This window comes from Frankia sp. RB5, assembly GCF_059816245.1.
The window spans coordinates 1-57,671 of sequence record NZ_JCBATA010000042.1 but is presented as its reverse complement, the minus strand read 5'-3'; the positions used below and the strand labels follow the sequence as shown (position 1 = coordinate 57,671).

The window sequence follows — 57,671 nt, the reverse complement described above, 5'->3', positions numbered from 1 at the left end:
GTGACGAACACGGTGTGCCGCGTCCTGGAACATCTACGTGACCGAGGCCACGAGGCGATGGTCGTAGCGCCCGCACCCGCACCGGCCGCCCGGCGCACCGCCGCACGCGAGCACGCGGACGCGCCGGTGCTGTGGGCGCCCTCGGCGCCGCTGCCCGGCTATCCGGCGTTCCGCTTCGCCGTGCCGTGGCCGGCGCTGACCGCGGCGCTGCGCGAGTTCCGGCCGGACATCGTGCACCTGGCTGCCCCGGCGGGGCTCGGCGCCCAGGCCGTGCTCGCCGCCCGGCGCCTGGACGTGCCGTCCATCGCCGTCTACCAGACCGACATCGCCGCCTTCGCCGCCCGCTACGGGCTGGCGACCGCCGAACGGACGATCTGGCACTGGCTGGCCACCGTGCACCGCCACGCCGCCCGCACGCTCGCGCCGTCCTGGGACGCCGTCGACGCGCTGCTGCGCCAGGGCGTGCAGCGGGTGGCCCGCTGGAGCCGGGGCGTCGACCTGGAGCGGTTCGACCCGCGCCATCGCGACGAGGAGCTGCGCCGTGAGCTCGCGCCGCACGGGGAGCTGCTCGTCGGCTACGTCGGGCGGCTCGCGAGGGAGAAGCGGGTGGAGCTGCTCGGCGGGATCGCCGACCTGCCCGGCACCCGGCTCGTCGTGGTCGGCGACGGTCCGTCGCGCGCGGCGCTGACCCGGCAGCTGCCCGGCGCGGCGTTCCTGGGCTTCCGGGGCGGCAGCGACCTGTCGAAGGCCGTCGCGAGCCTGGACCTGTTCGTCCACACCGGCGTGCACGAGACGTTCTGCCAGGCGGCGCAGGAGGCCAAGGCCAGCGGCGTGCCGGTGGTGGCGCCCGCGGCCGGGGGGCTGCTCGACGTGGTCGAGCACGGCCGCACCGGCCTGCACTACACCCCCGGCGACGCGGCGGCCCTGCGCGCCCAGGTCGCAGCGCTGATCGGCGATCCGGACCGGCGGGCGGTGATGGCGCTGGCGGCGCGCGACTCCGTCACCGGCTGCGGCTGGAGCTCGATCGGCGACGAACTCCTCGGACACTACCGCGACGTGCTCGGGACAGGCGGACGCGGCCGAGGATCACGGGCGAGGGGACAGGTGGTCACAGCATGAAGATCGTGCAGACGGCGAACTTCGTTGCGCCGGCTTCCGGGGGGATCCGGACGACGCTGCGTCACCTCGCGGCGGGGTACGCCGCAGCCGGCCACGAGGTGGTCCAGATCGTGCCCGGCGAGCAGGACGGGGTCGAGGAGCTCGGGGGCACCCGGGTGCTGCGGGTACGCGCGCCGCGGCTGCCCGGCACCGGCTACCGGGTGATCAGCCAGCCATGGCGGGTCGCGGCGCTGCTCGACGCCGAGCAGCCCGACCGGCTGGAGGTCCACGACCGGGCGACGCTCGCCCCGCTGGGCCGGTGGGCACGCCGCCGCCGGGTGCCGTCGCTGGTCGTCAGCCACGAGCGGCTCGACCGGCTGCTGGGCACCTGGACGCCGGTGCGGCTGCGGGGCATGCTGCCCGTGACGGCGGCGGCGGACCGGGCGAACACCGCGCTGGCCGCCTCCTTCGACACGGTGGTCACGACGACGGCGTGGGCCGCGGCCGAGTTCGTCCGCCTCGGCACGCCGAACCTGTGCCACATCCCGCTCGGCGTGGAGCTCGGCGGCTTCCACCCGGACCGGCGGGACCGCACGCTGCGGCGGGCCTTCGCCCGCGACCGGGAGGCGCTGCTGGTCGTCGCCAGCCGGCTGTCCCCGGAGAAGCGGGTCGACCTGGCCGTCGACGCGGTCGCCGAACTGGTCCGCCGGCGGGTGCCGGTGCGGCTGGTGATCGCCGGGGACGGGGCCGCCCGCGGGCGGCTGGAGCGGCGCGCCGCGGGGCTGCCCGTGACGTTCCTCGGGTTCGTCGCCGACCGGGAGCGGCTCGCTGGGCTGCTGGCCAGCGCCGACGTGGCGCTCGCTCCCGGGCCGGTGGAGACGTTCGGCCTGTCGGCGCTGGAGGCGCTCGCCAGCGGCACCCCGGTCGTCGTGCACCACGCCAGCGCGCTCGCCGAGCTGGTCGTGCCCGGGGTGGGCCTGATCGCGGCCGGCAGCGGGTTCACCTTCGCCGACGCCGCCGCGGAGCTGCTCGCCGCCTCGCCCGCGCAGGTCGCGGCGCGCCGCGGCGCCACCCGGGCGCGGGCGGAGGGGTTCACCTGGGCGGCGACGGTCGCGGGCTTCCTCGCCTGCCACGGCGGCGAGCCGGCCGCCCCGGCGGCGCCCCCCGAGCCACCGGCCGGCATCCCGGCACCGCCGCTGGCCGCCTGAAGGGTCCGGGCAGCATGCCTGCCGACTGGTCGCCGCGCTACGTCGCCCTGGGCGACAGCATCACCGTCGGGCTCGGCGACGGGGTGACGATGGGCCGGGAGCACCGCGGTACCGCTCCGGCCCGCGGGTTCGCCGCGCGTCTCGCCGAGCTGCTCGGCCCGCCCGGCGCCGTCCAGTACACCAACCTGGCGACCACCGGGGCGACCGCCCGCGAGGTGCGCACCCACCAGCTGCCCCTCGCGCTCACCCTGGCGCCCCGGGTGGCCACCGTCGTCGCCGGCATGAACGACGTCCTCAAGCCGACGTTCGACCCGCTGCGGGTGCGCCAGGACCTGGTGTGGACGGTCAGCCGGCTGCGCGCCGAGGGCACCGTCGTCCTGACCGCGACCATGCCCGACCCCGGTCGGCTGCTGCGGCTGCCCGGGCCGCTGGCCCGGCTGCTCGCCGAGCGGGTGGAACGGCTCAACGCGGCGGTCCTCGCCACCGGCCGGACCGATCCCGGGGTGCTCGTCGTCGATCTGGGCCGGCACCCGGCGGTGCGCCGGCGGTCCAGCTTCGATGTCGACCGGGTGCATCCCGGCCCGCACGGGCACCAGCTGATCGCGCAGGCCTTCGCGCACCGGCTCGCCCAGGCCGGGGTACCACTTGTCGGCCCGCTGACCGGCGCGAACGGGATCGTGGACGGTGATGCGGAGGTGAGGGCACCGGGTTCGCTGCGGCACTCCTACTGGCTGTTCAGCGTCGGGCTGCCGTGGCTCGCCGGGCGGTGCCTGGCACGCGGAGAACGGCGGGTCTCCTACCCGATGGTCGTCCCGCAGGCGGAAAATCTGCCTCGGAGTCTGCCTCGGCGTGCCTGAGGGCCCTGACATTGCCTACGGTAGGGCCTGTGCTTCCCGCCCTGTCAGCCTCGCCCCGGTCCGGCGTCCTCACCGGATGGGGCAACGCGTGGCTCGCCGGGCTCGTCGGGCTCGACGATGTGATCACCCAGGTGCACCGCGCGCTCGGCGGTGCGGCGGCCCCGCACATCCTCGGCGACGAACCCCTTGTCCTCGGTCTCGGCGCGCTGCGATCCGCCGGCGCGCAGCGGCTGCGGCTCGTGCTGCCCGTGCCGGGGGACGCCGCCGGCCTGCCCGGCCCGCCGGAGGTCAACCGGGACGCGATCACCGCCGGCGAGGCCGTGCTCGTCGTCGGGCCGAACCCGCCGCTGGCGCTGGTGCCCGGCGTGGTCGTGCACGGCCCGGCGCTGGAGGGCGGGCTGGAGTCGGTGCACTGGCGAGTGCTCGCGGCGGCGCGGGTGCCCGTTCCCGGCGCCGGGTTGCGCGCCGCCGAGCTGGAGCTCGGCGAGGCGATCCGCACGACGACGGCGGCGCTGGTCCACCTCGACATCGCCAGCGCCCGTCCCGAGGTGCTCAACGTGCTGCGCGATCGGGTCGAGGAGGAGCCGGGTCCCGGTCTCGGCCCGGGGTATCCGCCGGGCGCGCACGCGCTGCTGGCCCGGGCGGAGCGGTTGTCGACGCTGCTCGACCTGGCCGCCCGCGATGACGGCGCGGCCGTGACGGCCAGCGAGATCGCCCGCCGCTCGGCGGCGCTGCGCGGTCTGTCCGCGGCGGTGCGCCGTGCCTACGAGGCGGCCTACGGCGCGTTCGACCCCAGCTACGCTACGGTGCCGCCGCGCCGGCGCTAGTTAGTTCAGCCGGGGGCAGAAGTGGCCGCCGGGATCGTCCGGGCGGCCGCAGAGCACGCACGGGGGGCGGCCGGCGGCGACGATGGTGCGGGCGCGCTCGATGAACGCGCGGGCCTGGCGGATCGACAGGCCGACGCGCAGCGAGTCAAGCTCGTCCTCGCTTTCGGGTAGCCGTATCTCCCCCGGGGACAGCCCCGCGGCCTCGACGAACACCCGGTGGCCGTCCCAGGAGACGGTGAGCTGCCCGAGGTGGAAGTCCTCCTGAAACGGCGCGTCGAGCGGGGCGAGGTCGATCTCGACGTCCGCCGCGGCCGGCAGCGGGATGCCCTGGGTCTGGCCGACCTGGCCGAGCAGCGTGTTCAGCCCTTCGGCGAGCGCCGTGACCTCCGTCTTCTCCAGACCCACCGTCACGACCTGGCCGCGTCCGGCGGCCTGCAGGAAGAAGACACGGTCCCCAGGCTGCCCGACGGTGCCGACCACGAACCGATCGGGGGATTCGAACACGTAGCGCTGCATAGCTCCCATCGCTCCGTTACCCTTTTTCGCCTCGTCGTCCGGTCATGGTTGCGCCGTCACCCATCAGTATCGCCGTTTCGGGGACGAGTCCACTCCCCGGTGGCTGGCGCCCAATCCCCGGTGGCTGGCAGCAGTGTGGTGCGCAGACGTCGGTCCAGGGTCCAAGCACGGACAGTGATCGTCGGGGCAGGGTCGGATCGCGAAGCTCGTCGACGAGTTCCCGGACCATCGCGACGAAGCGCGGGTCGGTACCCACCGTGCCGGCGCGGGTCGCCGGCAGTCCCAGTCCGCGCGCCCGGCGCAGCGCCACGACGTCGAGGTCGTGGACGACCTCCATATGGTCGCTGACGAAGCCGATCGGGACGAGGACGGCGCCGGCCGCGCCGGCCGCGGCCAGCTCGGCGAGCCGGTCGCCGACATCTGGTTCCAGCCAGGACACGGACGGCGGCCCGCTGCGGCTGCAGAAGACGATCTCGACCGGGTGGCGCACCCCGGTGCGCCGCTCGACGCCGGCGGCGATCAGGTCGGCGACGGCGCGCAGCTGGCGAGGGTAGGCATCGCCGTGCGGACCGCTGGCCGCCGACTGCGACAGGGGCAGCGAATGGGCGGTGAACAGCAGGTGGGCGTCGGCACGGGCCTTCACCGGCAGGTCGGCGAGCGCGGCCAGGCAGTGGTCGATCATCGGCTCGACGAAGCCGGGATGGTCGAAGAACAGCCGCAGCTTGACCAGCTCCGGGCGCTGCGTGCCCGCCGGCAGCGCGGCCAGCGCCCCGGCGAGGTCCTCGCGGTACTGGCGGCAGCCCGAGTGCGACGCGAACGCCGAGGTGACGAAGCAGGCCGCCCGGCGGACGCCGGCCGCGGACATCTCCGCGACCGTGTCGGTCAGGTAGGGGGCCCAGTTGCGGTTGCCCCAGTAGACGGGCAGCTCGGGCAGGCTCGCGCGCAGGGCGGCGGCGAGCGCCCGGTTCTGGTCGTTGAGCGGGCTGCGGCCGCCGAACATCCGGTACTGCTCGGCGACCGCCTCGATCCGGGCGGGCGGGATGGCACGCCCGGCGGTGACGTTGCGCAGGAACGGCAGCACGTCGTCCGGCCCCTCGGGCCCCCCGAAGGAGACGAGCAGGAGCGCGTCGACCTCGCCGCCGCCCGTCATCGCGGCACGCGGTGGGCCAGGGCCGCCGGATAGGTGGGGAAATAGCGGCCGATGGTGGACAGCTCGAACGACGGCAGGATCGAGCCGGCGGGCTCGCGGGCGAGCAGGTACTCGAACGAGGCCCGGACCAGGGCGATGAGAGCCGGCCCGTCCGCGGGGTCGGTCGCCGTCGCGGCGAGGACCGCGTCGTCGACCCGGACCTGGTACTGGAAGGACAGCCCCGGTACCCCGGGCGCGGTCTCCTCCGCCACCGTCACGTCGAAGTCACGGCCACCGCGTGGTTCCACCAGGATCACGCTCATCGCCCACTCCCTCGTGGCTGCGCCGGCGACCCAGCCGGCGACCCAGCCGACGACAGGGCCAGCGACAGGGCCGGCGGCAGGGCTCCCCCACCCACGATATCCGCCAGCGCCGCGGCACACCCACCCACGGGCTCGGGCGTCAGTGACCCATGCTCAGGCCGCCGTCGACCGGGATCAGCGCGCCGTTGACGTAGCTGGCGGCGGGCGAGGCCAGGAAGGCCACCAGAGCCGCGACATCCTCCGGCTCGCCCATCCGCCCGCCGGGCACCGCCGCGGTGAGCGCCTCGCGCTGGGCGTCGGTGAGCGCGTCGGTCATGTCCGTGCGGATCGGGCCGGGGGCGACGACGTTGGCGGTGATGTTGCGCGGGGCGAGCTCGCGGGCGAGGGAACGGGCGAAGCCGATCAGGCCCGCCTTGGACGCCGCGTAGTTCGACTGGCCCGGACCGCCGACGGACGCCACCACGGACGAGACGAAGATCAGCCGGCCGCGGCGCAGTCGCATCATCGGCCGCGTCGCCCGCTTGACGACCCGGTAGGCGCCCAGCAGGTTCGTGTCGACGACCTCCTGGAAGGCATCCTCGCTCATGGTGGCGAGCAGGGTGTCGCGCACGATGCCGGCGTTGGACACCACGATCTCGACGGGGCCGAGCTCACCCTCGATCTCGGTGAACGCCTTGTCGACGCTCTCGGTGTTGGTGACGTCCAGCCGGACGCCCAGCATGCCCTCGGGCGCCGAGCCGCCCCGGCTGCCCACCGCGACGCGGTTGCCCGCGGCGGCCAGCGCCAGCGCGCAGGCCGCGCCGATCCCGCGGTTACCACCCGTCACCAGAGCGACGCGACCCTCGTTTTCGACCATGGCGGGAATAGTAGCCGTCCGGTACGGGATCCTGACGTTCATGCGGGTGACGATCCGGGTTCAGCCAGGAGCGCGCGGCGGCGGCGTCGGCGGGCTGTGGGACGACCCGCGGGACGGCGCGATGCTGGTGGTGCGGGTCGCCGCGCGCGCCGTCGACGGCCGCGCCACCGAGGCCGCGCTGCGTGCCCTCGCCGACGCCCTGGGCGTGCGCCGCGCCGACCTGTGCCTTGTGCGCGGCGCGACCAGCCGGGCGAAGACCGTCGAGGTCACGCCGACCCCCGCCGTCCCCGAGGACGCCCTGCGCGCCCGCCTGCACGACCTTCTGCACGCCTGACAGGCGGGCATATCGAGCGGCAAACCCGGCATACGTGATGTTCAGGGCGGCCACCGCGTCGAACCGCCGCCCTGCCCGACCACCACCGAGGTGGGGGGAGCAGCCCACGAGGTAACGGCGGGACACGGATGCTGAAATGGTGCGGCAGGCATTGCCGGTGCGTGGGCGCGGCCCGGCCGGCGGGCGGTGGCGCCCGGCGCGTACCGCCGATCCTGGCCGGGGGCGCAACCTCCGGCCCTCATCGCACGTCCGGACAGGGGAGGTCGGCGTCGTGGGACGGAGGCCGATCATGCGCAGGCCGGACAGCCGTGCGGTCGACGCGACGCGCGCGTATGTCGCTCGGGGGGAGCTCACCCTTGGACCAGACGACACTGGACCAGACACCACTGGACCAGACGCCACCACATCCGCGAGCGCCACGCCCGCCGGCCCGCCCCGGCCACTCGCGAACGGCACAGGCCCCTCCGACGGCACAGGCGAGACCGTGCTGACCACGCCGACGACCTACGCGTCGGCGGGCGGGCCTGCCGAGTCAGCGCCCGGCCACGCCCGTGCGGCCACGGATGGCGACACGCCCTCCCACGCCCCCGACGGCCTCATCCCGAACGGTCTCGTCCCGAACGGCGTCACGGCGGGCCCCGCGCCCGCGCCGCCCGCGCCGCCGGTGCCGGGGCCGCCGGGGGGCGTGCTCGACCTCGAGGCGCTGGCCACCCTGGACGGCCGGCTGCGCACCGTGGCCGCGGCGATCATCGACGAGGGGGTGCGGTCGGGACGCCGCTCCCCCGCCGACGCTCGCCTGGACCGGGCGGGAGTGGCGGCGGCCTCCAGCGTCGCGACCGTGCTGTGGTTCGACGGGCTGCGCGCCGAGGACCGGGTCAGCGTCACGCCGCACGCGGCGCCGCTCGTCCTCGCCGTGCACCATCTGCTCGAGGACGCGCTGCTCGTGGATGCGCGGGCGGCGGGCCATGACGACGAGGCCGCGCCGGCCGGCCGGCGGCCCGCCCCGGTGGAGCTGGACGCAGGGCCGGTGCGCATGCTGGGCGCGGGCAACGTCGGGCCGAGCGGCACCGTGTGGGCGGCGCTGGCCCGCCGCTACGCCGGGCAGCGCTTCGACGTGGCGCCGAGCGGGCGGCAGATCTGCCTGATCGACTTCGCGGAACTGCGCGACCCGGCCGTCTGGGAGACGATCACCGACGAGCGGGTCGCCCACCTCGGCGAGCTGTTCTGGGTCGTCACGGTCGCCGGCGCCGGCGTGTCCCCCGGCGCGCCGGGCGGGCCCGAGGGTGCTCGCGACGCCAGCGGCATCCATGGGATCGGTGGGACTGGTGGGATCGGTGGGCCGGGGGGCATCGGGGGGCCCGGGCGGGCGGCGCGGATGTTCGAGGCGGCGGGCTGGCAGGTGCTCACGGTGCGCCACGGCCGCCGGCTCGGCGCGTTGCTGCGCGCCCCCGGCGGGCAGGCACTGACGTCCCGACTCGACCAGCTCAGCCCGGCGGAGTACCAGGACCTGCTGCACCTACGGGGTACTGAGCTGCGACGCCGGCTGGCCGGCCCGGGGGCGGCCGGCGCGGGGGTGAGCCGCCTGCTCGACACGATGGGCGACGACGAGATCCTCGCCTGCCTGCGTGACCTCGGCGGCCACGACATCCCGCTGCTCATCGACGCCTTCGACGAGGTCGCCGCCGACCGCCCGACCGTGCTGTTCGCCTACACCGACGACCTCCTCCACGCTCCCGACCAGCCGGCACCCGCCGTCACCGAGCAGGGCCCCGCGGCCGCCGTGATCAGCGCCGGCGACGCGGATGCGGTGGATGCGGATGCGGCGGACACGGACGTGGACGGAGGGGATGTCGCCGTGGTCGACGGTGTCGCGGCGTCCCGGGCGGGTGTTCCCGTCGAGGCCGGCCCGGACGTGCCCGCGGCCGTGGTGGCGCGGCGCGCCGACCTGGCTGTCCGCCCGGCCGGGGACGGTCTGGGGCCGCTGCCGTGGAGCTCGGGCGCCCGCCGGCTGGCCCGGCATGTGGCCGCCTACCTGGACCGGGCGCCGACGGCGCCGCGTGACCCGGCGCCCGTCCCTGCGCACACCGGCCGCGCGTTCCCGGCGTGGATCTCCACGCAGGCGGCGTTCGGACTGCTGTTGCGCGATCTGCCGGCCCTCGCCCCGGCGACGGCCGCCGCCGTCGTCACGGTCAGCACCCGCGCGGCCGACCCGGTGCTCGCCGGCTGGCTCGCCGCCGGCCCCGACGGGCCCGCGGGCGCGGCCGACCGTGGCGCGGTCGAGGTCGTGGCGGACCATGGCGGCCGGCGGGTGAGCGGGCGGCATGTCGCCGGCGGGCTGTCGGCGGCGGCGTTCGGCGGGGTGCTGGGGTCGCTGGGGGTGGCGTGGAGCCGGCAGGGCCTGCCGCTGCTGCCGATCGGCGTCGCCGACGAGGTGAGTGCGGGGCGGGTGCTCCCGGGATGGCTCGCCGCCGGCGCCACCGACGCCCGGTCGGTGCTCGCGGTGGCCGACACCGGGTTCGACGCGGCGTCACGCGCGCTGGCCTGGAACGGCGGCGACGGGGTGCCCACCGCGGTCGCGACCACCTGGATCCCGGCGTTCGCCGACGACACGGCCTGGTGCCTGCTCGCCGGGCTCGACCGCCTCGCCCGCCTCGACGGCGCGTCCAGCCTCGTCCGGTTGTCCGCCCGGCCGGTGGACCAGCGCCTCGCCGAGCTGCCGGCGGACCCGGACGCCCGGCGCCGCCGCCGCGCCCTGGTGCTCGCCGGCGGCTACCGGCTGCACGAGGGCGGCCCGGACGCCGTGATCACCCTGGTCGGCGTCGGGCCGGTCCTGCCGGAGGTGCAGCTCGCCGCGGCACGGCTGCGGGCGGGGCTGGGCCGCGAGGTCAGCGTGGTGTGCCTGACGTCGCCGAACGCGGTCTTCCACGCCCTGCAGGCCCGCCGCGGCCTGGCCGAGGGGTCCGACGCGCTGCTCGCCGAGCTGTTCCCGGCCGAGCGGCGCACCCCGATCGTCACCGTCGTCGACGGTGACCCCCGCGCGCTGAGCTTCCTCGCCGGGGTGCACGGTGACCCGATCTCCACGCTCGGCTCGGCGGCGCCGCCGCCGGGCTCGCCGCCGGCCGCCGACGCCGAGCCCGTGCCGGCCGACACGATCATCGGCACCGCCCTGGACCTGCTCGACGAGGCTGCCGGCCGCTGATCCGGCGGACCGGCGGCGCGGGTCAGACGCCGACGGCGTGCACCCCGCCGTCGACGTGGACGGTCTCGCCGGTGGTCGCGGGGAACCAGTCGGACAGCAGCGCCACGCAGGCCTGGGCGGCCGGGGTGGTGTCGTGGACGCTCCAGCCCAGCGGCGCGCGGCCGTCCCAGACATCCTCGAACTGGCTGAAGCCGGGGATGCTCTTGGCCGCCATCGTCCGCAGCGGGCCGGCGGCGACCAGGTTCACCCGCACGCCGCGGGGGCCGAGGTCGCGGGCGAGGTAGCGGGCCGCGGAGGCGAGCCCGGCCTTGGCGACGCCCATCCAGTCGTAGGACGGCCAGGCCACCGAGGCGTCGAAGTCGAGGCCGACGACTGACGCCCGCTCGCCGAACAACGGCAGCGTCGCGCGGGTCAGCGACGCCAGCGACCAGGTCGAGACCTGCAGCGCCGTGCCGACCTCGGACCACGCCGCCTCGACGAACGGCTTGCCGCCGAGCACCGACTCGGGGGCGAAGCCGATCGCGTGCAGTACGCCGTCAAGGCCGTCGACGTGTTCGAGGACGCGCTCGGCGAGGGCCGCGAGCTGCTCCTCGTCGGTGACGTCGAGTTCGACGACGGGCGCCTCGGTGGGCAGCCGCTTCGCGATGCGGCGGGTCAGGGACAGGCCACGGCCGAAGCCGGAGAGAACCACCCGGGCGCCCTGTTCCTGGGCGATGCGGGCGACACTGAAGGCGATCGACGCCTCGGTGAGGACCCCCGTGACGAGGATCCGCTTACCTTCGAGAAGTCCGCTCATGGCCCGCATCCTGCCAAACATCGGCGGCCCCGCGGGTATCCGTGGTCCAGCAAGTCCGGCCTCGCCCCACTGACCTGGACCGACGCGGGACCCCTCGCGTCCGGCTCGGACCACATGCTCGGACAACGTGGCATCAGCCGCGGGCGGCGAGACGGCGGCGGCCGGCGCGGGTGACCGGCTCGACGAAACGGGCGGCGAGCGGGCCGATGATCGCCATGAGCAGCACATAGCAGGCGGCGAGGGGCCCGAGTTTCGGTTCGATGCCGGCGGCGACGGCGAGGCCGGCGATCACGATGGAGAACTCGCCGCGGGCGACGAGCGCCGCGCCGGCGCGGAAGCGACCCATGGTGCCGATCCCGGCGCGCCGCGCGGCCCACCAGCCGGTGAAAACCTTCGTCGCGACGCCGGCCAGCGCCAGCAGCGAGCCGGCGAGCAGCGCCGAGGGGATCTGCGCCGGGTCGGTCTGCATGCCGAAGAAGACGAAGAACACCGCCGCGAACAGGTCACGCAGCGGGCTGAGCACCTCCTGCGCCCCCTCGACGACCGGCCCGGACAGGGCGATCCCGACGAGGAAGGCGCCGACCGCCGAGGAGACCTGCAGGCGCTGCGCGATCCCGGCCACCAGCAGGGCGAGGCCGAGCACCCGCAGCAGCAGGATCTCGTCGTTGCGGTCGGCCTTCGGGTTGAACACCAGCCGGCTGACCTTGTCGCTGTGGCGCAGGGCGACGAACAGGACCGCGACGAGCAGCCCGAGCGCGACCGCGACGGTCACCGACCCGCGGCTGATCGTCTGGTGCGCCAGCAGCGCGGTGAGGACCGGCAGGTAGATGGCCATCGCCAGGTCCTCGAGCACGAGGACGGACAGCACCACCGGCGTCTCCCGGTTGCCGAGCCGGCCGAGGTCCCCGAGGACCTTCGCGATGATGCCGGACGACGAGATGGCCGTCACCCCGCCGAGCACGACCGCCGCGACCGGCCCCCAGCCGAGCAGGAACGCCGCCACCACCCCGGGGGTGGCGTTGAGCAACAGGTCGAGCACGCCCGCGGGGGCGTTGCCGCGCAGGCCGTGCAGCAGTTCCTCGGCGGTGTACTCGAGGCCCAGGGTCAGCAGCAGCAGGACGACGCCGATCTCGGCGCCGACCTCGATGAACTCCTCACTGGCGCCCAGTGGCAGCAGGCCGCCGTGCCCGAAGGCCAGGCCGCCGAGCAGGTACAGGGGGATCGGGGAGATGCCGCCGCGCATCGCCAGATGGCCAAGGATGCCCAGGGAGAACAGGACTCCGCCGAGCTCGAGAAAGGTGGTGGGTGTGGAGTGCACTCGTTTCGGCCAACCAGCTCGTCAACCGGTGCGGAGCAACGCGGCGACGCTCGCCGTGTTCTCCGGGGTCCCGACGACGACCACGATGTCGCCCACCTCGAACCGGAAGTCCGGTCGCGGTGAGGCGTGCACGATCTGGTCGCGCACGACGGCGACGATGGACGCGCCCGTCCGGGTGCGGGCCTGCGTGTCGCCCAGCGGGCGGCCCGCGTACGGGGAGTCGGGCTGGATGGCGATCTGATCGCCGACCAGGCCGGCGAACGCCTTGCTGATGTCGGTGAGCTTCTCGACGATGTGCGGCGCGCCGAGCAGTTCGGACAGCGCGTCGCTCTCCTCCGCGGTCAGCGGCACGCACTCGCGGGTGGCGTCGCTGTCCTCCGCATCGTAGATCACGAGTTCACGCCGACCGTGGTGATGGGACACCACCCCGAGGCGGCGCCCACTGCGGGTCTGGAAGTCGTGCCGCAGCCCGATGCCGGGAAGCGCGGTCTCCTCGATATCCACAACAGCCCTTTCCGAGCGACGGCGCCCGTTTCATCCCGTGGCGGACACCCGCATACCTCCAGGTGAGCCGCCTTCGTCACCCTAGCCAACGACCGTCCGCGATCCTTGCCACGGCACCGCCGTCGCCCCTCGCCACATACCCGACACCGACGGCGAGTCACCGAGTTCGCTGCGCTACCTCGCCGTCACGGGGCCGGAAGCGGCCGAGGTCACCTCGCCGGAACCGCTGGCCCGGCGACGATTACCCACCACTGCGCGTTGGAACGGTCAAAGTGACAGCGGCGTTCCGCGACGCCGATCCCCAGACCGCCCGGAACCGGGACGTCCAGGCGAGACCGAGGGAGAGCGCCCACCGTGCTGAACCGAAGTGCCCATCTGCTGCGCCGGATCGCGCTGACCGTGCTCGGCGTCGCCATCCTCGGGGTCGGCGTCGCGATGCTCGCGCTGCCCGGACCGGGCTTCCTCGTGATCGCTCTTGGCTTCTTCGTGCTGAGCCTCGAGTACGAGTGGGCGCGGCGGCGCTTCGAGCAGGCCCGGCGCAAGGCCGCCGACCTCGCCGACCAGGCCGCCGCCAACGCGCTGTCCTCGGCCTTCACGATCGTCTTCGGGATCGGCATGGTCTCGGCGGGCGTGGCGTGGATCGTCGTCGACAGCCTGCCCGCGTCGTCGCCGTGGACCGGCGGGAGCCTGATCTTCAGCGGCCTGGTCGTCCTGAGCACGATGATCGTCAGTCTCTGGCAGGCGCGCCAGGCCCGCCTCGCCGGCGAACCGACCCCGGCCGAGCTGCTCGAACGGCGCGATCACCCCGACCGCGCGGCGCACTCCGACCGCGCGGCTACTGGCCCTGGGTCTCCTGGTTGATGCCCACGACGCCGGCCTGGCGGTGCACGCAGGCGTAGATCGCGGCCCGGTCGGCCGTCGACGCCCGGGCGACGTCGTAGCGCAGCGGGTACACCCGGCTGCTGGCCAGGTTGTTGCGATCCGGCGGTTCCTGGATGGCCTTGCCGACCGAGGGGCACGCGGCCCGCACGGCGTCCTTCTGCGCCTTCGTCGCGTCCGGGCTGAAGTAGACGACCGCCTCCTGCTGCGGCGGCGGCCCGCTGGTGGAGGCGTACACCCCGAAGACGATCAGGCCGATGCCGGCCAGGGTGATAGCGACGACGGCGGTGCGACGCCGCGGATCCATCAGGTAACGCAGCGCGCGGGTGATGCCGCTCTGCCACGATTCGGCCACGTCGTGATTCCTGTCACATCGGGGAAGAAAATCTGGTCCGGATAACGGGTGGACCACCGCGAAGTCCGGACCCCCAACGTAGCCGCCCCGCGCGGTCCGTATGGTGAACGCCTTTGTGAGGCACAGCGACCCACACCGTCGAACAGCGATACACGCCGTCGACCGGCGGGCGCCCGCCCACGATCCGGCCCAACGACGGGCCACCCACCATCGGAGCGAGAGAGCGAGGACAGGTCGTGCCATCCCTGATCGAGGACTACGCGCTGATAGGCGATACCCACTCCGCGGCGCTCGTGGCACGGACAGGGTCGATCGACTGGCTGTGCCTGCCCCGGTTCGACTCGCCGTCCTGTTTCGCCGCGCTGCTCGGCGATCCGGACGACGGCCACTGGCAGATCGCGCCGGTCGAGCCGGTGCTCGGCGTCAGCCGCCGCTACCGGGGCGACACCCTGGTGCTGGAGACGGACATGACCACCGCGTCGGGCACCGTGCGCATCGTCGACGCCATGTACCCGCACAACGGCACGCACACCGTGCTGCGCCTGGTCGAGTGCCTCGAGGGCGCGGTGCGGATGCGCTCGGAGACCCGGTTCCGCTTCGACTACGGCTCGATCGTGCCGTGGGTGCGCCGCGTCGACGAGCACACCATCAGTGCCATCGCCGGCCCGGACGCTGTGACGCTGCGCACCACCGCCCCGATGGAGGGGCACGACATGGCCACCTACGCGGAGTTCAGCGTCGCCGCCGGCCAGTCCGTCCCCTTCTCGCTGACGTGGACGCCGTCGCACCAGTCGCCGCCGCCGCCGCACGACGTCCGGCGCATGATCACCCTGACCGAGGCGTGGTGGTCGGACTGGATGGCCGGCTGCACCTACGACGGCCAGTGGCAGCCGGCGGTGCGCCGCTCGCTGATCACGCTGAAGGCGCTGACCTACGCGCCCACCGGGGGGATCGTCGCCGCCGTCACCACGTCGCTGCCCGAGCACATCGGCGGCGTGCGCAACTGGGACTACCGCTACTGCTGGCTGCGCGACGCGACGATCACCCTGCTCGCCCTGCTCGACGCCGGCTTCACCTCCGAGGCGACGGCCTGGCGGGAATGGCTGCTGCGCGCGGTCGCCGGCGACCCGTCCCGGGTCCAGATCATGTACGGGGTGGCCGGGGAGCGCCGGCTGCCCGAGTACGAGGTGCCGTGGCTCGCCGGCTACGAGAACTCCTCCCCCGTGCGGGTCGGCAACGCCGCCGTCGACCAGTTCCAGCTCGACGTGTACGGCGAGGTCCTCGACGCGCTGCACGTCGCCCGGGTCGCCACCGCCGGGCACGGCGACGACTCCTGGCCGCTGCAGACCAAGCTGATGGACTTCCTCGAGACCGGCTGGCGCAAGACCGACGAGGGCATCTGGGAGGTCCGCGGCCCGCGCCGGCACTTCGTCCACTCCAAGGTGATGGCCTGGGTGGCCGCCGACCGCGCGGTGCGCGGCATCATCGAGTCGGGCCTGCCGGGCCCGGTGGACCGCTGGTCGGCGCTGCGCGACGAGATCCACACCGAGGTCTGTTCCCGCGGCTTCGACCAGGACCGGGGCACCTTCACCCAGTTCTACGGCTCCAAGGAGCTCGACGCGGCGCTGCTGTACATGCCGCTGGTCGGCTTCCTGCCGGCGACCGACCCGCGGGTCGTCGGCACCGTCGCCTCCATCGAACGCGAGCTGATGGAGGACGGGTTCGTGCTGCGCTACCCGACCGCCGAGGACGGCGCCGTCGACGGCCTGCCCGCCGGCGAGGGCGCGTTCCTCGCCTGCACGTTCTGGCTCGCCGACAACTACGCGCTGTCCGGGCGGGTGGACGAGGCGCAGGAGCTGTTCGAGCGGTTGCTGTCGCTGCGCAACGACGTCGGCCTGCTCGCCGAGGAGTACGACCCGCGGCTCGGTCGGATGACCGGCAACTTCCCGCAGGCGTTCAGCCACGTCCCGCTGGTGAACACGGCCCGCACGCTCACCGACGCGCTGCGCGGCGTCCCGCGCTCGCGCACCGACCGGGCGCACCCGCCCGGCCACTTCTTCGGCTGAGCGGCCAGTTCTTCGGCTGAGCGGCGGGGCTCGGGCGGACCCTCGGACGGGTCCGCGGCGAGCACGCCGATACTGGTCCGGTACGACGGACGGGTAGGGACACGGACAGGGGGCGGGTGTGGCGGGTCGCATCGCGGTGATCGGTGGCGGCATTCTCGGGCTGGCGGTGGCTCGGCGGCTCGGTCAGGTCGAACCGGGCGCGACGGTGACCGTCTTCGAGAAGGAGACCGACGTCGCCCGCCACCAGACCGGGCGCAACAGCGGCGTCGTCCACGCCGGCCTCTACTACGTGCCCGGCTCGCTGAAGGCGACGCTGTGCCGGCGCGGCGTCGGGCTGCTGCGCGAGTTCTGCGAGGCGCACGACATCCGCTACGAGGAATGCGGCAAGGTCGTCGTCGCCGTCGACGACAGCGAGCTGGAGCGCCTCGCCACCATCGAGAAGCGGGCCGAGGCCAACGGCGTGCCGGGCACCCGGATGCTCGACGCGGCCGAGCTGCGCCAGATCGAGCCGCACGCCCGCGGCGTCGCCGCGCTGCACTCCCCCACCACCGCGATCGTCGACTACCCCGGTGTCGCCCGCGCGCTGCGCACGGAGATCGAGGCCGCCGGCGGGGCGGTGCGCACCGGCGCCGAGGTGATCGGCGTGGACGAGCGGCCCGACGGCGTGCACCTGCGGGTGACCGTGCGCGCCTCGGCCCGCGCCCGTCCCAACGGCAACCACGAGGTCGCCGCGCACGACGGCGGGCGGGTCAGCGCCGTCACCGAGCGGGTCGGCCCGTTCGACCTGCTCATCACCTGCGCCGGCCTGCAGTCGGACCTGGTCGCCACGCTCACCGGGGAGGACCCGTCCCCGCAGATCGTGCCGTTCCGCGGCGACTACTGGCTGCTGCGGCCCGAGCGGCGTGACCTCGTCCGCGGGCTGATCTACCCGGTGCCGGACCCGCGCTACCCGTTCCTCGGCATCCACCTGACCAAGCGCATCGACGGCGAGGTGCTCGTCGGCCCCAACGCCGTGCTCGCCACCGCCCGCGAGGGCTACACGGTCGGCACGCTGCACGGCGCCGACCTGCGCCGCACCCTCACCTGGCCGGGCTTCCACCAGATGGCCCGCACCCACTGGAAGACCGGCGCCAAGGAGATGCTGCGCACGGTCAGCCGCCGGGCGTTCGTCGCCGAGGCCCGCCGCTACGTCCCCGAACTGCGGCCCGCCGACGTCGTTCGCGGCCCCGCCGGCGTGCGCGCGCAGGCCGTCGCCCGCGACGGCAGCCTCGTCGACGACTTCGTCCTCGCCCACAGCGGCCGGGTGCTGCACGTACGCAACGCCCCCTCCCCCGGCGCCACCGCCTCGCTCGCGATCGCCGAGCACATCGTCGCCAAGGTCGTCCCCGACCGCACCGCCTGACCCGGCCGCGGCGCCTGACCCGGCCGCGGCGATGACCGCCCGCCTGGGGCGGGTGGGATGCGATCCTGATGCGGTGGGCGAAGCCGGGATCATCCATCTGGACGCCGCCGGAGCGGCGCGCCCGAGTCCGGCCACCGTCGAGGCGCAGGCGGCGTTCCTGCGCGCCGAAGGCGAGCACGGCGCCTACGTCGCCGAGCTGGAGGCCGCCGACACACTGCGGGCGGGCCTGGAGGCGCTGGCCGCACTGCTCGGGCCCGACCTCGACCCGGACGGCATCGCCTGGCATCACGGCGCCAGTGCCGCGTTCGCCACCCTGCTGGGCGCCTGGCCGCTGCCCGCCCGCGGGGGTCGCGTCGGGGTCGTGCCGAGCGAGTACGGCTCCAACCGGCTCGTGCTCGAGGCGTGCGCCGCGCGGGCCGGGCTCGACCTGCTCGACCTGCCCGTCGACCCGGCCGGCACGGTGGACCTCGACCGTCTCGACGGTTTCGGCCTGGACCGCCTCGACCTCGTCGTGTTCCCCCAGGTGCCCAGCCAGCGCGGGATCGTGCAGCCGGCCGCCGAGATCGGGCGGCGCTGCGCCGCGGCCGGCGTCCCCCTCGTCGTCGACGTCGCCCAGTCGCTGGGCCAGGTCGACACCACCGGCATCGGCGCCGACGCCTACGTGGGCACGTCCCGCAAGTGGCTGCGCGGGCCGCGGGGCGCCGGGTTCGTCGCGCTGCGGGCAGGCGTCGCCGACCGGCTCGGCCTGGCCGCGCCCAGCCTGCACAACGCGCGCCGGGCGGCCGACGGCGGCGCGCCCGAGCCGCTGCCCGGCGTCGCGCGGCTCGGGGTCGGCGAGGCGTCGGTGGCCGCGCGCGTCGGCCTCGCCCGGGCGCTCGTCGCCTACGCCGCGGACGATCCACCGGCGCTCCGGGCGCGGATCGCCGCACTCGCCGCCCACGGACGGCGCGTCCTCGACGGCGCCGGCGGCTGGCAGGTCCGCGAGGAGGCCGACTCTGCGAGCGGCATCATCACCCTGCGCCCGCCACCCGGCGCCGACCCGGCGGCCACCCGCGACCGCCTCTACCGGGACGCCCGGATCCTCACCAGCGCCATCCCCGCCGCCCGCGCCCGCGACCTCGACGGCCCCCTGCTGCGGGCCAGCGCCCACGCCTACAACGACCCCACCGACCTCGACCGCCTCGCCGCCGCCCTTGCCGCCACTTCCACCTGACATGTCGGCCACGATCCTCGGGCACCACCCGAGCCCGGATCACCGCCATACCGCCAAGACGGCGCGTTCCCGCGGGAACAGACCCACCGGACCGGCGTGCGTGGTCGCGAACGCGACGCCCACAGATCGGCGCGGGTCTGAGAAAGTGCGGGGATGTTCGGTGTGGTGCGTCCCTGCCGGGGACGAATGTCGCCGGAGCTCCGCGAGGCGTGGATGTCGCATCTGTGCGGGCTCTGCCTGACCCTGCGTGATCGTCATGGTCAGTGGGCCCGGCTGGCGACCAATGTCGACGCGGTGCTCGTCTCGGCGCTCGTCGCCGCGCAGACCGGCCCCGCTGCCGGGACCACCGGCGGGGCGGGCGGGCGGCGGCTGGCGGGGCCCTGCCCGCTGCGGGGGATGCGGCGCATCGAGGTCGCGGTCGGGGACGGGGTGGGGCCGCGGCTCGCGGCGGCAGTGTCGCTGGCGGCCGGCGCCACCAGTGTGCGTGACCATGCCGCGGACGGCGACGGGATGCTGCGGTTGCGCCCAGCGGCGGCGCTGGCCCGGCGAGTGGCCGGGCGGGCCGCCGACGCGGCCGGGCGGGACGGGCTGACCGTCGGGCTTGACGTCGGCCTGTTCGACCGGGCCGCCGCCGCGGGCCGCGCGCACGAACTCGGCGACGCGACGGCAGGCGGCGACGCGACGGCAGGCGGCGGGCGGGCGGCGTTGCTGGCGGCGTTGGCGCCCACGGAGGCAGCGACCTCCGCGGTCCTCGCCCACACCGCTGTCCTCGCCGGGCGGGAGCACAACCGGGAGCGGCTGGCGGTGGTCGGCAGCCGGTTCGGCCGGATCGTGCACCTGCTCGACGCGGTCGCCGACCGGTCCGACGACGCGCGCACGGGCGCGTGGAACCCGCTGACGGCGACCGGCACAAGCACAGGCGAGGCCCGCCGACTGTGCACCGACGCGCGCCGGGAACTGCGCGGCGAGCTGGCTGCCGTTGATCTCGCCGACGGCCTGGACGCCCGGCTCGTCCACGCCCTGCTCGACGACGGGCTCGCCCACGCCGTCGACCGCGCCTTCCTCGCCGCCGGCGTCCGGCTCGAGGGACCTCGTCCGGGCCAGCGTCCGGACCAGCAGCGTCCGGACCAGCAGCGTCCGGACCAGCAGCGTCCGGACCAGCGCCCCGATGAGCCGTCGGACGGGCGCCGGGTCACCGGCGGCGCCTGCCTGGCGGCCGCCGGCATGTTCCTGACCTGTCAGATGTGCGGCGACTACACCTCGCCGGTGGACGGCCAGCGCAAGGAAGGCCTGTGCGGCCGCTACGGTGACTGCGGTGACTGTTGCGACTGCTGTGAGTGCTGCGACTGCTGCGAATGCTGCGGCGGATGCGGATGCGATTTGTAACCGGCAGGGGAGCGCAATGTTTCATCCTGGTTGCGCGATACGGAACCAGGACGTGACGTCAGGTAGGGATCTGCTGAAATGGTGGGCGTCGCGCGAGCGGAGCCCCGAACCGTCTCTCGCGGTGGGGACGCCCCCACGTCCCCACGCGGGCATCGACGCCCATCCGGCCGTGACGGCGCCTGCCCGTCGCGGTCGCCCGTCCGGGAGAATGACTGGACCAGCATGAGCCCAGAGGACAACTCGGAAGTTCCCGACACCATCACCGTCGCGGCGGTGGACGATCACCCGATCGTGCTGCGTGGACTCGCGGACCTGCTGCACGATGTCAAGGATTTCGATCTCATCGACACCGCCTGCTCCATCGACGCGCTGCTCACCGGCCCGGGCGAGAAGGCCCAGGTCGTGCTGCTCGACCTCGATCTCGGTGACGGTACCCGTCCTCCGGACAACATCCGGCGGCTGCTGTCCGCCGAGCGCTCGGTGGTCGTGTTCAGCGCGGCGGCCGCGCCGTCCACGGTGCGGGGTGCGATGCGGGCGGGCGCGTCCGGCTTCGTTCCCAAGACCGACGACGTCCAGGATCTGGCGACCGCGATCCGCGCCGCCGCGGCCGGCACCGGATGGATCTCTCCGCAGCTGGCCTTCCTGCTTCTCACTGACGACGCCCCGGACGCGCCCGACCTGGCCCCCCGCGAGCTCGAAGCGCTGCGCCTCTATGCGACCGGCATGCCGCTGAAGACGGTGGCCCGGCGGATGGGTGTCTCGCCGGAGACGGCGAAGCAGTACATCGACCGGGTGCGGCAGAAGTACCGTCGCGTCGGCCGCGACGCCGGCACCAAGGTCGACCTGTTCAAGCGCGCCGTCGAGGACGGCCATCTGGACCGGCCGGTCGAAGGTCTGGACTGAGGAAGCGGAGGCGCAGTGGGCGCCGGCACCCCCATGCCAGCGCCCACCACCCGACACACACCGGATCCCCGTGCCCGGTGCGCGCCCCCGCGCCACCCCCCGCGTGGCGTGAGGGCGCGCGATGGGGTCAAGGGCCTAACCGCTCGGCGTGTTCCCCCGAATCGCCTTGCTGTTTCCCCCGTGCGCCCTTGACCTCGTTCATCGTGTCAAAGGGCGCAGGGTGCGTCATGACCCCGAATCCACTGAAAGTGGCGTCCCCTCGATGGGGGACACTCATCCTGGTCAGGTCGGGTGATACGGATAGTCACGACCGGGGTCCGGGCGACCGGTGCGTGAACCCCGCCGCCAGCCCCGCCAGAAACACCAAGAAACCACAGGCGGCCGCGAGCCACAACCCTGGGCCAACTATCACATCTGTCGTCAGGCTGTTGTCGGCGAACGGACCCTCCCGGTAGAGGTGAACGAGGTCGACGGTGGCCGTCAGCGGCACCATGAGACCCGTCATGATCGCGAGCATGCGGCCCCACGCGAGCCGGCCGGCGGCGAGCAGCAGGCCGGCGGCCACCGCGAGGATCCCGAGCACCACTGTCAGCCGGCCGTGCTGATCCGGATCGGTGCCATGCACGTCGAACTCGACCAGGCCGTAGGCCTTCACGGTCGCCCAGCGCATCCCCGACGCGAGGATCACCCCGAGCCCGGCGCAGATCGCCACCGGACCGGCCAGCCAGGAACAGCGGCCCAGCACTCCCCGCCATCCACCCGGGCGCCGCGCCGCGTCCCGCGCCCCGCCCGTCGCGCCCGCTGCGCCCGCGCCGGGGCGATTCGCCGAGGACGGCAGGTCCCAGGGCTGCGCCGCGGCAACCGACGCCCCGCGTCCCCGAGCGTCCCCGGCCACGCCCAGGTCCCCCGCCCTCGTGGCCGACCTCGCCGCACCAGGTCGGGACCACGCCGGATCGGCGGTCGCCGCGGCCCGCGCCCGCCAGACCCGCAGCTCCGCGGCGACCCCCGCGACCCACTCGTCCGACCCACCCGCCGCCGGGCCCGCGGACGGCCCGACATCCGGCGGCCGGGCCCACGGGCTGCCATGCTCACCGGTCAACGCGACACCACCCCGTCCGAGGCCGTGGCCGCCTGGCGGCCGTCCCGGACGGTCGTACCACGGGCGCCGGCCGCCCGCACGGTCACCCGACACACCTGGCGAATCAGCCGATTACCGTCCGCGCCCGCCCCGCGGTGGCCGCAGCAGGATCGCCCCCACCAGCGCCAGCACACCGGAGCCGAGAGTGAGCAGGATGCCGCTGCCGGGATGGATCGCGATCCGATCACCGGACACCGCCCTGAACGACGCGAGGGTCGGCGGCCCGTACATCCGGTCAAGGGCGGCGAGAATGATGATGCCGGCCGCTACCAGACGGGCGACCAGCACGTCCGCCGCACCAGCCGTGAGCGGCCGGCGGGCGAGCCGGGCGAGGGCCACCACCGCCAGCGCGACGGCCAGCACCAGCACCAACCGGCCGTCCCCGACGACGATCCCGGTGAACGTGCGCGTCTCGTCGCCGCTGGACATGGTGCACCACGGCAGGGTGCTGCCGATCACCGCGCCGACCGCCCCCACGACGACCGCCAGCGCCGCGCCCCGTCCCGCCGCACCGACCGGTTCCGCCGCGGCGGAAGGCGCCGGTTCACCCGGCCGCGCGGACGGCGACGGACGGTCCGTGACCGGACCACGATGGCGGGCATCGGCGCGCGGCGGCGGCTCCGCATACGGGCGCGCGGCGTCGTCAGCGGCCGCCTCGTCCGCGGGGAGCAGACCGTCGGACTGTCCCACCCCGGCAGGCGAACCGGTGACGTGAAGCGCGCTCGTCGCGTCGAGGGATTCCGTCGCCCCAGAGGATTCCGTCGCGTCGAGCGGGCCGGACCGGTCGGGTGCCGCGCCGCCGGCCCAGGACGGCGCCTCCTTCCGCTCCGGCCATCCTCCCGTATGTTCGCGACGCTGCGGCGCCGTCCGGACCCGGCCGTCCCCATGACCCCGGCCGTCACCCCGATCGCGGTTGCCGTCTCCGCCGCGGCCGTCCGGGGGAATCCAGCCGTCCTCGCCGCCCCGGTGCCCCTCGCCGACGCGGTGCCCCTCGCCGTCCCGAGCCGCCCAGGCGTCCTCCCGGTCCCGGGCAGCGCTGTGATTCCGGTCGGCATCCGGGCGTCGCTCGGTGTCGTCGTACCGGTCGGACTGGCTGATCCGATCGATGTCAGTACGGGACGGACGGGCGGAGGCGCCACGGTCGGCCGGACCGGATTCCCGCCGCAGCCCGACCCGCATGGTCGGCGGGTCGATCGCGGCGGACGCGGCTGGCTTGGCACTCGTGCCGCTGCGGCTGCCGCCTGCGTCCGAGGGACGTCCGGCCGGTTCCCTTGACGTCCCGCCCGGCCCGCCGTCGTCAGGAACCGGCGACGCGGCCGGCGCGCCGAACCAGGAGACGACCGCGCCGTCGTCGCCGCTCCCGCTCTGGCGCGAGGGGCGCGCGGCGGGGGCTGCGGGGGCAGAGCGAGCGCTGTCCCACCACAGCGCCGCGTCGCCGCCAGGAGAGGCGGACGCGGGTGCTCCTGGGGAGGCGGGTGCTCCTGGGCCGGGGCTCGGGTGAAGGGTGCCGGACGACGCGGAAGCGCCCTGGCTGGCGGCCGGACGAACGGGGGCGTGGCCCGACGGGTCGGGCAGATCCCAGTCGAACCAGGCCGGCCGAGCCCGCGCTGCCGGATCCGGTGTCGGCGCCGCTGGTTTCGCCGCTTCCCGCGGCGCGGCGGCGGATCCCGCGTTCCCGGCCCGGGCGGCGGCGTCGGGCTGACGCGTGACGGCCGCACGCTGCGGCGCCCGGCCGGGCGCGGACGTGCCGTCTGTTCCCGGACGGGTGCGCAACGACGGTGTCCCGCCCCCGGCCCGAGGCGGTGAGCCCGCCGGCTGGGATCGGATCGGCGACGTCTCGGTCCGCGCCTGGGCGCGCTCGCCGCCTGGCGCCACGGCACCACCAGACGCCGCGCCGCCAGCCGGCTTCCGGACCGGCGCGGCCCCCTCGGCAGGTGACGACGCCTGGGCAGGCGGCGACGCCTTGGCGGGTGACGGCGCCTTGGCGGGTGACGGCGCCTTGGCGGGTGACGGCGCATGGGCGGATGGGGTCCCCGTCGCAGGGGGCGTCGACTTGGCGGGGGGCGTCGACTTGGCGGGGGGCGTCGACTTGGCGGGGGGCGTCGACTTGGCGGGGGGCGTCGCGCTCCCGGCGGGGGTGACGGCCGTCGCAGGCGTGATCTTTGCCGCGGGTGTCACCTTGGCGGTGGGCGCGTTATGCGCCGCGGGTCCGGCTGGTGCGGCTTCCGGTCTGGACGCGCTCGCGGCCGCCCGCGTGGACGGGGCCGGCGAGCCTGCCGCCACGGGTCTGGCCGCCGTGGACTTCGTCAGCGACGGGGGGGCCGCGGCGGATGTCGCCACGGGGACGGCCGAGTTCGGCGGTACCGCCGCGGACGCGGGACGAGAGGCGGGCTTCGCCCTCGCCTCGGAGGTGGCCGGCGGCGGCCCAGCCGGCGAGGCCGCGCGCGCAGGGCCCGCGGGCGCCGCGGACGCGCGCGGCTGCGCGGACGGCGGCTGCCCGGACGGCACGCGTCCGGCGGGGGGCTGGGCGGGCTGGGGCTGCCGGGCTGGCGCCTGACCGGATGACCTGGCAGACGGTCGCGCGGGCGGCGTGACCGAAGGTTGCCGGGGCGGGGCGTACCCGGACGGGGGACGTCCGGACAGGGGCTGCCCGGATGGGGGCTGCCCGGACGGGGATGATCCGGCCGGCGGCGTCGTGGACGAGGCCCCCGGAGTCGCGACCCGTGGTGAGGCCGACGCTGGCGGGGCCGGTGCGGGCGGGGCCGGTGCCGGCGCGCGGGACGACGACGCACGTGGCGATGGGCCCGGCGTGGGCGCGGCTGGGGACGATCTGCCCGGAGCAGGCGGGAGGGAGGGCTTCCCCGGCGGCGGCTTCCCCGACGACGGGGACGGCGAAGGAGACGACGAGGGCGGCGACGAACGAGGCGACGGAGGCGGGGCGGACGTGGGAGCCGGTGGGGAGGCCGAGCGCGGGGGCGAGGCGTTCGCCGGTGGGGCGGCCTTCGGCGCCATGGGCGCGCCGGCTCGCGGGCGATCGGCCTGGTTCGGGCGGTCGGCCCGGGCGGCGGCGCCCTGCGGCCGACCCGCGTCCATCGCGGGCCGCGCGGCCGGGGCCGCACCTGCCTGATCGTCCGTTCCACTCCCCTGCTCGACCATCCGACCACTCCCTGACCTGCGCCCACCCTGGCAGTCCCGATGCCCGCCAGGCCGGCTTCCGGTTCCCGGAGGGCGCGCTCCGCCGCGCGCCAGGGGGTCGGAGCGGATACGACCGGGCCTCATCATGACAGCCGCGACATATCACCCAGACAGGCGTCTCGGGTGACGCGAGGAAGGCGAGCGGCGGTGCCGATGCGGCGGCGCCGGGAGGCGGATCCTCCCGCCTCGCGAGCGGGAGGTCAGGGGACGGACAGAGACGGACCGGGCGCGCGGCCGACCGGCCTGGCAGGCGCCCGACCGCCGGTCGGAGCGGGTCCGTTACCCACTGCGGCCGCCCGTCGGTCAGGCGTCTTCTCAGATCAGGCGTCGTTCAGGTCGCGCGCCGTCCCAGGGGTGGGACGTCATCTCAGGGTCGGGCGTCATCTCAGGGTCGGGCGTCGTCCCGGATCGGACGCCCGGCCGGTGGCGGGGTGCGGGGGATGGTCAGATGACCTCGCCGATGCGGTGGACGCGCATCGTGTTGGTCATGCCGGCGACGCCGGGCGGGGTGCCGGCGACGACGACGACGAGCTCGCCCGGACGGCACCGACCGATCTGGAGCAGGGCGGTGTCGACCTGGCGGACCATCTCGTCGGTGTTCTCCGCGAACGGCACCAGGAAGGTCTCCACACCCCAGAACAGCGCCATCTGGTTGCGGACGGCGGGAATCGGGGTGAAGGCCAGCACCGGCACCTCGCTTCGGTAGCGGGCGAGGCGTCGGGCGGTGTCGCCGCTGAGCGTGTGCGCGACGAGGTACCGGGCGCCGACCGCGTGCCCCACCGAGGCTGCGGCCTGGGCGAGCGCGCCGCCGAGGGTGCGCGGCTCGGTGCGCACCGCCGGGATCCGGCCGAGGTCGGCCTCGGCGGTCTCGATGATGCGGGCCATCGTGGCGACCGCCTCGATCGGGTACGCACCGACGCTCGTCTCCGCGGACAGCATGATCGCGTCCGCGCCGTCGAGGACGGCGTTGGCGCAGTCGCTGGCCTCCGCACGGGTCGGGCGCGGCGCGCTGACCATGGACTCGAGCACCTGGGTGGCGACGATCACCGGCTTGGCCCGCTCGCGGGCCTGGCTGACGATCCGCTTCTGGGCCAGCGGCACGTCCTCGAGCGGGAGCTCGACGCCCAGGTCACCACGGGCGACCATGAGCCCGTCGAACGCCTCGACGATGCCGTCCAGCGCTTCCACCGCCTGCGGCTTCTCGATCTTGGCGTGGCAGGGGATCCGGGTCCCCACCTCGTCCATGATCGCGTGCACCGACTTGATGTCGGCGGCGCTGCGCACGAACGACAGCGCGATCATGTCGACGCCGAGTTCGAGGGCGAAGCGCAGGTCACCCTCGTCCTTCTCGCTCAGCGCCGGCACGGTCAGGGCCGCGCCGGGGATGTTCATCCCCTTGTGGTCGCTGACCGGGCCGCCGATGACGACGGTGGTGTGGACGTCGGTGTCGGTGACGCCGTCGATCTGCAGCACGAGCCGGCCGTCGTCGACGAGGATGCTGTCCCCGGCGGCGACGTCGGTGGGCAGGCCGGCATAGGTGGTGCCGACCTGGTGCTGGTCACCGGGGACGTCCCGGACGGTGACGGTGAACCGCTGCCCGGGCACGAGGGTGACGCTGCCGTCGGCGAAGGTGCCGAGGCGGATCTTCGGGCCCTGCAGGTCGGCGAGGATGCCGACGTTGCGGCCGGCCGCCTCCGCCGCCTCGCGCACCCGGGCGTAGACGGCGGCGTGCTGTTCGTGTGTTCCATGGGAGAAGTTCAGGCGGGCAATGTCCATTCCCGCTTCGACGAGGGCTCCGACCTTCTCGGGTGAGCTGGTGGCCGGGCCGAGGGTACAGACAATCTTGGCTCTACGTGGCACACACAAAGCCTAAGTACTGATCGTCGGTCATTGCACACGGGGGCCCGTCCGAACGTCGGCGTGGCGCACCACACCATAGTCAGATCCGGTCAATGAGGTACATGCTGCACGTGGTCGCGCGACGGCGTACCGTCCCTGTCGTCGCCTGTGCCACACTCCGCCCCCACCCGGCACGGGTCGATACGGGAAAGACGGCAAGGGCGCCGACGTTCCTGGGAGCGGCTCGACGCGGGCGCCGACACGCCCACGGAAGTCGGTATCACACCCCCGAGCACCCCCGGAGTCGGGCATGAATCCAAATCCCGCCATTCACCGCCGGCCCTCCGGCGACATCGACATCGCCGTCCTCGACGGTGTCCCAAGCGCCTCAACGGACGCGGCGCCCGGCTCCACCAGCACCAGCACCGACGCTACGGCGGCCGCAGCCGGCGCCGTGCCCGCCGCCGCGGCCACGCCGGACATCGCCACAGGCGACATCGGCGTCTGACATCCGACACCCACCGCGAGCCGGCGGGATCAGGCGGGCAGCGCCGGCTCCGGCTCGCGGCGGGCTCGCGGCTCCTCGGTGGTGGGCCGGAACTGGGTGTGGTAGAGCTCGGCGTACAGGCCGCCGCGGGCCAGCAGGTCGTCGTGCGTGCCGCTCTGCACGACGCGGCCCCCGTCGATGACGAGGATCCGGTCGGCGTCGCGCACCGTCGACAGCCGGTGCGCGATCACCAGCGAGGTGCGGCCGGCCAGCGCGACGGCGAGTGCCTGCTGCACGGCCGCCTCGGACTCGCTGTCCAGATGGGCCGTCGCCTCGTCCAGCACGACGACGCCCGGCGCGCGCAGCAGCAGCCGCGCGATCGCCAGGCGCTGCTTCTCCCCGCCTGACAGGCGGTGCCCACGGTCGCCGACCACGGTGTCCAGGCCGTCCGGCAGGTCGCGCACCAGCGCGCCGACCTGGGCGGCGTCGAGGGCCGCCCACATCTGGTCGTCGGTGGCGTCCGCGCGGGCGAACAGCAGGTTCGCGCGGACCGTGTCGTGGAACAGGTGGGCCTCCTGGGTGACGACCCCGACGGTGGCCCGCAGCGAGCGCAGGCTGACGTCGCGTACGTCGTGCCCGCCGACCCGCACCGCACCGCCGACCGCGTCGTAGAGGCGCGGGACGAGCTGGCTGATCGTCGTCTTGCCGGCACCGGACGGGCCGACGAGCGCGATCATCTGGCCGGGCTCCGCGCGGAAGGTGACGTCGTGCAGCACCGGCGCGGGCACCCGGTCGTCGAGCACGGCGACGGATTCCAGCGACGCCAGGGAGACCTCGTCCGCGGCCGGATAACGGAATTCGACGTGGTCGAACTCCACGGCCGCGGCACCCGGAGCCAACTCGACCGCGCCGGGCCGGTCGACGATCCGCGGCTCGAGGTCGAGAACCTCCAGGACACGTTCAAAGGACACCAGCGCGGTCATGATGTCGACGTGCACGCTGGAGAGCTGGCTGAGCGGCCCGTACAACCGGGTCAGATAGGCGGTGAGTGCGACGAGGGTGCCCACCTCGAGGTCACCGCGGGCCGCGAGCCGGCCGCCGGCGCCGTAGACGATCGCCGTCGCGAGCGCGCCGACGAGGGACAGGGAGACGAAGAAAATTCGGCCGTACATCGCCTGCGTTACACCGATGTCACGTACTCGTCCCGCTCGACCGCGAAAACTGGCCTCCTCGCGTTCGGGGGAGCCGTAGAGCTGTGCGAGCATCGCGCCGGAAACGTTGAATCGCTCCGTCATCATGCTGTGCATCTCGGCGTTCTCCCCGTACCGTTCCCGGGTGAGCCGGGCCAGGCGCGGGCCGAGTGCGCGGGCCGGAAGGATGAAAACTGGCAGCAACACGAGTGACACCAGCGTGATCTGCCATGACAGCACCGCCATGGCGGCCAGGGTGAAGGCCGCGGAGAGCACATTCGACAGCACCGAGGACAACGTGTTGGTGAACGCCGACTGCGCGCCGAGGACGTCGTTGTTCAGCCGGCTGGTGAGCGCGCCGGTCTGCGTCCGGGTGAAGAAGGCCAGCGGCTGGCGGCCCACGTGCCGGAAGATCTGACTGCGCATCTCGTAGATCAGGCCCTCGCCGATGCGCGCCGAGTACCAGCGCTGGCCGAGGGACAGCCCCGCGTCGACGACGGCGAGCGCGGCGACCACGCCCGCGAGCGCCTCGACGTAGCCGACCCGGTGCCGCGCGATCCCGCCGTCGATGATCTCCTTGAGCAGCAGCGGAACGGCGGCGCCGAGCCCGGCGGAGGCCGCGATCAGCACGAGGAAGCAGGCCAGCTCCCGCCGCCAGGGACGGGCGAACGCCACGATCCGGCGCAGCGTGCCCGGTCGCAGTGACGCCTTGGCCGCCGAACGGTCCCGCATCGCGGACCGCGTCACCATCCACCCGTCCGACCCCGGCCGCATCGCACTCTCCCACCGTCGGCGCGCTTGCACTGTAAGCGTGTAAGCATCCCGGTAGGTACCGCATTCCCGCCGCCGTGCGCACCAGGGCGCTGATCAGGCGGGTCAGCCTGCCGGGTCGAGCGAGCCAGCGGCGAGGCGTTCCCATGCCTCGGACTCGGCGTCGGCGGCGATGCCCGGCCTCGTGGGCCGCACCAGTGCCTTGACCTCGGCGGACACCGCGCGCGGGGTGGCGAGCAGGGCCGTGACGAGCGCGGCGAGCTCGTCATCGAGACGGGCGGCGGGCACGACCCGCTGGACGAGCCCGAGCCGGCCGGCCTCGGCCGCGCCGAGCGGACGGCCGGTGAGACCGATGTCGAGGGCGCCGGGCCAGCCGACCAGCGCGGCGAGCCTGGCCAGGCCGCCGGGCACGGGCATCAGGCCGCCAGCCGCGTAGCCGGAGCACAGCACCGCGTCGGCGGTGAACACCCGCAGGTCACAGGTGACGGCGAGCGCCGTCCCGACATCTCCGGTCGAGCCGGAGACGGCCGCGACGCTCACCAGATCGGCGCGGGCGGCCAGGCGGGCGAGCGCGTCCTGCCACGCGCGGCACCCGTCCGCCAGGCCGTCCGGATCGATCGGATGTCCAGGGGCGTCCGGGGGGCGCACCCCAGCGCCCTCCACTCGTATGACGGCGACCCGCACCTCGCCGGTCAGCCGGCGCAGCGCGTCGCCCAGGGCGGTGCCGAGCATCCCCAGCACGCCGGGATCCTCCTCGCCGCGAACCGTGAAGGTCGCGACCGGCCCGGTCACCTCCGCCCGAAGCCCGGCCGCCGCCGCTGCGGCGGCGGCCGGCACCGCCATGGTCAGGAGCTCTTCTTCTTGGTGCCCCGGGTCGCACCGCCACGGCCACGCAGGGTGGTGCCGGACTCCGACAGGATCCGGTGGACAAACCCGTACGAACGACCTGAGGACTCCGCGAGCAGCCGGATGCTCTGCCCACCCTCGTACTTTTTCCGAAGATCGGCAGCGAGCTTGTCCCGCTCGGCGCCGGTGATCCGGGTTCCTTTCCTAAGCTCGGCCAACGTGGCCCCCTCCGTGCTCGATGATCTGCGAACCGATCTTCACTCAGCTTGAGTGAACGCGCCACTCGAAGCAGATGTGATCCATCACACGCGGTGCGCCGGTGCGTGACCGTGCCATCGCGCTTCTACCTCCACTACCTCCCCCGCCGGCCGTGACCCACAGGCAGATACCGCCCACTCGCGTGCCGGCGCCCGGCCGACCATGCACGGAGACCAGTGTCCCCAATCCCCTGCACACGGCCTAACAACGGCAACGGCGCGTCGTCACGAACATCGCCAGCACGCCAGCCGACGATCTTCATTACACACGATGCCGCAGGTACAGCCTGCAGTGGATCACACTACCGAGCCGATCGGCGGACCGCGAACGGGCGGGATCAAACCGACTGATTCCTCACACCAGGCGGCCACCGCACCCGTCCGCGTGACGCATCCGATGCCCACCGTGGCCTGCACCGCCGGCGGCGGCTCGCCCCCGTCCCGATACGGCTCGGCAGTCGTTACGGTGCAGATGTGGTCGGTGCAGCGGTGTTCGTCGGCGGAGTGATGGTCGTCGGCGGGGCGGGACCGGCCGGGAGTGGTCGGTGAGTGTGACCGACGGCGCCTCGGGTCCGGCCGGCGTCCCCGCCGCGACGCACGGTGGCGCCGACCGGCGCGGGCGGTGGCTGGGCCGGTGGACGGACGCGCCGGCATCCGCGCAGGTCTCGGCGGCACGCGGCGAACTCGCCGAGGCCGGGATCTGGCTGCTGCTCGTCGCGTTCGGGCTGGCCGGCACGGCCCTGATCGGCGGCGCCGACATCCCGCTCGGCCTCGCCGACCCGCCCTGGCAGGGTGGCTGGTCGGTCCGCTTCGACCCGATGATCGCGATTCCCCTCGCCGTCGCCGCGGTCGTGCTCACGCTGACCGCCTGGTGGTCCTCGACGCTGCGCCCCCCGCCCCAGCCCCAGCCCCAGCAGCCGGGCCCCGCACTCGCGCCACCCGCGGAGGCGCCCATCGCGACGCACGGCACCAAAGTGGGGCAGACCGCCACGCCGACGTCCCAGCCGGCGGCGGGAACGGCCGCGGCGTTCCGGTTGCCGTGGAGCGTGCTGCTCCTGCTGGGCGCGCTCGGGTCGCTCGCCTGGAGCGTCGCGCTGGCGCTGGTCACTCCCGGTGATCTGGCCGCGGGGCTGCGCGCTCCGGCAGACCTGATCACCGCGGCCGGAACCGTCGGCGACGACCCGCTCGGCCTGCTCGCCCACTACACGGCCACCACCGGGCACGTGGCCGCGGGGGCGGCCGCCGTCCTGCCCACCCATCCCCCGGGCCCCGTGGTGGCCGCCTGGCTGCTGGCGCACGCCGGGCTGGGCGGCGCCCTGCCCGTCGGGCTGGTGTTCACCGGCTGCGGGGCGCTGACCCTGCCGGTGGTGTGCGTCGCGGTCCGGTCGCTGTGCCACGAGACGGCCACCCGGCGCCTCGTGCCCGTGCTGGTGCTCGCGCCGTGGAGCGGCTGGCTCGCGGGCTCCCCGGACGCCGTCACGGCCCTTCTGGCGGCGCTGGCGGTCGCCGTCGGGGTGGTCGGCTGCGAGCCGGGTCGGCGCTCGGTGTGGTGGGCGCTGGGCAGCGGGCTGCTGCTGGGGCTCGCCGCGTTGTTCGGCTATGCCCCGGTCTGGCTGGGTGTGGCGGTGGCCGCGGCCTACTTCGTCCGGCGCCGACCGTTGCTCAACGTGTTCACCGGGCTCGGCGCGCTGCTACCACTGTGGCTGTGCGCCGCCTGGGGCTTCGCCTGGCCGGACGGGTTGGCGCTCGCCCGGGCCGCGCGGGTGCCGGTGGGCAGCGCGCTGGCCTGGGTCTTTCTGGACCTGACCATCGTCGTGCTGGCCGCCGGGCCGGTGGCCGTGCGCGCGGCGCGCCGGCTGCGGCTCACCCCCGGCTGGCCGTTCCTGGTCGGCGCGGGCGCGACGGCCCTGTTCGCGACGGCCGTGGGACTCGCCGACGGCGGCGCGGAACGGACCTGGCTCCCTCTGTTTCCGTGGCTGCTGGTCGCCGCGGTGGCGCCCCGGCCACGGCCCCCCGGCCCTGGCGACCGGTTGCGGGCCGGCAGACCGCCCGTCGTCCTGATGTCACTGGGCGCGGTCGCGGCCGTCGCCCTGCGGCTGTGTCTGGGCCGCTCGGCCTGACCCTCGTGGTCCAGGCATCCAGGCAGTCGGGCAGTCGGGCGTCCAGGCAGTCGGGCGAGCGCGTCCCGCCGGGTGACGGATGGTCCGCCCCGCTAAGGGGTCTCGAGGCCCAGGGATCGCAGAAGGTGGGTCAGTTCCTCCTCGAAGAGCGCGTCCGGACGGGCCGTCTGGGCCTGCAGGTGCCCATAGACCTCCAACGCCACCAGGCCGTGCAGGCGTCCCCACAGGCGTAGGGCCAGCGCGAGACCGGCTGGCGGAAGCTCCGGGAAGACCGGACGGACCTTGTCGAGCAGTCCGGCGTCGAAGTCGGACCAGCCGAACGCGCTGTCGGCCTGCAGGCCTTCGGCCCACGGCCAGGCGGCGGCCGTCACCGCGGTGAGGGCCAGGCAGACGCGCTGCGCGGCCGCCGGGGCCGCACCGCCCTCCGGCGGCCGGTATCCGGGCACGGGGTCCCCGTAGACCAGCCGGAAACCCTGCGGATTCGCCAGGGCCCAGCCTCGGAAGGCCCGCGCCCACCCACGAATCCGTTCCCGCGGACCGCCGCCGGACCCCGAGCCGCCGGGGGTGCCGTCGGGCACGCAGCCGGGAGTGCCGGCCGGGTCGGCGTTCCAGGCCGCCTCGATCGCGTCCGCGAGTGCCGTGTGCACGTCCTCGATCAGTGCGGTCACCAGGTCGTCGCGGGTGGCGAAGTACCCGTAGATCGCGTTGGCAGTCATGCCCATCTCCCGGGCGATCGCCCGCAGCGTGATCGCGTCGGGGCCGCCCGCGGCCATGAGCGCGAGCGCCACCTGCTTGATCTCCGCTGTCGTCTCGGCCCGTAGCCGCTCTCGGCGTCCGCGCGTTGCTACCACACCACAGGACTCTATGACCCCCACCCCCTCACGGCATATCTTTACTTCACACCATATAGTTTGGTGACACCATCACCTCGGATTGGGAGAACCATGCGCATCGGCGTCATCGGAGCCACGGGCGGCATCGGCAGTCTCGTCGTCACCGAGGCCCTCCAGCGGGGCCACCAGGTCACGGCGTGCAGCCGCGACGCGACGGGCATCAGGGAGGCACGGGAGAACATCACGTGGGCGAGCGTCGACGTCCTCGACGCCGGCAGCGTCGCCGCGATCCTGCCGGGGCTGGACGTGCTGATCAGCACGTTCCAGCCGGGCAACGCCACGCGGGACATCGCGGACACGATCCGGCGCTCGATCGCCGATCCGTCCGTCCACTCCCGCGCCGCACATGCCCTGCTCACGGCGTTGAACAGCCACCCCCGCACCCGGCTGATCGTGGTCGGCGGGGCCGGCAGCCTGGAGATCGAACCCGGGCTCGTCCTCGCCGACGCGCAGGACCGGCTGCACCAGGTTCTCGACGGGATCGGGCTGCCGCGGGAGTACGCCGCGTCCGTGCGCGGCGCCCGGGACGGGCTCAACATCCTGCGCACATCCAACCGGCTGTGGACCTACTTCAGCCCCGCCGAGGACATCTTCCCCGGTGAGCGCACCGGGCGGTTCCGCATCGGCGGCGACCAGCCCGTCCGCGACGCCGATGGGCGCAGCCGCGTCTCGACGGCGGACGCGGCCGTCGCCCTGCTCGACGAAGCGGAGCTCCCCCGCTTCATCCAGCGCCGCTTCACGATCGGCTACTGAACCGGCCCGTACCGCGGGACCCCAGCTCCTACGGCGAAAACGCGAGGCCAGGGACACCCGTGGAGCGAACGCCGTTACGAAAGCCTAGGCGGTGGCGGGAGCGGTGGCGGCGGCCGGGTCCCGAGGGACGTCCGGCTCCAGGAAGATCCTCATCGGGGTGTGCACCGCGGCGCGCAGGGCCGCCTCCGCGGTGTCGATGGTCGCGGCGACATCGCGCATGGTCACTGTCGGCGGCAGGCCGATCTTGGCGGCGACGAGCAGCTCGTCCGGGCCCAGGTGCAGCGTGCGCAGGTGGATGACGGCGCTCACCCCGGGGGCGGCGGCGAGGGTGGCCCGGATCGTGGCCACCGTCGCCGGCGTCGCCGCCTCTCCGACGAGCATGCCGTAGGCCTCCGTGGCCACGAGCACCGCGACGACGAGCAGCAGGATGCCGATGGCCAGGGTACCGACGCCGTCCCAGACCGGATCGTCGAGCAGCATCGTGAGGCCGACCCCGCCGAGCGCGAACAGCAGGCCGAGTTCGGCGGCCAGGTCCTCCAGCAGCACGATCGGCAGCTCCGGCGCCCGCGCCTCCCGGATGAACCGCCACCAGGACCGGTCGCCCTTGACCTTGGCCGACTCGCGCATCGCGGTGGCGAACGAGTAGGACTCGAGCGCGACGGCGATGAGCAGGATCACGATCGCGACCAGGCCGCTCTCCAGCTCGTGCGGGTGGCGGATCTTCTCCACGCCCTCGTAGGCGGAGAACAGCCCGCCGACGCTGAACAGCACGATGCCGACCAGGAAGGCGGCGATGTAGCGGGCGCGGCCGTAGCCGAAGGGATGGTCCTCATCGGCCGGCTGGGCGGACCTGCGCTGGCCGAGCAGCAGCAGGCCCTGGTTGCCGGAGTCGGCGACCGAGTGGATCGACTCGGCGAGCATCGACGACGACTGCGTGAACAGGAACGCCACGAACTTCGTGACCGCGATGCCGAGGTTGGCGGCCAACGCCGCGAGGACCGCCTTGGTGCCGCCCTGGGTACTCAAACCGTGCTCCATCGTGACGGTGGTGGGGAATGGGGACCAGGCCCACACGATAGGGCGCGCCCGGAACAGCTCCGAGACGGGCCCGCGAGGCCGGCGATCAGGCCGGACTCCTGGATCAGCCCGGGGTCCTGGATCAGGCCAGACTCCTGGATCAGGCCAGGGTGATGAGCTCGGCGAGGTCCGGGGACCAGTTGTCCTCGACGCCGTCGGGCAGCATGAGCACCTTCTGCGGGTCGAGCGCCTCGACGGCGCCCGGGTCGTGCGTGACGAGCACCACGGAGCCCTTGTAGGTGGCGAGCGCGGCCAGCACCTCGTCGCGCGACGCGGGGTCGAGGTTGTTCGTCGGCTCGTCTAGCAGCAGCACGTTCGCCGAGCTGCAGACCAGCCCGGCCAGCGCCAGCCGGGTCTTCTCGCCGCCGGACAGCGTCGCCGCCTTCTGCTCGACGGTGTCGCCGCTGAACAGGAACGCGCCGAGGATGCGCCGCAGCTCCACATCGGAGGTGTTCGGCGCGGCGGCGCGCATGTTGTCGAGGACCGAGCGGTCGGTGTCGAGCGTCTCGTGCTCCTGGGCGTAGTAGCCCAGCCGCAGACCGTGGCCGGGATGCACCTCGCCGGTGTCCGCCCGCTCCACGCCGGCGAGGATGCGCAGCAGCGTCGTCTTGCCGGCGCCGTTGAGGCCGAGGATCACCACCCGCGAGCCGCGGTCGATGGCCAGGTCGACGTCGGTGAACACCTCCAGCGAGCCGTACGTCTTCGACAGGCCCGTCGCCGTCAGCGGCGTGCGCCCGCAGGGAGCCGGGTCCGGGAAGCGCAGCTTGGCCACCCGGTCGGCGACGCGGATCTCAGCGAGGCCGGAGGCGAGTCGGTCGGCGCGGCGGTCCATCTGGTGGGCGGCGCGGGCCTTCGTCGCCTTCGCCCGCATCTTGTCGGCCTGCGCCTTCAGCGCGTCGATCTTCTTCTCGGCGTTGGCCCGCTCGCGCTTGCGGCGGCGCTCGTCGGCCTCCCGCGACGTCAGGTACGTCTTCCAGTTGACGTTGTAGACGTCGAGGGCGGCGCGGTTCGCGTCGAGGTGGAAGACCTTGTTGACGCACTTGTCGAGCAGGTCGACGTCGTGGCTGACGACGATGAGCCCGCCGGTGTGGGCGCGCAGGAAGTCGCGCAGCCAGGTGATGGAGTCGGCGTCGAGGTGGTTCGTCGGCTCGTCGAGCAGCAGCGTGGCGTCGGAGTTCCCGGAGCCGGCGAACAGGATGCGGGCCAGCTCCACCCGGCGGCGCTGGCCGCCGGACAGCGTGCCGAGGCGCTGCCCGAGCACCCGGTCGGCGAGGCCCAGCGACGAGCAGATCCGGGCCGCCTCCGCCTCGGCGGCGTAGCCACCGAGGGTGCCGAAGCGGTCCTCCAGCACGCCGTAGCGGCGCACGGCGGCGTCGCGTTCCTTCGTGTCGGCGAGCTCGGCCATCTCGACCTGGAGCTTCTCCATGTCCCGCAGGATCACGTCGAGGCCGCGGGCGGAGAGTACCCGGTCGCGGGCGGAGTCGGCCGGGTCGCCGGCGCGCGGGTCCTGCGGCAGATAACCGAGCTCGCCGCGAACGTCGACGCTGCCGGCGAACGGCAGCCCCTCTTTGGCCAGGCACTTGAGCAGCGTCGTCTTGCCGGCGCCGTTGCGCCCGACGAGGCCGATCCGGTCACCACCCTGCACCCGGAAGGACACGGGCTCGATCAGGGTGCGGGCTCCGGCACGCAGTTCGAGCTCGGACACGATGATCATGGAGGTGGGGCCTCTTTCGGGGGCTCGCGGGACGACGCCGGGACGGCGCTGGGACGGCTACGGCCGGCGGGAAGCTTCCGCCAGGCCGGACATCCCGTGGATGACGGACGCGGCGACGCTCATACCCACCAGACTACGGGGCCCCCGGCTCCGACTCTCCCGTCCGGCCCCCGCCCGTCCCCGTCCCCGTCGTCGCCCACCTCCCACCTGGCCACCGTCGCAGTGCCAGCCCGCCGGGCCGGCGGTGCACAGGCTCCTCACAGATTGCGCAGAGAGCATCACGCCCATGATGCAGCCGTCGGACCCGACCAGCCTCGCCGACTCCTCCGGGCCGCCGGCCAGCGCCGCCGCTGCGCGGCCGGCCGGGAACAGCTCGCCCGACGGCTCGCCGGCGGCCGTCAGAGTCCGGTGGCTGCGCGGGCGGCCCGGGGATCCGGCGTGGGCGCGGCCGGGGCTGTTCGCGCTGCTCGTCGCCACCACAGTGCTCTACCTGTGGGACCTGAGCGCGTCCGGCTACGGGAACAGCTTCTACGCCGCGGCGGTGCAGGCCGGGACGAGGAGCTGGAAGGCGTTGCTGTTCGGGTCGCTGGACGCCGGGAACTTCATCACGGTCGACAAGCCGCCGGCGTCGCTGTGGGTGATGGCGGTGTCCGGGCGGATCTTCGGCTTCTCCAGCTGGAGCATGCTGGCGCCGTCCGCGCTCTGCGGCGTGGTCGCGGTCGCCCTGATGTACGCGATGGTCCGCCGATGGTTCGGGCCGGCGGCGGGGCTGTTCGCCGGGGCGGTGCTCGCGCTCACACCGGTGGCGGCGCTGATGTTCCGCTACGACAATCCCGACGGCGTCCTGACGTTCGTCCTGGTCGTCGCCGCCTACTGCCTGGTCCGCGCGGTGGAGGGTGCCTCTGTCCGGTGGCTCGCCGGGGCCGGGGCCGCGCTCGGCGTGGCGTTCCTGACGAAGATGCTGCAGGGATTCATCGTGCTGCCGGCGTTCGCGCTCGTCTACCTGCTCGCCGCGCCGACAGGCCTGTGGCGGCGGATCTGGCACACCCTCGTCGGTGGCCTCGCGGTGGTGGTCGCCGCCGGCTGGTGGGTGGCGACCACGGCACTGTGGCCGTCGGGTTCCCGTCCCTACATCGGCGGCTCGACCGACAACAGCGTGCTCAACCTCGCGTTCGGCTACAACGGGCTCGGCCGGGTCTTCGGCGGCAGCGGCAACCGGGGCGGCGGCGGGCGCGGCGGCGGTGCACTGCGCGGCGGGACCGGCGCGCTCGCGCAGCGCTTCGGTGGTGGCAATGGCGCGGGCGGCGCGGTCGCACAGCGATTCGGAGGCGGCGGTGGCGGTGGCGGTCTGTTCGGCGGTGACCAGCCGGGGTGGTTGCGGCTGTTCGGCGAGCAGATCGGCGGGCAGGTCAGCTGGCTGATCCCAGGCGCGTTCCTGCTGCTGGTGGGCGGCCTGTGGCTGACCCGGCGGGCCCCACGGACGGATTGGTCCCGGGCCGCTCTGGTCTTCTGGGGCGCCTGGACGATCATCACCTCGATCACCCTGAGCCTCGCCAAGGGAACGTTCCACCCGTACTACACGGCATCGATCGCGCCCGGCATCGCCGGCCTCGTCGCGACCGGCACGATTGTCGTGTGGCGGGAACGGCACGCCGTCCTCCCCCGCGCGGTGCTCGCCGTCGCGGTCGCCGGCAGCGGGGTATGGGCGTACGTGCTGCTGGACCGCACCTCGTCCTGGTACCCGTGGTTGCGGACGCTGGTCCTGGTCGCCGCGGTGGTCGCGGGCCTCGCGCTGCTCGCCCGCCGGACCCTCACCGGCCGCGGGGCGCTCGTGGTCGCCCTGGCCGGGCTGGTGGCCGTGCTCGGCGGTCCCGCCGCCTACACCGCGGCGACGGTGACGACCCCCCAGTCCGGCGGACAGCCCACCGCCGGCCCAAGTCTGCGCGGCGGCGGCCGGGGCACGTTCCGGACCGCCGGCGGCGCCGGCATTGCCGCACGATTCCGCATCACCACCGCCGCTGCGGGCGCGGGTGGTGGCCGCGGTGGCGCGACCGGCGGCGGCTTTGGTGGCATCGGCGGGTTCGGTGGCATCGGCGGGTTCGGTGGCATCGGCGGGATGGGCGGTGGAGGCACGAACAGCCAGCTCACCGCGTTGTTGAAGAACAGCCGCGGCTTCCGGTGGTCCGCGGCGGTGTCCGGCTCGTCGGCCGCTGCCGGGCTCGAGCTGGCCTCGGACACCTCCGTGATGGCCATGGGCGGATTCACCGGCCGCGACCCCGCGCCGACGCTCGCCCAGTTCGAGCAGTACGTCCACGCCGGCGAGGTGCACTACTTCATCAGCGGCGGGTTCGGTCGCGGGATGGGGGGCGGTTTTGCCCCCGGCGGTCTCGCCCCCGGCGGCAGTGCCGCCCCGAGTGGCGGCCTCACCGGGGTCGGCATTCGCGGCTCGGGCGCGCGCGGCGGCGGCATGCGGACGCATGGCGGTGCGGGCGGGCCCGGCGGAGGTGGGCGGATAGGCGGAACGTCCACCGCGGTCAGCGCCTGGGTGGCCCAGCACTACTCCTCGACCACCGTGGGCGGCCAGACCGTCTACGACCTCACGAAGCCCCTCGCGACCACGGCGGCATGACCACTATCGCCTGGGCCCGCCGCTCGGCGATCTGCTCCCGGGCCCGCAGCAGCCGGTACATGGTGGACACGCTGGCCAGGTAGACCCCCCTCGCCGAGCAGAGTCGCCCAGACCTGGGCGGCGGACTTGTCGACGAACCGGTCGCTGTTGAAGAGTTCTAGGAGCTGTAACACGTTCGGTGTCCTCACGTCTCACAGGAGTCCGGTCTCGAAGTGTTCGACGGCGGACGAATAGGATTTCGCGTTACCTCATACAATGTCGTTCGGTATGCTCGCCCCTGCTTGACGGAGCCGGTCCGCAAGCGACGTCTGACCGGGCGGCCGCAAGATGAATTTTTCTCTTTTCGCTCGTCATAGCGGTCCAGATGACATCTGACTCGATCGCCAACCTGATAATGATCGTCATCATCGATGTAGAGTACGTCGATCAATCCGACGCGAGAAAGATCTAGATTCACTATCATGCCCCACCGAAAGACAGCTTGAACTACGCCATCCACCAGGGTGCCGACGAGATCCTGCTCGCGCTGCGTAATATCCATGGCCTGAGTAGCGTCCTTGGGTACCGGTTGAGGATGTCGAATACCGTGTCAGGGATTCAGAGGGCGTGCCTCGAGGGCGGCTCGGACTCGAGCAAGATCGAGGTCGGAGGCACGCGCGCTGAGGCGCAATTGCCCGCCTGAGGTGAACCCACCCGATACCAGGATGAGCCGATCCCCTGGAACGGGCCATTCAGAAGAGCGAACGGGTAGATCACTTACCAATGCGCGATCCACAACTCCGATCTCGCCGGAGGGCACCCGAACTCTAAGTCCATACGGCATCTGCTCAACGACGACAGCAGAGACGATGTCCCATTTTTTCAAGCATGGAAAAGTATCTATCATCTGCCACTCCAAGGAGATCTTGTGAAAGAATAGACTCACCAAAGAGCTCGCGAGGTATGACGTACTCCATGTGTACCTTTGCCACTTCGGTGCCGCCACCGGCTCCGCATCCGCTACTCCTTTGAGATTTGCACGATTCCCCCAAGCGCCAATGAGAACACCTGCATCAGTGCCTCGCGGGTGACCATATCTACATCAATACGTTCCAGTGCTGCGTACGTCGCCGGGGCTACGTCGATCGTCGTAATTGCGCCGCCTCCCAAGTCACCCGGGGATCGGAACAGGGCAAGACAACGGTAGGACCGAACAGACCCGGACCGCTCCTCCCTCATGAGAGATTGTAGAAGAACGATGTCGGCCTTCACCTGTCTGCGCAGCGCGTCAACCGACGTCCATCGCGTCGCCCAGCCTCGGCGCTCGGCTTCCAGTTGGATCTCGAGCAGGTCGTCAAAGCTGATTCGGCACACCCGAAAATCGGGATCGGTAGAATCAATGATAGGCATCGTCACCGCCCTCCACCAAGAACATCAATGCGGATCTTTATGCTCGGATCGATACGCCCCTGCGCAATTCTCGTCAAGAGTTCATCCCAGCGGTGATGACCACCAAGAATTTTACCTCCACGCGAGACGAGGATTCCGTCTCCCTGCCGCGCGCCATTGATCGATTCCAGCAGTTCATCGTCGCTCAGGTACTCGTGATACCACTGTGAAGATGGATCGCGAGTTGTCTGCCCCTCAACATATTTCTTTGCAAGATCACCGGCATTTTCCATTCGTGTCTCAAAGCAGCCGCCATTGTTGTGCACCAGGATGGGCGTCTCGGCTGCGAGAACGTAGTAGGTGTGGAGGGTGTCGACGGTGAGGTTGTAGACGGTGGTGGTCTGATCGTAGTGGCGGGTGGCGGTGACGGGGATGTGGGTGCCGGTGGGGGTGTGGAGGGTGTCGGCGGGGGTGAGCTGGCCGGCGTCGGTCCAGGTGTGGGTGGTGTCGTCCCAGAAGGGATGGTTGGCGGTGGCGGTAAGTGTCGCGAGGCCGTGGCCGGTATCGACGGTGACGGCGACGAGGTGTTTCAGGCCGTGGCCGATGATGAGGGCGGTGACGGTGTGGACTTCGGTGCGGCCGGTGGTGGGGTCGGTGGCCAGGACGCGGTCGCCGACCTTGACCTTGTCGATGTGCTTGTGGGTGCCGTCCGCCATGAGGACGTCGGTGGCACCGTCGAAGCTGTTCGGGGTGGTGCAGGAATCAGGTTCGCTGCCGGGCAGGTCGCAGTCGTCGTCGCCTGGCTGGCAGTTGGGGGTGGCGGTGTGGCCGGCCAGGTCGCCGGTGACGGGGGCGGCGGGGTTGCAGGTGGCGGCAAGGGGGGTGCCGGGGCTGGCGGCGCAGGCGGGCTGGGCCGGCAGGGCGCCCGGGGTGTCGGTCGGGTCGTTGCCGGCTGCCGCGGCGGCAGCGGCTGCGGCCGCCGCGGCAGCCGGCAGGCCGGTGTTGGTCGGGGCTGGGTGAGAGCTGCCGATGCAGCGCAGGGGTGGGGCGCAGGTCTGGACGAGGTACTGCTTGCCCTTGGTCTGGTCGATGCTGTTCTCGCCGGCCCGCAGGGGAACGGCCCCCGAGGAGATCGGGGTGGGATTGTCCGAACGGACCGCCGGAGGTAGGACGGCGTCGGAGTAACCGTTGTAGAACGTGCCGTGGATCAGCGGAACCGGGGCGGGCTTCGGCGTGGCCGCCGGGATCGTCCGCGGGGCCGCCGGGTTCGACCGCGGCACGGCCCTGCCACCCCCGCCGCCACCACCACCGGAGGCGGCGGGCGTGCTCAGGACCGTGCCGACCACCTTCGTCGTGGTGGTGGATTGGACGCCGGTCTGGGCCTGGGCGGCGGTCCTGGTGGCGGGCGTGGTCTGTGTGGTGGTTGTCGACTGGCTGCCGCTGGTGAGGCGGTTGAGGGCTTTGCCCGCGACGACGCCGCCGAGCGCGCCAGCGGCGATGCCGAGGCCGAGGCCCACCCCGGTGGAGTCGAGGGCGACGCCGCCGGCTTCGAGCGCGGCAGCGGCGGTGAGCTCCGCCGCTGGCACCGCGTAGGCGGCGACCGCGCCGGCCCCGGCCGCGAGTGCTCCCGTGAAGCTGCTGAGGAAGCTGCGGCCGGTCGGGTCGGTGTAGGCGAGGGGGTTGGCGCCGGCGTATACGTACCGGTTGGCTGACACCGCCGAGGTGAGCGGCTGGTCGGCGGCGTCCCGGGAGATGAAGCTGCCGGTGCCCGGGGTGTACCAGCGAGCCTGGGCGTCCACCTTGCCGCTGGTCGGGTCGGTCCAGGAGCCCTGGTAGCCGATGCGCACGTTCGCCGAGCCGGCGACGACGGGCACGCCGAAGGGGTCGTAGGCCCGGTTGTCGGTGAGGCTCGCGCCGTCGGTGGTGAACGCGCCCACGACGCTGCCGTGGGTGTCGGTGAGCGTCGCCCAGTTCCCGCCGGCGGAACCGGAACTGAGGATGTGGCCGTCCGGGTCGCGGGAGTAGGCCGAGCCGTCCACGCTGGGCTCGCGGTCGAGGCCGTCGTAGATGAGCCGGGTGGTGTTGCGGACGGCGAGCCGGTCGAGACCGTCGTAGGTGTACGTGGTCGTCGAGGCGCCGAGCGTGTCGGAGAGGAGCCGGTCGAAGGCGTCGAAGACGGTGGTGGTCGTCGTCGCGCCGGCGACGCGGGTGCTCAGCGTGCCGCGGGCGGTGTAGCCGTAGGTCGCCGTGGCGTCGGAGAGCAGCCGGTTGCGTTCGTCGTACGTCGAGGTGGCGGCGTTGACGGCGGTGCGGTTGCCCGCGGCGTCCCAGCCGTAGGTGGTGGTGGCGCCGGCCGGGTTGGTCCAGGAGGTCAGCCGGTCGGCCCGGTCGTAGGCGTAGGTCTGGGTTCCGGCGCCGGCGACCGCGGCCGGGCCGATGACGGTGGTCAGCGGGTTGTCGTTGTTGTCGTAGGTGTGGGTCTGCGAGCGCAGGGTGCCGCCCGGCCCGGTCAGCGTGTCCGAGGTGGTGCGGCCCAGGCCGTCGTAGCCGTAGGTGCGCACGGCGCCGCCGCTGCCGTAGCTGACCGACGTGAGCTGGCGGGCGTCGTCGTAGGTGCGGGTGCTGGTCGTGCCGGTGGTGGTGGCGCCGATCGAGGTCAGGTCGTCGCGGGCGTTGTAGTGGTAGTCGGCGAAGCTGCCGGAGTCGGCGCGCCGGGTCATCCGGCCGCTCTGGTCGTACTCGAAGGAGGAACTCCCGCCATCGCCGGAGGCGCCGGTGACGAGGCCGCGGTCGTTGTAGGTGAACGACTGGGTGCCCCGGGGATGGTCGATGCTGGTCAGTTGGCCGACCAGGTCGTAGTGCAGGGTGCGGGTGGCCGCCGTCGCGCCGCCGCCGGAACCGGACTCGGCGGTGAGGCGGCCGAGTTCGTCGAAGGTCCTCGCCCGGGTGACACCGCCCGGCTCGGTCAGGCTGACGGGGAGCCCACCGGCGTCGTAGGAGGTCTGCCAGGTGCGGTCGGCGGCCGCCGGGTAGGCGGTGGTGGACGGTTCGATCGTCTTCTCGGGCAGGCCCAGGCCGTTGTAGGTGGTGACGGTGACGTTGCCGCGGCCGTCGGTGAGGCGGGTCGGGTCGCCGGCGGCGTCGTAGCCGAGACTGGTGGTGATGCTGTCGGTCGCGGTGACCGGTTCGACGAGGCTGCGGACCTGGTTGAGGGCGTCGTAGGTGCGGGTGGTGGTCCAGCCGTCGAAGTCGGTGGTCGAGGTCGAGTTGCCGGCCGCGTCGTAGCCGGTGGACGTGGACCGCAGCTGGGTGTTCGCCGGGGAGAACTGGGCGGCGGTGGTGGGCCGGCCGGCCCGGTCGTAGGTGATCCGGGTGCTGCGCCCGAGCGGGTCGGTGACGGACGCCGGGCGGCCCGCGAGGTCGTAGGTGTGGTGGGTCAGCTTGCCGAGTTCGTCGTGCTCGTCGACGAGCGCCCCGGTGGCGTCGTAGGTGCCGGTCCACTTCGCCTGAGTGGCGATGTTCGCCGGGGTCATGATCGCCGTGACGTCGCTGGCGTCGTCGTGGTCGGCGTAGGTGGTGAAGGTGGCGGCCGGGGTGCGTTCGGTGCGGGTGGTCGCCCAGACCCGGTCGAGGTCGTCGTAGGCGTAGAACGTCCAGGCCCCGAGCGCGTCGACCAGTGACGTCGGGTTGCCGGCGTCGTCGTAGACGATCCGGCTGACACCGGCGGCGGCCGCGCCGGTCGCCTGCGGCTCGGTGACGGCGACCGGCCGGTTCAGCGCGTCGTAGACGGTGGTCGTCGTCTGCCCGCGGGTGTCGACGTGGGTGAGCGCGTTGCCGTTGTGGTCGTGGGTCCACGACTCGGTCGGGCTGATCGCCGAGCCGCCGGGCGGCGTGTAGGACGGGTGGGTTGTCTGGGTGGGCCGGCCGAGCGCGTCGTAGGCGGTGGTGGTGACCAGGCCTCGCGGGTCGCGCCGCTGGGTGATGTCCCCGAAGGTGTCGTAGCCGACGTCGGCGGTCGGTCGCTGGGTGGCCGGGGCGGCGCCGTTCTCCTCGACCGGTACCGGCGGTGCCTTGACCTGGGTGAGCGCGCCGGCCGCGTTGACGGTGGTGTTGGCCAGGAAGGCCGCGTTCGGGGACCCGCCAGCGACGTAGCCGCGTGGATCGGCGCCGCCGGTCACGTAGCCGCGCTGGTCGCGCTGCCAGGTGGTGACGTAGGTGGCGGTGCCGTCGCCGAACAGCGTGCTCGACGTCAGCCGGGAGGCGTTGTCGTAGCCGAGGTCGGTGCGCTCGGTCGCGGTGGTACCGGCCGCGCCGGCCACCGCGGAGGTGACGTCGTCGTTCGCGTCGTAGGTGAAGTCGACGGTGCGGGCCAGGCCCGCCGGGTCCACGGTGGTGCGGGTCAGCCGGCTGGCCGTGTCGTAGTCGCCGGTGACGGTCCGCCGCCCGCCGCCGGTGACGACCGACGTCGGGTGGCCGGCGCCGTCGTAGCCGCGGTCGACCAGGACGATGTCGCGGGCGTTCGCGGTCGACAGCGTGCCGGTGGCCAGGTCCGGCGGCCGGTAGCCGGTCAGGACGTCCTGGTGGGGCAGGTCGTCGAGCCAGTAGGTGTGGCGCGTCGTGCGGCCGAGCACGTCGGTGACCGAGGCCAGTCGGTCCGCCGGATCGTAGGCACGGGATTCCAGCAGCACGTCCCGGGCCGTGTTGTGGGCGACCGGGTCGTCGACGAAGTTCTTGAGCATCGTCGTCGCGAGCAGGTTGTGCGGTGTGTAGGTGTAGGACGTGACGGCGCCGTTCGGATCCGTCGACGTCGCCACGTTGCCGTTCGCGTCGAAGGTGACGGCCGTGGTCGCCGCCGCCGGGGTGCCGGCGCCGGCGGTCATGGAGGTCTGGCGGTCGTCGTCGTCGTAGGCGTAGGTCGTCGTGCGCGCGGTGTCGCCGCCGGTGGAGTCGGAGACGACCGCCTGGGTGGGGTTGCCGTTGAGGTCGTAGCTGGTGGTCGTCACCCGGGTGTGCGTCGTCCCGGTGATCGGGTTGGCCACCCCGGGTTCGGTGACGGTGACGACGTGGGAGAGCTTGTCGTAGGTGTAACTGGTGGTCAGGCCGGTCGGGAAGGTGTCCGAGGTCTCCTTCGCCGTGAGCTCGCGGCCCAGCTCGTCGTAGGTGTAGTCGTGGCTGAGCCCCGCCGGGTTGGCGTCGTGGCGCAGGTCCCCGCGGCTGTCGTAGCCGTAGGTCGTCGTCTTCCCGCGGGCGTCGGTCGACGAGGCGAGCAGGCCACGCGGCATGGTGCCGCCGCCGACCGCTGCCTCGGTGCCGACGGTGAAGACCGCGCTCGTCGTCCGCCCGGAGGCGAAGTCCGGGGTGGCCGGAGTCCGAGTCGCGATCAGGCTGCCGGCGGGATCGTAGGTGTAGGTGGTCTTGTAGGTGTCGTCGGTCGGTGCGGCGGACCGCGGGTCATGGACCGCGGTGACCAGGTCGTTGCGGGGGTCGCCGGGAGCGCCGAGGAAGTAGTCGTAGTACTCGGTGTTCGGCCACAGGGTGCCGTTCAAATTGGCCCGGACCGTCGTGCGGGCCCGGATGTTGCCGCGGGCGTCCGTCTGCAGGGTGAGGATGTTGCCGTTCTCATCCGTCACCTGCGAGAGGAACCCGAGGCTGTTGTAGGTGAACCGGCGGTCACCCGTGGCGTCGCGATGCGAGATGAGCTGGCCCTGGGCGGAGTACTCCCAGTCCTCGGAGTGGCCGCGCGGGTCGGTGATCCGGGCGATCGTGGTGGGGCTGGTGGAGACGATGCTGTAGGTGGTGCGGTGGCCCAGCCCGTCCTCTCGCCAGGCCACCGTCCCGTCGGCGTTGTAGCCGATCTTGGTCTCGATGTTGCCACGGGGCAGCGTGATCTGCTGGAGCTTGCCGTTCGCGGCGTAGGCGTAGGTGGTCGGCGTCGCGGTGTGTGGCGCGGTGACCGTGGTGAGCTTGTTGCCGGTGTAGGCGTAGGTCCAGGTCAGCGGCCCCCCGTGGGCCGCGACCGAGGCGGTCGAGATGGTGGCGACGTGGTTGCCGTCGCCGGTCCAGGTGAAGGTCAGCGCCCGGTTCGTCGTCACGTTCGTCGCCGACGTCAGCCGCGAGTTGCCGTCGTAGCCGAGTTGCAGCGCCCGCCCCGCGCGGTCGGTGACGCGGGTGAGCCGGCCATCCGAGCGGAAGGTGTAGTGGCTGCCGTCCTTGTCGCTCAGAGTCGACGAGGCGGAGGCGTTGACGTTGTCGATCCGCCCGGCACCGGTGCCGTCCGCATATGGTCCGGCGCGGCTGCCGTAGAAGAGGGCCGGATCGTTGGCGGCGAGGATCTGCGTGCCGTTGCGTTGCACTCTGATGGACGGGCCGTCGGTGAGGATCGTCAGGATGTCCGTGGCGGTGCAGCACTGCCCGGCCGCGTCGGCGACGGTGGTGTCCACCCCGTCGACCCGCTTGATCAGCCGCCAGGTGTTCGACGCGGGCACGGCGACGAGCCGCCAGTAGTTGTTCGCGTCGGCGACCCGGAAGGCGAACCCGGTGCCCTGCTGGGCGACGGGCTCGGTGAAGCTGATCGCACCGTCGGCGGCGGCGCCGATGGTGGTCAGGTTGTGGCCGGTGGCGCCGGCCGCGAGGTAGGCCGCGGCACCGCTGCTACCCCAGGTGCCCGCGAGGTTGACCCACTTCTCCCCGTCGTCGGTCGCGCCGAGACCCGCGGCCGAATCCGGCTCGGTGAAGGTGTCCCGATGCTGGTCCGCGGTGATCAGCAGCGAGTCGATCCGGCCCGCTCCGGCGTCCTGGGCGTACAGGCCCGCACTGGTCGCGGTCGAGAACTGGGTGTCGCTGGTGGTCGCGACCACCCGGTCGTTGCGAAGAACGGACAGCAGGCCGCCGGCCATGGTGATGCCGTAAGTGTCGGTGGTCGCGCAGCAGGCGTTCGCCGCCGTGAGCACCGTGGTCTCCCAGCCGCCGACCCGTTTCGCCACCACCAGGGAGTTCGTCGACGGGTTGATGTACATCAGCCACATGTTGTCGATGTCCTGGACCCGGAAGGCGATGCCGATACGGTCCTGCAGGACGGGCGCCGTGAAGCGAATGGTGCCGTCGGAGGGCGCCGGAATGACCGCCACGCTGCGGAACCAGCCGCCGGCGGAGGCAAGATAGGCGGCATTGTTCGACAGACCCCAGACGCCGTCAAGGACCTGCCAGCTCTCGCCGGTATCGGTGATTCCCATCGAGGTCGCCGAGTTCGTTCCGGTAAACGAGGCCACCCGCGGCGCCGGCGCCTGGAGAAATGCGTAGTAGCCGCGCGGCGGCTGGTAGGAGCCATCGCCGTTTCGGCCGAAACGGGCCAGCCGGCCGTCCGGATAGCGGATCTGGACGTTGCCCAGGCCGGCGGAGTCCGGGACGGCTGTCATGTCGTATTCGGAGGTCCAGCCGGCACCGAACATCCCGTCCGTGCTGCTCATGCTGTTGTAGGTGCGGGCCACGCCCTGCGCCGGGCCGGTGCCGTCGACGGAGGCGTCAGTGACCATCGAGGCGTAGTTCTGCGTCAGGGGCTGGACGCCGGCGACCGGCGGCACGTAGGCGTTGCCGCCGAGCGCCGACTGGGTCGGCGGCTGGTCGACGACGGGGCTCAGAGCCAGCGGAGGCGTCCACAGGCTCTGGTTCGCGCCATCACTGACCTGGCCTCGCCAGTAGTAGATCTGGTTCCAGTTCAGCGCTCCGGCCGGCGGCAGCCAGGTGTTGGAGGCCTGCGCGCCGGACGTCCAGCAGGCTCCGGAGTTCGCGTCGGTACCGGTGCAGATCTGGAACGAGTAGCTCAGCGGGCTCGGCGCGTTGTCCGGATCGACCGCGATGAGGGTCAGTGGCGGGCGCACGGAGGAGACCTCCGAGCTGGAAAGCGGCGACACGTTGCTGATGTACGGCGACTGGTTCGTGGGGTTGGACAGAATCAGCGTGGTGGCGTATTCGGGAATACCCTGGTCGGAAAACCAGGAGGTGCCGGCCTCCTCCATGTCCCACCGGATCGTGTATGTCCCGGGGGACAGGCCGGCGAGACTGACGGTGGCGGGCAGGTCGATCGTCTGACCTGAGCTGACCGACGTGGGCATGTTCGTCTGGACGCCCTGGTGGACGACCTCGGTCGTGTTCGCGGCGTTGTAGATGTGGTACGAGAGCTTGTAGTTGCCGTTCGCCGGCCACAGCGTCTGGCCAGTGTTCTTCAACCTGACGGTGATCAGGCCCGGCGTGGTGGTCGTCGGCGGCGTGGTCCAGGTCGGGTTGCCCGACGGGTAGGAGTACGTGACTCCGTACGGGGTCCACGCCACTTCCAGTCGGGGACGGTAATCCGAGTCCGGCGTCGCCGGGTTGCACCAGCAGTCGTCGGAGAAGAACTCCTTGTACCACTGGCCGTCCGTGTCGGACGTCACCACGGCGAGGCCGAAGTTCGCGTTCGCGTCGTGCGTCCAGTTGTTCACCAGGGCGGTCAGTCGGGGATCGCCGTCGCCGATGAACTCCCAGGAGGCGCCGCAGGCGGGCAGAGAGTCGTCGTGCGCGAAGGACTTCTGCGCGACCTCCTCACCGATCGTGGCGCCCGGCCAGGTCATGTTGCCGCCGTACCAGGGGATCGTGACCCGGCGCAGGCTCACCGGATGGGGCGTACAGCCGCTGGCGGACAGCCGGTTGACCAGCTTCACGTGCGCGTTGGTGACGGTCGCGTTGGTGAGCGCGGACTGACCCGGGAAGCTGAGGTAACCGCGCACCACGTCGGAGGCGACGACGCCGGACTTGATGACGAGCTGGGTCGCGTAGTTCGTGGTGGGATGGGCCGAGGAGACATACGTGTCGTCGGCCCCGGCGATCAGCGTGGAGACGTTCGGGTCGACCCGGACCGGAAATACCCGGTCCTTCGCCGTCAGCCAGTCCCGGTCCAGGTCGACCTGGAGCGCCTGCTGGCCGCCCGGCAGCGTCACCAGGCTGTAGGTGACTCCGTCCGAGGAGGCCCGGAACCCCTGGGCCGACGTCCGCCGGGAGTCCTCCATCGACCCGGGCGGAATGACCGCCCGGACCGTGCCGGCCTGGTCCGAGAGCAGTACCTGGCGCCCGTCGACCTTGGCCGTCAGGCCGTGGAGCGTGAGGGGGTAGGTCCAGGTCGTCGGGGCCTGCGCCGAGTGGAGGACCAGAACCTCCTTCAGGCCTTCGGCGGTCGGCCCGAGCTCCAGGTCGGCCGCCTCGCGCACCCCCGCGAAGGTCGCCTTCGGCCCGTCGACCGTGGCCTGCGCGCCCTTCGCCTGCGCGATCCCGAAGGCGAACGACGTGTCGGCGTCGAACTGGAGCTTGCCGAGCTGCGCATCGTCGGCGCGGGGCGCCACCTCGGTGGCCGTCTGGGAAGACCGGGCGTGCAGGCGACCCCGGTCGCCCGCGACCAGGGAGGTGTCGATGGCGACCCAGGCGCCCTTGCCATCCTTGAAACGGTCGGCGCCCAGGGTTGTCTCGGCGGCAAACGTGCCGTCCGGGTTCTGGAAGACCCGCCGGGACTCGGTGCGCAGGCTCGGCACCTCGGTCCGGCCCGCCTGCGGCTTCAGATCCTGCCCGTTCGCCACCCGTTCCGGCGTCGTCAGCCTGGACTCGCCGAGCCTGGCTGACGGCTGCGCGCTGGCCGGCGTCTGTGCGCTGGCCGACGCGGTGCCGCCCGCTGCGGCTGGTGCCGACGGTGCGGCTGACGCTGCTGATGGCGTTGGTGGCGCGCCCGTCGTTGCGCCGGTGGGCTTCTGGGACACGAACGGCTTCGGCTTCAGCTCGGCGTGGACTGCCGTCGTGGCCGGTACGGTTCCCGGGAGCGTGGGGACCAGCTTCGCCACCTTCGCGGCGTCCGGCCCCGCCACCGTCTGGGTTGCACTGGTCGGGACAGTCGAGTCCCGGCCGGCCGCCGTACCAGAGGTGCTCTGCGGCAGCTTCGTGTCGCGGAACGGGTTCACGTCCGCGATCGGGCGCAGACGCGGGCTCTGGACGCGGTGCACGACCGTGACGGTGGTGAGCACGACGGCTACCACCAGCCCCAACGCGATCAGGCTGCGGCGCAAGGGGGAAGGCCGCCGTCGAGGAGGACGGAATCCGGGGGCGGGCGCGGGGGCGGGAAGGTGCCGGCCAGGCATGGCTGCTCCGAAGATCTGTACGCGCAGGGGCCCTCGTCCCGCCAGAGCGGCGAGCTGGGCGGGACGAAGAGCGGACGATCCGCGTGCCGGTCGACGGCACACGGCACCGCCCCGCCACAGCCGGTTGTCCCTGTACCTGGGCTGTGGCGGGGTAACCCGCACGAGAAAAAGTCGCGCGGCGTGAAGAAGGGGGAGGAACTACCTACCAGGAAGCATGAGAGAAGCCCGCATCACGCCAACTCCGATCCATCGCAGACGAACCGAACAGCCAACCGGTTAGGGGCGCGGCCACCGAGGGGAGCGGCAGGCCGCGCGGAGCACAAAGATGGCAGCGGTGATGGGCTGTGGTACAGCATCCGTCGACTGAGTTGCCGTGCTGTAGTGATGCGCGGCGTGATGCGTCTCCAGGAACTCGAGCGAGGAAGGCTACTTTCCGCAAGAAAAAGACTGCCCCAGCAGCCCCTCATAGACGTTCGGTGAACTAACTCCCCCCACCTTCACCAGGCCCGTTACACTCGGCAATCTTTGAGACCTGGGTCACACAGTAGTGGGTAACGTCCACGTAACCCGGTCTCGTGTGCTGCCAGAGGGCTCCGCGGCACCGAGCGGCCTCCGGGGCGAGAAGAGCCTGGTACACCAGGGACTTTCGCACCCCCCGGCGCCGTAGCCGGCGGCCCGAGCGGGCCCTGGGCTCGGACCCGCGACGCGGCCATCGCCCAGGAGCCCTGGCGCGCAAGCGGCTCATGAGGAACGACGAACGGCGATCACTACACGTGAGACGTCGTCATTGATCGTTATGGGCAGCAAAGACTTCTTCTCTCGAATGGGATGACAGACCGGCCGGCCATATGCCACAGTTCTCCCCCGGGACAGTCAGTGATGGACGCTCAGAGAAGCGGGGCGTTCATCGCCGTCGCCCATTCCTGTCGTCAGACGAGGGCACTCTCACGGCAACCGGGTAAGCGCGCGAAAGAACAGCGGGATGGCTCGGCGCCCAGTGCTGGGTTCACGGGCTATCCCGTCGTGCTCGCAATCCTGGGTGACCGCGGGCCGATACTCCGCCGCGCGGCCGCGACAACGATACGCAGAACCGTCCGACCGATTCGTCCAAGGGAGGAACGCGGCGTGAGCAGGCACCGGAGAGGATCTGAGTGGCAGGCCTGCCACGGTGCCGTCCCCACCGACATGGAAGCCGCGGGCCGCCATCGGCTCACCCGTCGACAACCGCGGGCTCACCGGCGACAGGGGCGACAGGGGCGACACACTGGACGGCCGAAGCAGATCCGCGGCCCGTCGCCCGCGGTGGGCATGATCGCCGCGATTCCGACGGCCGTCGTGCTCGCGATCGTCTGCGTCGCGGCCGGCGTGGTCCCCCACACCGCGACGGCAACGGTGGCAGGCGCCGGAGCGGCCGCGACCGACCAGCCTGCGGGAACGGCCGCGCACCCGCCGACCCGCGACTACGACCTCGACCTGCCCCCGCTGATCCCCGCGGCCAGCGCCGCTCCGTCCAGTGGCACAGCCAGCCCGACGGTTTCCCCCACGGCGTCGCCGTCAGCCGGCTCGCCCGGCACAGGATCCGCGGCGACGGGCGGGCCGTCCGTGGTGCTGCGCGCGACGGACCGGCGCATCCCCGCCCGGATGCTCACCGCTTATCACAAGGCCGAGTCCCGCATCGCGGCCGAGCGGCCTGGCTGCCACCTGCGCTGGCAGGTACTCGCCGGCATCGGCCGCGTCGAGTCCGGCCACGCCCGCGGCCGCGCCGTCACCCCCGACGGCACCCTCACCAGCCGCATCCTCGGCCCCGCTCTCGACGGCCTTGACGGCCGCGCTCTCATCCGCGACACCGACCATGGCCGCCTCGACGCCGACACCCGCTACGACCGCGCCGTCGGAGCGATGCAGTTTATCCCCACTACCTGGGTCACGTCCGGACGCGACGGCTCCGGCGACGGCAACGCCGACCCGAACAACCTCGACGACGCCACCCTCGCCGCCGGCGGCTACCTCTGCCGCGGCGGCCGGGACCTCGCCGTCCCCGCCGATCTGCACGCCGCGATCTACAGCTACAACCCGTCGACGAGCTATGTGCGCGCAGTCCTCGCCTGGGCCGCCGGCTACACCGTCTCCGGCGCCGTCGCCGGACCCACCACCATCACCGCCGCGCCTCTCCCGGCCGGCCCGTCTTCTCCCGTACCCTCGCACGTCACGCCCGCGCCCGCGCTCGCGCTCGCGCTCGCGCTCGCCGGACCATCCGATGTCGAGCCCAGCCCGGGGACCGATCACGACGCCGCGCCGACGCCCACCGGCACTCCCCCCGCTCGGCGCCCGACCCCCTCGCCCGCCGCGCCGAGCCGGACGGCGCAGTCCGGCGACTCCCGGACGTCGCTCCCCGCACGCCCCCGGACCACCGGCGACGCCGCGACCAACCCGCCCGCGCCCGCGGCGGCCTCACCCACCGCGCCGCTCATCGTGATCGCCATGACCCCCGCGGACGGCACCGGATCCCCCCGTGCTCCGACCCCCACCCCCTGACCGGACCGCCCTCGGCCGCCCGGCCCCGCACCTGAAGCGAGACATCATGGGACGCCCCACCCGCTACTCCCCTGCCTTCCGCGCCCACGCCGTGGCCGAGGTCCACCGGACCCGACCGCGACACGCCTCCGAATGGGCCACGATCCAGGCGGTCGCCGCCGACCTCGCCGTCAGCGCCGAATCACTGCGCACCTGGGTTCGCCAGGCGGAATCCGCCGCCGATCCCAGCCGCCAGGCCGACATCCGCCGGCACCAGGCCGAGATCCGCCGCCTCGTCCGCGAGAACAGTCAGCTCAAACGCGCACTCGACCTTCTGCGCCTCACCGCTCCAGACCCACCCGCCACCTGGCCCACACAGACCGCCCACCCCGAGGCACACCACGGCCCCTCCCCCACACCGACGGCCAGCCCCTCCTCGGCCAGCCGCCCATGAAGAACGGCACGCCGCATCCGCCGGGTTCTGCGCGGTGATTCCATACGCCGACTTCACATCGACGAATCCCCGCACGACTGCTGACGGACATCAACCGCCGCTCGCCGCCGCAGCAGGCGAACGCCTTGAGGCTTTGGTTCCTGGGCGATCGCCGATGTTCACCTGGACTCTCCGAGGGGCAGGCATCCTCGTTCGGACGAGTGGCCGGACCGGTCAGGCAAGCGTGGCGGCATGGTCCATCGCGGCCCGCACCAGTGCGCGCAGCTTCTCGTCGGCGTCGTCGTCCGAACTACCGGACTGCCACGCGCTGACGCTGTACCAACCCCTGCTGCTGTCCAGCGACGCGATCGGTTCGACCATTTCCACTCCCTGCGGCTCCTCGGGCAGCCGAAAGAGCAGCCAGTTCGTTCCGGTCGCCACCACCGCGGCGATACCCCGCGAGACGATCACCGGAATCCCGTAGACGGGTAGCACATCGGCCGGATCCGGCGCCAGAGACGTCAGCCGCTCGACAAGGTCCGGATGAGTGTTGAGCTGCCAGCCGCCGAGGGCGTAATCCCCAACCGAGTACGGACGTCGAGCGGCTTCGCGCCGGTATGCCAGCAGATCGGCATTGGCCGGAACATCCGCCAGCTGCACGCCGTTTTCCTGTTCAGGCGACGTACCCGGGACTGTCACGATGACTGTTTTCCTCCCAGAGCACCACCGGGCCCGATCTGCCTCGACATTGCTCTACGCAGGAGGTAGCGCTTCACCGGACCGCGAACCCCCTTGGTGACCTCGTCCAGCATCGCCCGGCGCTCACTGTCCGAAATTTCCCTCGAGCTCACCTCGAGACCCCCCTTGCGCCAGCGCTTGGCGCGGCTCCAGCACTCCCCGTTTCACGGCTTCTCGTCGTGGTGTTCGTCTCGGCGGTCGGCGTCGTCCGTGACGCCTGGCATGAGGCGGCGGCCGGCCTCGCCGTAGTAGTCGACCGCGGTCGGCCGTGCCAAGGGCTGGCGCCGACGGTGCCGCTCCATTCCCGCGTCCGAGCCCGCCGACATCGCGGCAAAGAGGCCCAGCTGCCAGCCGGCATCGGACAGGCTGTAGTGGCCATGAAAGAGAAGTGCGACCACCGCGAACCCGACCTCCACGACGAGCCCGATCACTAGGCCGACGAGGAGCCCTCGAACCACCACCCGGATCACCTGCTGCCCCCACGTCCCAGGGAGGGCTTCGCGGCCGCCGGGAGACGGCTCCCTGGATCGCCCACCCCGCGAGTTGACGCAGACACTCGCTGCTGTCGCCCTCCACCAGCGCCTCGGCGGCACGACACAGCAGGCTCACACCGGACTCCTCCCAGGTCCCGCCGTGCGTCCTCGAAATACTCCATGGAGTACACACCGTGATTCTACGCAGCGCGACGCCAATCGGCTGGCGGCCCAGATTGTCGGAGGTCGCCGCTACGGTACTCAGCGATCACCGTCCTCATGAAGGAGAAGCCCGATGGGTGCCAGAAGCTCGATGCTGTTCTACGCGGACGGTGACGTCCAGAAGATCCTCCGGTGCGCACCGGAGATCGACCGGGACGGCACCCGGGCCTGCGTGGAACGTCTCTACCCTGGTCGGCGGCTCGTCGAGATCGGTGACGGCACCCTGCATCTCGCCTACCCACCCGAGGGTCATGTCTACGCGGCCTGCTTCCCACGCCTGACGGTGGTCTGCACCCAGGACGTCGCGTTGGATCGGCCGTCCCACCTCGGCGCCACATTCCGCGCCGAAGCCCGCGGGCGCACCCTCCACCTGCACACCATGCTCAGCTCCGTCGACTGGTTCGCCTACGCCATCTGGGACACCGACGGCGCACTACGCCGCGCGCTCAGCCTGTCCTCGGACGACGGCATACTCGAGAACACCGGCAACCCGCTCGACTTCGAGGCGGACTACTGGGCCGGCAAGCACCCCGTCGAGATCGACGAGGACGACCCCGACCTTTCGTACCCGCTGCCATTCCATCCCCTCGACCTGGCCGAAGATGCCCTCCGGGCCCTCTTCGGCTTCGTCTTCGAAGGCGAACCCGGCGACGGCGATGCCCACCTCGATGAGATCACCCTCGCCGGCTACCGCCTCGATCACCCTGGCCGTTGAAGCTCGAGGTCTCCTACAACGGATCTATCACCCTGGAGGTCGAAGGTGTTGTAGGGGTCCTGGTGGGCGTAGTCGTAGGGGTTGTCGGAGCCGCCGGGTTCGGGGGCGGTCCGGAGGAAGCGGCCGAACCTGGGGTCATAGAGGCGGACGCCCATAAGGGTGAGGCCGGCGGGGTGTCGCGGCTGCGCTGCTTGGCGCGAGCCAGCCGTAGCGGGGGTAGGCAGAGGAGGGGAAGTAGGGGCTGCCGACAGGGTGTCGGTCTGGGTGGCGGCGGGGTCGCCGCCGATGCCGGTGATGTTGCGGGTCCAGGCGGCTCGCCGAGCTGCCCGCCGGCGGATACGGATCCGTCGTCGTACGACCGAAGAGGTCATAGGCGTAACCCGAGTTGGTGAGCCGGTCCGCCTGATCATAGGAGAAGCAATATACCGCCGGCGTCGTCGACGTGGAGGCTGACCATCGGTGACCACGGTCAACCGCCCCGGGCTTCCGCAAGGCCCGGGACGGTTGACCTCTCTCAGCCGGTCGAGCCCCCACCGAACCCAAGGCGGTTCATACAACCAGTCATCAGCCATTACAGTCAGCCCCGAGAAGATCACCGTATTCATCGGTGCATCCAGGCTAAGAGTGCACAATTTTGCAAAGGGGATTGGCGAAACCATGAACGACGGTGAGGTAGCGGAGTGGCACATCAGACATTTCACGCCGGCTAATCCACGCGGCCAAGCGCAGGGCGACGTTCCCGCCCTACTTCGGCGCGTGGCTACCAGTATCGAAAACCGCGGCAGAATAAAAGTGCAGGATCTGGTTCTGCATTCGGAAATCACGGCCGAGAATGAATGGTAATCGGTTAGGAGCTGGATTGATACAAGCTAGTCGTTCTTGGCCTTGATCGTGTAGTTCCATTCACCGTGGAACTTGTGTCTACTGATCGGGATGGCCTCCTGTTCCTGTTTGGAGACCTTGACTTTTGTCGGGT

The 57,671-nt window shown here is 72.8% G+C and carries 45 protein-coding genes and 1 pseudogene (1 of these 46 running past the window's edge); 21 read left to right on the top strand and 25 right to left on the bottom strand.

The genetic code is table 11. The features are described from left to right. The 4 genes in view from AC6EXY_RS21405 to AC6EXY_RS21390 are tightly spaced (at most 29 nt apart) and all read left to right on the top strand, a layout consistent with a single transcriptional unit that may run on beyond the window. Positions 1-1,119, top strand: partial view of a glycosyltransferase family 4 protein gene (locus AC6EXY_RS21405; protein WP_499818647.1) — the 3' portion only. 48 nt of this gene lie to the left of the window's left edge; only the last 1,119 of its 1,167 coding nucleotides appear in the window; its start codon lies beyond the left edge, outside the window; the stop codon is at positions 1,117-1,119. Beyond that, positions 1,116-2,306, top strand: a complete 1,191-nt coding sequence (locus AC6EXY_RS21400) for a glycosyltransferase (RefSeq protein WP_499818648.1) — start codon at positions 1,116-1,118, stop codon at positions 2,304-2,306. The genes AC6EXY_RS21405 and AC6EXY_RS21400 overlap by 4 nt, the downstream gene beginning before the upstream one ends. Before the next feature lie 14 nt (positions 2,307-2,320). Then, positions 2,321-3,163: an SGNH/GDSL hydrolase family protein gene (locus AC6EXY_RS21395; protein ID WP_499818649.1), complete on the top strand. Its 843-nt coding sequence runs from the start codon at positions 2,321-2,323 to the stop codon at positions 3,161-3,163. A 29-nt stretch (positions 3,164-3,192) separates the two neighbouring features. Next, entirely contained in the window at positions 3,193-3,990 is a 798-nt protein-coding gene (locus AC6EXY_RS21390) for an Rv1486c family protein (protein ID WP_207770254.1), read from the top strand. Here the strand turns inward: AC6EXY_RS21390 and AC6EXY_RS21385 are convergent, their stop codons facing one another. The 4 genes from AC6EXY_RS21385 to fabG form a co-directional block, all read right to left on the bottom strand. Continuing rightward, a complete protein-coding gene (locus tag AC6EXY_RS21385) occupies positions 3,991-4,506 on the bottom strand; it encodes a DUF3090 domain-containing protein (protein ID WP_101831384.1) in 516 nt (171 codons plus the stop codon). It lies immediately after the preceding gene. A 16-nt stretch (positions 4,507-4,522) separates the two neighbouring features. Then, on the bottom strand, positions 4,523-5,656 hold the full coding sequence (locus AC6EXY_RS21380; protein ID WP_101831385.1) for a ferrochelatase: 1,134 nt from the start codon (positions 5,654-5,656) through the stop codon (positions 4,523-4,525). Then, complete coding sequence (locus AC6EXY_RS21375; RefSeq protein WP_499818650.1) at positions 5,653-5,958, bottom strand: hypothetical protein; 306 nt, start codon at positions 5,956-5,958, stop codon at positions 5,653-5,655. Before AC6EXY_RS21375 ends, AC6EXY_RS21380 begins: the two co-directional genes overlap by 4 nt. A gap of 139 nt (positions 5,959-6,097) precedes the next feature. Beyond that, complete coding sequence (gene fabG, locus AC6EXY_RS21370; RefSeq protein ID WP_101831387.1) at positions 6,098-6,814, bottom strand: 3-oxoacyl-ACP reductase FabG; 717 nt, start codon at positions 6,812-6,814, stop codon at positions 6,098-6,100. Positions 6,815-6,854: 40 nt separating this feature from the next. Here fabG and AC6EXY_RS21365 point away from each other — a divergent pair, with 40 nt between their 5' ends. Next, the gene (locus AC6EXY_RS21365; protein ID WP_101831388.1) at positions 6,855-7,148 is read left to right on the top strand and encodes a DUF167 domain-containing protein; all 294 of its coding nucleotides are present in this window, start codon (positions 6,855-6,857) and stop codon (positions 7,146-7,148) included. A gap of 484 nt (positions 7,149-7,632) precedes the next feature. Beyond that, positions 7,633-10,347, top strand: coding sequence for a pyruvate dehydrogenase (locus AC6EXY_RS21360; protein WP_499818651.1), 2,715 nt, complete (start codon positions 7,633-7,635; stop codon positions 10,345-10,347). Between the two features lie 22 nt (positions 10,348-10,369). On the opposite strand, the gene fabI is transcribed toward AC6EXY_RS21360, so the two are convergent. The 3 genes from fabI to AC6EXY_RS21345 form a co-directional block, all read right to left on the bottom strand. Further along, positions 10,370-11,143: an enoyl-ACP reductase FabI gene (gene fabI / locus AC6EXY_RS21355; protein ID WP_101831763.1), complete on the bottom strand. Its 774-nt coding sequence runs from the start codon at positions 11,141-11,143 to the stop codon at positions 10,370-10,372. Between the two features lie 133 nt (positions 11,144-11,276). After that, positions 11,277-12,461 (bottom strand): cation:proton antiporter, encoded by a 1,185-nt coding sequence (locus AC6EXY_RS21350; RefSeq protein ID WP_101831764.1) that lies wholly within the window; start codon positions 12,459-12,461, stop codon positions 11,277-11,279. A gap of 21 nt (positions 12,462-12,482) precedes the next feature. Continuing rightward, entirely contained in the window at positions 12,483-12,965 is a 483-nt protein-coding gene (locus tag AC6EXY_RS21345; RefSeq protein ID WP_101831765.1) for a cation:proton antiporter regulatory subunit, read from the bottom strand. A 354-nt stretch (positions 12,966-13,319) separates the two neighbouring features. Between AC6EXY_RS21345 and AC6EXY_RS21340 the strand changes: the two genes are divergently transcribed. Then, on the top strand, positions 13,320-13,826 hold the full coding sequence (locus AC6EXY_RS21340) for a PGPGW domain-containing protein (protein WP_101831766.1): 507 nt from the start codon (positions 13,320-13,322) through the stop codon (positions 13,824-13,826). Here AC6EXY_RS21340 and AC6EXY_RS21335 read toward each other — a convergent pair. Then, on the bottom strand, positions 13,801-14,151 hold the full coding sequence (locus AC6EXY_RS21335) for a hypothetical protein (RefSeq protein WP_101831770.1): 351 nt from the start codon (positions 14,149-14,151) through the stop codon (positions 13,801-13,803). The genes AC6EXY_RS21340 and AC6EXY_RS21335 overlap by 26 nt on opposite strands. A 284-nt stretch (positions 14,152-14,435) precedes the next feature. Here AC6EXY_RS21335 and AC6EXY_RS21330 point away from each other — a divergent pair, with 284 nt between their 5' ends. The 5 genes from AC6EXY_RS21330 (at position 14,436) to AC6EXY_RS21310 (ending at position 21,169) form a co-directional block, all read left to right on the top strand. After that, entirely contained in the window at positions 14,436-16,265 is a 1,830-nt protein-coding gene (locus tag AC6EXY_RS21330; protein ID WP_101831767.1) for a glycoside hydrolase family 15 protein, read from the top strand. 118 nt (positions 16,266-16,383) lie between these two features. Beyond that, a complete protein-coding gene (locus AC6EXY_RS21325; RefSeq protein ID WP_499818652.1) occupies positions 16,384-17,667 on the top strand; it encodes an L-2-hydroxyglutarate oxidase in 1,284 nt (427 codons plus the stop codon). Positions 17,668-17,740: 73 nt separating this feature from the next. Continuing rightward, positions 17,741-18,880, top strand: a complete 1,140-nt coding sequence (locus AC6EXY_RS21320) for an aminotransferase class V-fold PLP-dependent enzyme (RefSeq protein WP_243407483.1) — start codon at positions 17,741-17,743, stop codon at positions 18,878-18,880. A 213-nt stretch (positions 18,881-19,093) separates the two neighbouring features. After that, a complete protein-coding gene (locus tag AC6EXY_RS21315) occupies positions 19,094-20,266 on the top strand; it encodes a DUF5685 family protein (RefSeq protein WP_499818506.1) in 1,173 nt (390 codons plus the stop codon). A gap of 222 nt (positions 20,267-20,488) precedes the next feature. Beyond that, the gene (locus tag AC6EXY_RS21310; protein WP_101833502.1) at positions 20,489-21,169 is read left to right on the top strand and encodes a response regulator transcription factor; all 681 of its coding nucleotides are present in this window, start codon (positions 20,489-20,491) and stop codon (positions 21,167-21,169) included. Between the two features lie 304 nt (positions 21,170-21,473). Here AC6EXY_RS21310 and AC6EXY_RS21305 read toward each other — a convergent pair whose 3' ends face one another. Both AC6EXY_RS21305 and AC6EXY_RS21300 read right to left on the bottom strand, forming a co-directional pair. Next, a complete protein-coding gene (locus AC6EXY_RS21305) occupies positions 21,474-22,268 on the bottom strand; it encodes a hypothetical protein (RefSeq protein ID WP_499818507.1) in 795 nt (264 codons plus the stop codon). 111 nt (positions 22,269-22,379) lie between these two features. After that, entirely contained in the window at positions 22,380-24,080 is a 1,701-nt protein-coding gene (locus AC6EXY_RS21300) for a hypothetical protein (protein WP_499818508.1), read from the bottom strand. Between the two features lie 382 nt (positions 24,081-24,462). Between AC6EXY_RS21300 and AC6EXY_RS21295 the strand changes: the two genes are divergently transcribed. Together AC6EXY_RS21295 and AC6EXY_RS21290 are read left to right on the top strand one after the other, a co-directional pair. Further along, the gene (locus tag AC6EXY_RS21295; protein WP_499818509.1) at positions 24,463-24,864 is read left to right on the top strand and encodes a hypothetical protein; all 402 of its coding nucleotides are present in this window, start codon (positions 24,463-24,465) and stop codon (positions 24,862-24,864) included. A gap of 252 nt (positions 24,865-25,116) precedes the next feature. Further along, positions 25,117-25,434 carry a hypothetical protein gene (locus AC6EXY_RS21290; protein ID WP_133150701.1) on the top strand — a complete coding sequence of 106 codons (318 nt, stop codon included), beginning with the start codon at positions 25,117-25,119 and terminating at the stop codon, positions 25,432-25,434. A 512-nt stretch (positions 25,435-25,946) separates the two neighbouring features. On the opposite strand, the gene pyk is transcribed toward AC6EXY_RS21290, so the two are convergent. Continuing rightward, complete coding sequence (gene pyk, locus AC6EXY_RS21285; protein ID WP_101832462.1) at positions 25,947-27,362, bottom strand: pyruvate kinase; 1,416 nt, start codon at positions 27,360-27,362, stop codon at positions 25,947-25,949. A 289-nt stretch (positions 27,363-27,651) separates the two neighbouring features. Between pyk and AC6EXY_RS21280 the strand changes: the two genes are divergently transcribed. Continuing rightward, complete coding sequence (locus AC6EXY_RS21280) at positions 27,652-27,849, top strand: hypothetical protein (RefSeq protein WP_499818510.1); 198 nt, start codon at positions 27,652-27,654, stop codon at positions 27,847-27,849. A 29-nt stretch (positions 27,850-27,878) separates the two neighbouring features. Here the strand turns inward: AC6EXY_RS21280 and AC6EXY_RS21275 are convergent, their stop codons facing one another. The 3 genes from AC6EXY_RS21275 to AC6EXY_RS21265 form a co-directional block, all read right to left on the bottom strand. After that, positions 27,879-29,768 (bottom strand): ABC transporter ATP-binding protein, encoded by a 1,890-nt coding sequence (locus AC6EXY_RS21275; RefSeq protein ID WP_423748092.1) that lies wholly within the window; start codon positions 29,766-29,768, stop codon positions 27,879-27,881. A gap of 126 nt (positions 29,769-29,894) precedes the next feature. Then, positions 29,895-30,632 (bottom strand): enoyl-CoA hydratase/isomerase family protein, encoded by a 738-nt coding sequence (locus AC6EXY_RS21270; RefSeq protein ID WP_101832464.1) that lies wholly within the window; start codon positions 30,630-30,632, stop codon positions 29,895-29,897. A gap of 2 nt (positions 30,633-30,634) precedes the next feature. Further along, positions 30,635-30,853 carry a helix-turn-helix domain-containing protein gene (locus AC6EXY_RS21265; RefSeq protein WP_101832465.1) on the bottom strand — a complete coding sequence of 73 codons (219 nt, stop codon included), beginning with the start codon at positions 30,851-30,853 and terminating at the stop codon, positions 30,635-30,637. Positions 30,854-31,437: 584 nt separating this feature from the next. On the opposite strand from AC6EXY_RS21265, the gene AC6EXY_RS21260 reads away from it, so the two are divergent. Beyond that, a complete protein-coding gene (locus tag AC6EXY_RS21260) occupies positions 31,438-33,012 on the top strand; it encodes a hypothetical protein (protein ID WP_499818511.1) in 1,575 nt (524 codons plus the stop codon). Between the two features lie 92 nt (positions 33,013-33,104). Here AC6EXY_RS21260 and AC6EXY_RS21255 read toward each other — a convergent pair whose 3' ends face one another. After that, a complete protein-coding gene (locus tag AC6EXY_RS21255) occupies positions 33,105-33,863 on the bottom strand; it encodes a TetR/AcrR family transcriptional regulator (RefSeq protein WP_499818512.1) in 759 nt (252 codons plus the stop codon). A gap of 93 nt (positions 33,864-33,956) precedes the next feature. Between AC6EXY_RS21255 and AC6EXY_RS21250 the strand changes: the two genes are divergently transcribed. Continuing rightward, positions 33,957-34,658 (top strand): NAD(P)-dependent oxidoreductase, encoded by a 702-nt coding sequence (locus AC6EXY_RS21250; RefSeq protein ID WP_499818513.1) that lies wholly within the window; start codon positions 33,957-33,959, stop codon positions 34,656-34,658. Positions 34,659-34,742: 84 nt separating this feature from the next. Here the strand turns inward: AC6EXY_RS21250 and AC6EXY_RS21245 are convergent, their stop codons facing one another. Together AC6EXY_RS21245 and AC6EXY_RS21240 are read right to left on the bottom strand one after the other, a co-directional pair. Beyond that, positions 34,743-35,684, bottom strand: a complete 942-nt coding sequence (locus AC6EXY_RS21245; protein WP_101832734.1) for a cation diffusion facilitator family transporter — start codon at positions 35,682-35,684, stop codon at positions 34,743-34,745. A gap of 151 nt (positions 35,685-35,835) precedes the next feature. Beyond that, a complete protein-coding gene (locus AC6EXY_RS21240; protein ID WP_101832733.1) occupies positions 35,836-37,449 on the bottom strand; it encodes an ABC-F family ATP-binding cassette domain-containing protein in 1,614 nt (537 codons plus the stop codon). Between the two features lie 286 nt (positions 37,450-37,735). Here AC6EXY_RS21240 and AC6EXY_RS21235 point away from each other — a divergent pair, with 286 nt between their 5' ends. Further along, positions 37,736-40,078, top strand: a complete 2,343-nt coding sequence (locus AC6EXY_RS21235) for an ArnT family glycosyltransferase (protein WP_499818514.1) — start codon at positions 37,736-37,738, stop codon at positions 40,076-40,078. 7 nt (positions 40,079-40,085) lie between these two features. Here the strand turns inward: AC6EXY_RS21235 and AC6EXY_RS21230 are convergent. From AC6EXY_RS21230 to AC6EXY_RS21215, 4 genes and pseudogenes are all read right to left on the bottom strand, one after another. After that, a pseudogene (locus tag AC6EXY_RS21230) lies at positions 40,086-40,242 on the bottom strand (IS3-like element ISAar44 family transposase); the annotation flags it as partial. A 20-nt stretch (positions 40,243-40,262) separates the two neighbouring features. Next, positions 40,263-40,619 (bottom strand): S1 RNA-binding domain-containing protein, encoded by a 357-nt coding sequence (locus AC6EXY_RS21225; RefSeq protein WP_499818515.1) that lies wholly within the window; start codon positions 40,617-40,619, stop codon positions 40,263-40,265. A 458-nt stretch (positions 40,620-41,077) separates the two neighbouring features. Then, entirely contained in the window at positions 41,078-41,473 is a 396-nt protein-coding gene (locus AC6EXY_RS21220) for a hypothetical protein (RefSeq protein ID WP_499818516.1), read from the bottom strand. Continuing rightward, positions 41,470-51,528 (bottom strand): DNRLRE domain-containing protein, encoded by a 10,059-nt coding sequence (locus AC6EXY_RS21215; protein WP_499818517.1) that lies wholly within the window; start codon positions 51,526-51,528, stop codon positions 41,470-41,472. Before AC6EXY_RS21215 ends, AC6EXY_RS21220 begins: the two co-directional genes overlap by 4 nt. Positions 51,529-52,908: 1,380 nt before the next feature. Here AC6EXY_RS21215 and AC6EXY_RS21210 point away from each other — a divergent pair. Next, positions 52,909-54,135, top strand: a complete 1,227-nt coding sequence (locus AC6EXY_RS21210) for a lytic transglycosylase domain-containing protein (RefSeq protein ID WP_499818518.1) — start codon at positions 52,909-52,911, stop codon at positions 54,133-54,135. Positions 54,136-54,181: 46 nt separating this feature from the next. Next, entirely contained in the window at positions 54,182-54,568 is a 387-nt protein-coding gene (locus AC6EXY_RS21205; RefSeq protein WP_499818519.1) for a transposase, read from the top strand. A gap of 213 nt (positions 54,569-54,781) precedes the next feature. Here the strand turns inward: AC6EXY_RS21205 and AC6EXY_RS21200 are convergent, their stop codons facing one another. Next, positions 54,782-55,207 (bottom strand): hypothetical protein, encoded by a 426-nt coding sequence (locus AC6EXY_RS21200; RefSeq protein ID WP_499818520.1) that lies wholly within the window; start codon positions 55,205-55,207, stop codon positions 54,782-54,784. A gap of 242 nt (positions 55,208-55,449) precedes the next feature. Beyond that, entirely contained in the window at positions 55,450-55,755 is a 306-nt protein-coding gene (locus AC6EXY_RS21195; RefSeq protein WP_101832788.1) for a hypothetical protein, read from the bottom strand. Positions 55,756-56,053: 298 nt separating this feature from the next. Between AC6EXY_RS21195 and AC6EXY_RS21190 the strand changes: the two genes are divergently transcribed. Next, on the top strand, positions 56,054-56,695 hold the full coding sequence (locus AC6EXY_RS21190; protein WP_499818521.1) for a DUF6928 family protein: 642 nt from the start codon (positions 56,054-56,056) through the stop codon (positions 56,693-56,695). On the opposite strand, the gene AC6EXY_RS21185 is transcribed toward AC6EXY_RS21190, so the two are convergent. Both AC6EXY_RS21185 and AC6EXY_RS21180 read right to left on the bottom strand, forming a co-directional pair. After that, positions 56,680-56,850 (bottom strand): RHS repeat-associated core domain-containing protein, encoded by a 171-nt coding sequence (locus AC6EXY_RS21185; RefSeq protein ID WP_499842397.1) that lies wholly within the window; start codon positions 56,848-56,850, stop codon positions 56,680-56,682. The genes AC6EXY_RS21190 and AC6EXY_RS21185 overlap by 16 nt on opposite strands. 714 nt (positions 56,851-57,564) lie before the next feature. After that, positions 57,565-57,671, bottom strand: a 107-nt coding sequence (locus AC6EXY_RS21180) for an ISAzo13-like element transposase-related protein (RefSeq protein ID WP_499818523.1), incomplete at its 5' end; no start/stop codon positions are given.

Bases quoted from the DNA above. Each gene is read 5' to 3' on its own strand.
- fabG (WP_101831387.1), bottom strand. From the start codon at position 6,814: ATGGTCGAAAACGAGGGTCGCGTCGCTCTGGTGACGGGTGGTAACCGC.
- AC6EXY_RS21335 (WP_101831770.1), bottom strand. From the start codon at position 14,151: ATGGATCCGCGGCGTCGCACCGCCGTCGTCGCTATCACCCTGGCCGGC.
- AC6EXY_RS21240 (WP_101832733.1), bottom strand. From the start codon at position 37,449: ATGATCATCGTGTCCGAGCTCGAACTGCGTGCCGGAGCCCGCACCCTG.
- fabI (WP_101831763.1), bottom strand. From the start codon at position 11,143: ATGAGCGGACTTCTCGAAGGTAAGCGGATCCTCGTCACGGGGGTCCTC.
- AC6EXY_RS21400 (WP_499818648.1), top strand. From the start codon at position 1,116: ATGAAGATCGTGCAGACGGCGAACTTCGTTGCGCCGGCTTCCGGGGGG.
- AC6EXY_RS21205 (WP_499818519.1), top strand. From the start codon at position 54,182: ATGGGACGCCCCACCCGCTACTCCCCTGCCTTCCGCGCCCACGCCGTG.
- AC6EXY_RS21365 (WP_101831388.1), top strand. From the start codon at position 6,855: ATGCGGGTGACGATCCGGGTTCAGCCAGGAGCGCGCGGCGGCGGCGTC.
- AC6EXY_RS21315 (WP_499818506.1), top strand. From the start codon at position 19,094: ATGTCGCATCTGTGCGGGCTCTGCCTGACCCTGCGTGATCGTCATGGT.
- AC6EXY_RS21210 (WP_499818518.1), top strand. From the start codon at position 52,909: ATGATCGCCGCGATTCCGACGGCCGTCGTGCTCGCGATCGTCTGCGTC.
- AC6EXY_RS21270 (WP_101832464.1), bottom strand. From the start codon at position 30,632: ATGGCGGTGCCGGCCGCCGCCGCAGCGGCGGCGGCCGGGCTTCGGGCG.
- AC6EXY_RS21275 (WP_423748092.1), bottom strand. From the start codon at position 29,768: ATGGTGACGCGGTCCGCGATGCGGGACCGTTCGGCGGCCAAGGCGTCA.
- AC6EXY_RS21235 (WP_499818514.1), top strand. From the start codon at position 37,736: ATGATGCAGCCGTCGGACCCGACCAGCCTCGCCGACTCCTCCGGGCCG.
- AC6EXY_RS21185 (WP_499842397.1), bottom strand. From the start codon at position 56,850: ATGGGCGTCCGCCTCTATGACCCCAGGTTCGGCCGCTTCCTCCGGACC.
- AC6EXY_RS21250 (WP_499818513.1), top strand. From the start codon at position 33,957: ATGCGCATCGGCGTCATCGGAGCCACGGGCGGCATCGGCAGTCTCGTC.
- AC6EXY_RS21280 (WP_499818510.1), top strand. From the start codon at position 27,652: ATGAATCCAAATCCCGCCATTCACCGCCGGCCCTCCGGCGACATCGAC.
- AC6EXY_RS21310 (WP_101833502.1), top strand. From the start codon at position 20,489: ATGAGCCCAGAGGACAACTCGGAAGTTCCCGACACCATCACCGTCGCG.
- AC6EXY_RS21385 (WP_101831384.1), bottom strand. From the start codon at position 4,506: ATGCAGCGCTACGTGTTCGAATCCCCCGATCGGTTCGTGGTCGGCACC.
- AC6EXY_RS21225 (WP_499818515.1), bottom strand. From the start codon at position 40,619: ATGGATATTACGCAGCGCGAGCAGGATCTCGTCGGCACCCTGGTGGAT.
- AC6EXY_RS21380 (WP_101831385.1), bottom strand. From the start codon at position 5,656: ATGACGGGCGGCGGCGAGGTCGACGCGCTCCTGCTCGTCTCCTTCGGG.
- AC6EXY_RS21190 (WP_499818521.1), top strand. From the start codon at position 56,054: ATGGGTGCCAGAAGCTCGATGCTGTTCTACGCGGACGGTGACGTCCAG.
- AC6EXY_RS21375 (WP_499818650.1), bottom strand. From the start codon at position 5,958: ATGAGCGTGATCCTGGTGGAACCACGCGGTGGCCGTGACTTCGACGTG.
- AC6EXY_RS21395 (WP_499818649.1), top strand. From the start codon at position 2,321: ATGCCTGCCGACTGGTCGCCGCGCTACGTCGCCCTGGGCGACAGCATC.